The following is a 55,523-nucleotide window of genomic DNA, read 5'->3' as shown; positions in this document are numbered from 1 at the left end:
CCGACCGCGCCAAGGCCCTGGCGGACGCCCTGAGCCGCGACAATTTCGTGGCCTCGGCCGCCTCCATCGAAGCCAAGGCTCCGCTGCCCGCCGCGCTTTCCAGCGTCCAGCTCTGCCAGGGCCACTGCCCCATCCAGCAGCTCGCCGCCCGCTTCCCCGTGTTCTGCGACGTGGAAACCGAAGTGTTCTCCAGGCTGGTGGGCGTTGACGTGCGCCGGCTTTCCACCCTGGCCCGCGGCGGCCACGTCTGCACCACCCACATACCCACAGGCCGGCTGTCTGCCGGAGGGCCCCCAACGCCCCCGGCAGCCCCCGCCAGCCTGACTGAAGTAAACAACCATCAGCAAGAAAGGCCGTGATGACGGACCAACTATCAGAGAAAGCAGTAGCCGAAAACACTGTGATCTCGGAGATTCTCGAGAAGAATCCCGAGCTTCACGGCATCGGCAACTACGAGTACGGCTGGGCCGACAAGAACGACGCCGGCGCCAACGCACGCCGTGGGCTCAACGAAGAAGTGGTCCGGGACATTTCGGCCAAGAAGAGCGAGCCGGAGTGGATGCTTGACCTCCGCCTCAAAGGCCTGAAGTACTTCGACCGCAAGCCCATGCCCACCTGGGGCGCGGACCTTTCCGGCATCGACTTCGACAACATCAAGTACTTCGTCCGCTCCACGGAGAAGCAGGCTGCCACGTGGGAAGACCTGCCCGAGGACATCAAGAACACCTACGACAAGCTGGGCATCCCCGAAGCTGAAAAGCAGCGCCTGGTATCCGGCGTCGCCGCCCAGTACGAGTCCGAGGTGGTGTACCACCAGCTGCGCGAGGACCTTGAGCGGCAGGGTGTCATCTTCCTGGACACCGACACCGCGCTCAAGGAACACCCCGAGATCTTCCAGGAGTACTTCGGCACGGTGATCCCCGTGGGCGACAACAAGTTCGCGTCGCTGAACACCTCCGTCTGGTCCGGCGGCTCCTTCGTCTACGTCCCCAAGGGCGTCCACGTGGACATCCCGCTGCAGGCATACTTCCGCATCAACACGGAAAACATGGGCCAGTTCGAGCGGACCCTGATCATCGCGGACGAGGACTCCTACGTCCACTACATCGAAGGCTGCACCGCGCCGATCTACACCTCGGACTCGCTGCACTCCGCCGTGGTGGAGATCATCGTGAAGAAGGGCGCCCGCGTCCGCTACACCACCATCCAGAACTGGTCCAACAACGTGTACAACCTGGTGACCAAGCGTGCCATCTGCGAAGAGGGCGCCACCATGGAATGGGTCGACGGCAACATCGGCTCCAAGGTGACCATGAAGTACCCTGCCGTCTACCTCGTCGGCGAGCACGCCAAGGGTGAGACGCTGTCCATCGCGTTCGCCGGCGAAGGCCAGCACCAGGACACCGGCTCGAAGATGGTGCACATTGCGCCCAACACCAAGAGCTCCATCATTTCCAAGTCCGTGGCCCGTGGCGGTGGACGTGCGGCGTACCGCGGCCTCGTGCAGGTCCGCGAAGGCGCCAAGCACTCGGCCAACACTGTCCGCTGCGACGCGCTGCTCGTTGACACGATCAGCCGCTCGGACACCTACCCGTACATCGACATCCGCGAGGATGACGTTGTGATGGGCCACGAGGCAACTGTTTCCCGGGTCAGCGAAGAGCAGCTCTTCTACCTGATGTCCCGCGGCATGCGCGAAGACGAGGCCATGGCGATGATCGTCCGCGGCTTCATCGAGCCGATTGCCCGCGAGCTCCCCATGGAGTACGCACTTGAGCTGAACCGCCTGATTGAACTGCAGATGGAAGGGTCCGTCGGATAACGATGACTGAAATCACTACTGAAAAGGCTCGCATCGGCGCGCCTTCAGCCCAGCCGTTCATCGACGGCTTCACCGAAGAAGGCGAAAGCCTCTCGCCCATCAACGCGGCAGGCGCCAAGGCCCCGCTGGCCGGCGCTGCGGCGAAAAGCCACTCGCACGGCGGCGGCGTCGGTGTTCCGGACAGCTCGCGCGCCGGCCGCCTGACGTCCTACAAGCTTGCCGACTTCAAGCCGCTCACCGGCATGGAGGAAGACTGGCGCTTCACCCCGCTCAAGCGGCTCCGCGGGCTGCACTCCGAGGTCCTGTCCGGCGCGGCACCCACCGTCGTGGTCACCGGGCCGGAGGAAGTCACCGTGGAGAGCGTCGGCCGCGACGACCGCCGCATCGGCACCGCGGGTATTCCCGAGGACCGCGTCTCCGCCAACGCCTGGGAGAACTTTGCCGGCGCCACCGTGGTGACCATCCCTTCCGAGTTCGAAGCGCTCACGGAAGTCAGCGTCGACCTTGAAGGCACCTCACTGGACCCGGCTGCCCAGCACCTGGTGATTGTTGCGGAGAAGTTCTCCAAGGCAGTTGTTGTCCTGAACCACCGGGGCTCCGCCATCGTCTCCGAAAACGTGGAGATCATCGTGGAAGACGGCGCCAGCCTGACCGTCATCACGCTCCAGGAATGGAACGACGACGCCGTCCACGCCTCCTCCCAGCAGGCGAAGATCGGCCGCGACGCCAAGCTCAAGCACGTCATGGTGAGCCTGGGCGGCGACCTGGTCCGCGTTACGCCGTCGGCCCGTTTCACCGCCCCCGGCGGCGAGGCCGAAATGTTCGGCCTGTACTTCGCCGACGCCGGGCAGCACCTGGAGCAGCGCCTGTTCGTTGACCACGCCGTGGCCAACTGCAAGTCCAACGTGCTCTACAAGGGTGCACTGCAGGGCCGCAACGCCCACGCGGTGTGGGTTGGCGACGTCCTGATCCGCAAGGAAGCCGAAGGCACCGATACGTACGAGGCCAACCGCAACCTGCTGCTGACAGACGGTGCCCGTGCCGACTCCGTGCCCAACCTCGAAATCGAGACCGGGCTGATCGAGGGTGCAGGCCACGCCAGCGCCACCGGCCGAATGGATGACGAGCACCTGTTCTACCTCATGGCCCGCGGCATCCCTGAGGATGTTGCCCGCCGCCTGGTGGTCCGCGGCTTCCTGAACGAGATCATCCAGCAGATCAAGGTCCCCTCCATCGAGGAACGGCTGACCGAGGCTGTTGAGCACGAACTCGCTCTGACGGACAACTAGAAGGCACGGAGCACGGTTACACATGACTGACCAGCCAAAGGGCGAGCTTGTCTGCAAGGCGGATGAAATCCAGCTGAAGCAGGCGCTGCGGATCCTGATTGATGACTACCCCGTGGCGATCGTCAAGGACTCCATGGGGGAGATCCACGCGATTGGCGACACCTGCTCGCACGCGGACATTTCGCTGTCCGAGGGCGAGGTGGAGGGCTGCGCCATCGAGTGCTGGGGCCACGGCTCCCAGTTCGACCTGCGCAGCGGTGAACCGCTGCAGCTCCCGGCCTACGATCCGGTCCCGGTGTTCGCCGTCGAGATCGTCGGGGACGAGGTCTACGTGGACGTCACCAATGTCCTCAACGGCGCCGAGGCTCCCAACTTCAGCTAGCACCACAGAATTACGAACCAACTTCCAGACAGAGACCGCACCGCCGCCGCCCAGGCCCGGTGCAGAGGAGAACAAGACACATGTCTACTCTTGAGATCAAGGACCTGCACGTCAGCATTGAGACGGAGCAGGGCACCAAGGAAATCCTGAAGGGCGTCAGCCTGACCATCCGGACCGGCGAAACCCACGCCATCATGGGCCCCAACGGCTCCGGCAAGTCCACGCTGGCCTCCACCATCGCAGGCCACCCGCGCTACAACGTCACCAGCGGCACCATCACCCTGGACGGCGAAGACGTCCTGGAAATGAGCGTTGACGAGCGTGCCCGCGCCGGCGTCTTCCTTGCCATGCAGTACCCGGTGGAGGTCCCCGGCGTGAGCATGACCAACTTCCTGCGCACCGCCAAGACCGCCATCGACGGCGAAGCCCCCAAGCTCCGCACCTGGACCAAGGACGTCAAGGCTGCCATGGAACAGCTGCGCATCGATGCCGACTTCGCCCAGCGCAACGTCAACGAGGGCTTCTCCGGCGGTGAGAAGAAGCGGGTGGAAATCCTCCAGCTGGAACTCTTCAAGCCCAAGTTCGCCATCCTGGACGAGACCGACTCCGGCCTGGACGTTGACGCGCTCAAGGTTGTTTCCGAGGGCGTCAACCGCGCTCACGCCGAAGGCAAGATGGGCACCCTGCTCATCACGCACTACACCCGCATCCTGCGCTACATCAAGCCTGACTTCGTGCACGTGTTCGTGGACGGCCAGGTTGTTGAGGAAGGCGGCCCGGAGCTTGCCGACCGCCTCGAAGAAGAAGGCTACGACCGCTACGCCAAGGGTGCCGGCGCAGCCGCTGCACCCGCCGTGGCGCAGGCCTAGTAAGGACACCCGCCATGACCGAAATCAACACGGCACGCACGAGCCTTGAGGACGTCGAGGAGGCGCTGAAGGATGTCATCGACCCCGAACTCGGCGTCAACATCGTTGACCTGGGCCTGCTGTACGGCCTGAAGTACTCGGACGACGACGGCGCACTGCTGATCGACATGACGCTGACCACCGCGGCCTGCCCGCTCACCGACGTGCTCGAGGAGCAGGTGGGCAAGGCCCTGGACGGCGTTGTTGACGACTGGCGCCTCAACTGGGTCTGGATGCCGCCATGGGGTCCGGAACGGATCACCGACGACGGCAAGGACCAGATGCGGGCCCTCGGCTTCAACATCTAGCAGTACGACGACGACGGGCACCTTTCGCAGGAAAGGTGCCCGTCGTCGTTTAATGCGGGAGGCTTTGGCGGATTACAACGTCGGTGCCGAGAACGTGTCGCACTGGTTGATGTCGCCGGTTTCGTAGCCCGTGTAGAACCAGCGCTGGCGCTGTTCGCTGGAGCCGTGGGTCCACGCTTCGGGGGAGACCCGCCCGGTGGCCGCTTCCTGGATCCGGTCGTCACCAACAGCGGAGGCGGCGGACAGGGCGTCGTTCAGGTCCTGCTGGGTGAGGGGTTCCAGGAACGGCTGGCCGTCGGGCCCGGGCTGGGTTGATGCATGCTTGGCCCAGAGGCCCGCGTAGCAGTCGGCCTGCAGTTCCACGCGCACGGCGCCTGATTCAGGTCCCTGGGGATCCTGCTGGGCCTGGTCGAGGTTTCCCAGTACGTTCTGGATGTGGTGCCCGAACTCGTGGGCCACCACATATTCCTGCGCCAGGGGTCCGCCCGAGGAGCCGAACCTGTCCACCAGCTCCTGGAAGAATCCGGGGTCGAAGTACGCGGTGGTGTCGGTGGGGCAGTAGAAGGGTCCAACAGCACTGGAGGCCGTGCCGCAACCGGTGCTGACACCCTGCTCAAAGATCACGGTCTCCGGCTGCGGGTACTGCACGTTGTACTGCTGCAGGTAGGCGGGCCAGAAGGCGTTCAGGCTGTTCACGGTGCCGGTAATGCGGCAGTCCACCCGGGCATCCGCGTCCGCTCCTGTCAGGCAGGCGGGCGCCGTACCCTGGCTCTGCGGCTCCTGACCGGCGCCGGCCAGGCCTTCCAGCAACTGTGGATTGACACCCAGGAGTGCCGCGATGAGCAGGATGAGGCCACCGCCGATCCCGCCGCCCACTTTTACTCCGCGGCCCATGCCTCGCCGGTCCTGGACCTGGGAGGGATCCAGCTGCACATTGTCGTTGAAACTCATAAAGTCACAATACCCGCGGACCAGAAGCTCAACCGGTGCCGGCCGGTAAAGTTGATCCGATGCCTTTCCTGAACAGAATCCAGCGCTGGGCCGAGGAACGGCCCCACGACACCGCCGTCGTAATTGCCGGGCGCCGCCTCTCCTGGGCGGAGCTCCGGGACTCCGCTGCGGCACTGGTACCCCACACCAAATCCGTGACCTCCTTGTGCGAGGCCAACTCGGTTGACTTCGCGGCAAAATTTGCCGCGGCCGTGGCCGCGGGCCGCCAATGCGCCGTCCTCGATCCTGCCTGGCCGGGCCCGCTGCAGGAGGACCTGAAGCGGCGCGTGGACGCCTGCGCCCAACCCGCGGCGGTATCCCCGGATGACGAGCTCACGGACGGCGATCCCGGGTCCACCTTCCTCATCGGGCTCACGTCCGGTACCACGTCGATTCCAAAAGCTTTCACGCGGTCCCGGCGGTCCTGGCAGGAATCCTTTGAGGCCTCCATCGAATTCTTCGGGCTCCGTGCGGACGATGTGACCCTGGCGCCGGGCCCCCTTGCCGCCAGCCTCAACCTGTACGCGCTGGCTGAATGCCTCTACGCTGGTTCGGAATTCCAGACCCTTGAAAGCTTTGACGTGGGCGACGTCCATGCCGCCATCACCCACGACCGCGTCACCCGGCTGGTGCTGGTACCCACCATGCTGCGGATGCTCAGCGAGCGCGGCCTGACCGGATGCGTGGATGCCTCCGGCGTCCGGAGCATCATTTGTGCCGGCTCGAAGCTGGACTCAAGGACCCTTGAGGCTGCCCGCCGCTGGGCCCCGAATGCCACCATCTTCGAGTACTACGGCGCTTCCGAGCTGAGTTTCGTCTCAGGGGCGGGGCTGGCCGCCAGCCAGCTCGCCGTACTGGGTGGAACGGGGATCGGCCGGGCGTTTCCGGGTGTGGACGTGCGGATCCTCGATGACTCGGGGCAGCCGCTGCCCGACGGGGAGGCCGGAAACATCTGCGTCCGCAGCGCCATGGTCAGCAACGGCTACCTCTGGGGTGATGACGGGGAGGCCCTGAAGTCCTTTGACGGCTGGTTCACGGTGGGCGACCAGGGATACCTGGCCGAAGGGGAACTGCACATCCTGGGCCGCCGCGCGGACATGATCCTCACCTCAGGCAGGAACGTCTACCCGCATGAGGTGGAACTGGCACTGGCAGCGGTGCCGGGTGTGTCCGCCGCCGTCGCGGCCGGAATGCCGGACGACCTGCGCGGGGAACGGGTCGTGGCCGGTGTTGTCCCCTCCCATGGCGGCATCACGGCCACCCAGCTCCGTGCCGGGCTTGAGGACCTCCTTGCCCGGGACAAGCGCCCGCTCCAGTACTACCTTCTGTCCGAACTCCCCACCACGGACCGGGGCAAGGTCAGCCGCAACCTCCTGCTGGACTGGATCGCTTCCCGGGACCGCAGGGTGCGCAGCCTTGACAGCTGAGATGCTCCCCCCGGACCGGCAGCCTGTCATCATTGCCGCCCGCCGCACCCCGGTGTGCCGCACCAACGGTGCGCTCCGGGGCCTGCGTGCCCACGAACTGCTCGCGCCCGTGCTCCGGGAGCTCCTGGCGGGAACGGGGGTGGAGCCCGGCAGAGTCGCCGACGTTGTGATCGGCAACGCCGTGGGCGGCGGGGGAAACGTTGCACGCCTCGCCCTGCTGGAGGCGGGGCTGCCCGTCAGCGTTCCGGGGATTACCGTGGACCGCCAGTGCGGCTCCGGACTCGACGCGGTGGTCCTGGCATCGCGGCTGGTGGCTGCGGGCGGAAACCCGCTGTACCTCGCCGGGGGAGTGGAGAGCACCAGTACAGCGCCGCTGCGCGCCTACAGGAACGACGACGGCGGGCCGGACTTCTACGCGCGGGCACAGTTTGTGCCGGCCGGCTTCGGCGATCCGGACATGGGCGTGGCTGCCGAAAACGTGGCGCGGGAGTTCGGCGTCAGCCGGGAACGCCAGGACGCGTTTGCCCTGCGCAGCCACCGCCTGGCGCTTGCCGCCAGGGACGCCGGGGTGTTCGACGGCGAGCTGGTCCCCCTGGATACGGGCGCAGCGACTGCCAGTGCGGACGATGGCCCCAGGCGGGGGCTCAACGCCGCCGTCCTGGCCCGGTTCCCCGCCGCCTTCGTTGACGGGGGAACTGTCACCGCAGGGAACTCCTGCTTCGACGCCGACGCCGCATCCGCCGTCGTTATCACGTCCCTGCAACGGGCACGGAACCTGGGCGCCGTGGACGGGGTGCTGGTGCTGGGCAGCGGGACGGCTGGAGTGGATCCTGAACTGCTGGGCGTCGGCGCCGCAGCCGCAGCACGGGACGTTCTGTCAGCCGCTGGGGTGTCAGCGGACCAGGTGGATCTGGTGGAATTCAACGAGGCCTTCGCGTCGCAGACGCTTGCCTGCCTGGACCAGGTGGGAATTGATGCTGAGCGGGCCAACCTCGACGGCGGCGCGCTGGCTCTGGGCCACGCCTACGGCGCGTCCGGTGCCGTCCTGGTGACCCGCCTGCTCGCCCAGGCACGCCGGTCCGAAACGCCGGGAAGCCTGGCGCTGGCGATGATCAGCAGCGCCGGCGGCATGGGCACCGCTGCGCTGCTGGAATACCAGCGACTCTAAGGCGCGGTGCCCCGGCGGGGGCGTCAGTCTTCCGCTTCCCCGAGGCCGCGGGCGGCGAGCGCCTCACCTGTCTGGCGCGCAAACGCCACCGAGGTGATGAAAACAGGGAGGATCAGGGCCCGCGGATTGCGCTCCAGCCCCCGTGCCCGGGCGGAGTCCCGGACATCGGCGAAGGCGCCGGCGATGTAGGGGATGCTCCGCAGCATGATGGCGATCGTCAGGGCGAACCGCTCGGGGTCGGCGCCGAAGCGCTTGAAAGGGCCCGCTGCCCTGACCACTCCGTCAAGGAGCCGTTGCACGGGAGTGGTGGCAGTGAGCAGGGATGCAGCCACGACGCAGACCAGGATGTTCAGGATAATCCGCGCCGCCGTCGGGGCTCCCAGCATCCACCACTGGAACACCCCGATGACTGCCAGCACGGCGGCGAGCGGCCGGATGGCGGCCCAGAGCTTTTTCAGGCCCGCTCCGGTCAGGAGGAACAAGCCGCAGAGCCCGGCCAGGACTGCCAGCGACACCCGCCAGTCCACCACAATGAACGAGGCCAGGCCGCAGCCGAAGACCAGGAGGAACTTCAGCCCCAGGGGTGCCCGGTGGATGAAGGACTGTCCCGGCACGTAATTGGCCAGCAGGAAGCCGTGGCCCCTCATCGCGGTTTTCCCGCCGGCAAGCCGTCGCGGCACAACGTCCGGTAGTGGTCGACGGCCGGCGCCGCGCCGCCGTCGAACACCACCTCGCCCTTTTCGATGACCAGCACCCTGTCCATCTCCAATGCCAGCTCAAGGTCATGGGTGGACATGATGATCTGCTGGTCCAGCCCTGCCAGGGTCCTGCGCAGGAGTTCACGGTTACGGAGGTCCAGGAGGGTGGACGGCTCATCGAGGACCAGCAGCGACGGGTTCACCGCGAGCACTGCGGCCAGGGCCATGAGCTGCCGTTCCCCGCCGGACAGCTCGTAGATGCTCTGGTCCGCCAGTTCCAGCAGGCCCAGCCGGTCCAGGGCCGCTTCGGCCGCTTGCCGCCTCTCCTTACCGTTGCGGACGGAGCGCCGCAGGGACAGCTCCACGTCCTCCCGGCCGGTGGGCATCACCAGCTGGGACAGCGGATCGGTGAAGACAAAACCCACGTTCCGGCGCACTGTCCGGACGTCGCGGACCGTATCCGCGCCGTCCACCGTGACCTTGCCCACCGTCGGCTGGACCAGGCCGTTGACCAGGCGGAGCAGTGTGGACTTACCGGAGCCGTTGGCTCCGATGACGCCGATCCGCTGTTCGGTGAGCTCCAGGCTTATGGCCTCGAGCAGGACTTTCAATTCCGGTGCGCTGTCGGTTTCGACGGCGACCGTCACGCTATCAAAGGTCACGGCGGGCATGGCGGGTCCCTTATGCCCTGGCAGGCTGGGCGGCACTGCGCCTGACGCGGCGCACCAGGATGTCCGGGAAGGCGCGGTGGAGTGCGACGGCGATGACGGCGGCCAAGATGTTCTTCACCATGTCACCCGGGTAGAACACCAGGTCGCTCAGGAAAGCCTGCCCGAGCGTGGCCTTGGTGTTCAGCGCGATCCCGGCGATGCCGAGGGAATGCACCACAACGGCGCTGGTGACGGCGGCAGAGAGGAAGAACCACAGCGCCCTGGCCTTGGTGGTCCGCCGGATCACGATGGTGGCCAGCCAGCCCACAACGCAGGCAGCGATCGGGAAGGCGATGATGTAGCCGGCTGAAGGGCCGGCGAGGATCCCCAGGCCGCTGCGGCCCTGGCTGAAGATGGGCAGGCCGGCGAGCCCCAGCAGGGTGTAGAGTCCCACGGCGGCGAAGGCCCGTCCCGGTCCAAGAACCAGGCCGGTCAGCATCACGGCCAGCGTCTGGAAAGTGATGGGGACGCCGAATCCGTTCACGGCCAGGCCGGGGACCAGGGCTGCGCCGGCAACCAGGGCGGCGAAGACGGCGATCAGGCCAAGGTCGGTGGCGTTCCAGCGGCGGCGCCCGGTGCTGGCGGGATTCTTGAAGGCGGTGTCGGTGTTGCTCATGGCAGTCCTGTCGGGGTTGTACAAGCGGAATCTAATGTACTGCCGACGTTACTGGTGCGGAACTGCGGGCATTTTGTAGGGGGTCTACTAATCGGGTTGCCTGCAGCTACATGCTGGGCACAAAGGTGGTGCGTTTTCCCTTCCGCGTTGTGGTGAAGGTGGTGCCTTGGAGGGACAACCGTCATTCGATGACGTAGCGCTGCATCATGTCGTTGTCCTCGTGTTCGAGGATGTGGCAGTGCCAGACGTACTCGCCAGTGAACGAGGAGCCGATGGCCAAGGGTGCTCCACCCGCTGCACCCGCCCCAAATGGAACACTGATCCGTGTCACTTCTCCCGGCATCGACACGACGGTGTCCTTCCAGCCCCGCTCGTTGGCCGGTGCCGCCTTGGGGCGGCCCATCAGGAACGGCGTGACCGGCACGCTGCTGCCCTGGCCCGGCGTCACCAGCCCGGTGGCAGGATCCACGTATCCGGTGGCGGCAAGGTATTTGCCGACGTCGAAACGCTGGCGGTCGAGGACCTGGAACTGGGTGAAATGGAGGTGGATGGGGTGCGCGTCCACTGTTGTGTTGATCAGCTCCCACTCCTCAAGGGTGTCGCCCTGCACGGCGGTGATGTCGGTGGTGTGGAAGGGGCGGTTGTTCAACAGGGCCATGATGGGGATGCCCGCGGCATTAAGAACTTCCACGAGGGTCATCTGGCGGGTGGCCGCCGTGGGCAGTCCTGCCAGCCTCGTCATGGGCTGGGGCCGCAACTTCGCCGGCAGCGGCGCCGTGTAGCCTTTCTGGCTTTGCACGGTGAACTGCATGATTTCGCGGAGGGGAACCCCGCCTTGCTTCGCCGAGACCGGGCCGTCCGGATAGGGGGTGGGGGCATTGTTGCCCAGGACCACCTTGGATCCGGCGGACAGGCCGGCAAAGTCCACCACAAGGTCTGCCCGCTCGCCCGGGCCCAGGACCAGTTTGTTGAGCTTTGCCGGGGCGTCGAGGAGACCCCCGTCCGTGCCGATCTGGGCGAACGCGAGCGCGTTTCCGCCCGCCACGAACTTGAGGTTGTAGAACCTTGCGTTGGACCCGTTGTACACGCGGAACCGGTACTTTCCCCGGTCCACGTCCAGGTTCGGCCAGCATTTTCCGTTGACCGTTGCCACATCCCCGAAAAACTCCGGCGCCCAGGGCCGTGGGGTGCCGTCGCTGGTTGTCAGCTCCGGATTGGGCGGGTAGGCGAAGGATCCATCGGGATTGAACATCCGGTCCTGGATGACCAGGGGCACCTCGTATGGGGGCGGCGGGAGGTGGGTTCCGTCTCCGGTGTCGATTCCGGTCCCGGACGGCCCCGGGGTGTCCCGGATGAGGTAGCCGCCGGCCAGCCCGGCGTAGACGTTAAGGCGGGTGATGCCCAGCGCATGGTCGTGGTACCAGAGCCCGGCGGCATCCTGGTTGTTGTCGTAATGGTAGGTGTAGGAGCTGCCGGGGGAAAAGACCTGTTCCGGGCCGCCGTCGGACCCTGGCCTGGTGTTGCCGCCATGCAGGTGGGTCGAGGTGCGCGGGGCGTTGGCGTCGTCGCTGCCGGGCGGCACCAGCTCATTGTCGACGGCGAATGCCAGCGGGTGCTCTCCCAGCTGGTTGTGCACAGTGAGGGCGAACGGGGTGCCGCGTTGGGCGACGATGACGGGCCCGAGGTACGTTTGTGACGCGCCGGCAGCCCGGTAGGCGAACGTGTCCGTGGGGTCAAGCTGGCTATGGAAGTTGTGCTCGGCGTTGAGCATGGATAGTTCGGTCTGGCCGCCCGCCCGCATATCGAGGACCCCTAGTTCGGCCAGCGTGGGCAGCTGCTCGGAGAACATCGTCAGGGGACCGGCCTGCCGGGCAAGTGTGCGGGCAGCCAGGGCGGCATCCGGGTGGACCAGGATGCCGGCGCCGGCGACTGCACCGGCCTGCAACAACTGGCGTCGGGTTAGATACATCGCAGACTCTTTTCGCTCGAAAGATGAGTCCCCCTTGATTGACGGTACGAGTCCGGTGCGGGTCTGGAACAGGGCCGTTGGGCCCGGTTCACGGCACCTCAAGATTGGCTGAAGAAATCGGAAGGATGGAAACGTTTCCTTCCTTCCGCCGTCACTGCTTCCTATGGTGGTCTTACAAGCTCGTCTAGGGGGGGGATTCTTTGGTAACCGACGATGCGCCTGCTGGAAGGAGAAACCAAGAAGCCATCCGCCAGCAGTTTCGTCCCGCACCCGGTGTGTGTATCCCGGGCCCGCAACGAACCCGCCTTCTCTCACCGCAGGCCATGCCGATTTCGACTTCCGCCCCCGGCTGGGAAAGGACCCGCTGATGAGATACGTTCCGGCTGCACTCATGTCCGATGGCCCTCCGAGGAAGATACGCGGGATCGTGTGGATCGTCCTTGGCGCGGTCTTGGCGATCTCGCTGGTGGCGTACGCGGTGTTCACTGCCACCAGGCCGGCGCCCGCAGCCCTTCAATCGCCGGCGAAGAATGTCATCTATCTGCTGGGCGACGGGATGGGCCGCTCCCATGTCACGGCGGCCAGGGAGCGCTACTACGGTGCCGAGGGCAGGCTGGTAATGGAAAGCCTCCCGTCCCACGGTTCGGTCAGCACCTATTCCGTGGAGAAGAACTCCGGCCAGCCCGGGCAGGCCGGCTTCGTGCCGGAGCTGGTCACCGCGTCCCCGGCTGCGGCCACAGCCTTCGCCTCGGGGGTGAAAACGTATAACACTGCCATCGGCGTGGACGCCAAGGGTGTTGTGGTGCCGACCATCATGGAGTTGGCCAAACAGGCCGGCTACCGCACAGGCAACGTTTCCACTGCCGAAGTGACCGATGCAACGCCCGCCGGGCAGATGAGCCACGTCCTCGCCCGCGGCTGCCAGGGACCGGACTACTCCGCCGATGCTTGCCAGGACACCGATGTCACCGGCGAAAAGTTGCCCACCAGCGATGTCCGGGTCACCCCGATCGCGGACCAGATCGCCCGCAATGGCACCGCCGACGTCATTTTCGGCGGTGGCATGGCCCGGTTTGACGCCAAGGATGAAACCGCGTTGAAGGAGCAGGGCTACTCGATCCTGGGATCTGTGTCGAGCCGGATCCCCGCCACACGCGCCGACCTGAACGGGGCCTCGGGTGAAAAGGTTTTTGGACTGTTCAACACCGGAAACCTGACCCTTGAAAAGGCCAAGAAGGACAACCCCGACAAACCCCAGGCGGAGGAGCCGTCCCTGCAGGAGATGACCCAGAAGGCCATCGAACTGCTGAACCAGGACCAGAGTAACGGCAAGGGTTTCTACCTGCAGGTTGAAGGTGCCCTGATCGACAAGCGCTCCCACGACAATGACGCGGCCCAGACACTGGATGAAGTCAAAGCCTTCGACGACGCCGTTGCCGCTGCCCTGGACTTCGCGAAAAGGGACGGCAACACCCTGGTTATTGTGACCGCAGACCACGAAACGGGTGGTTTCAACATTATTGAAAAGGGCTCCTTCACGAACGCGGAAGCAGCCGGGCCCCCACCGAACGTCGATTTCGGGAACAGCGCCAACAGTTCCACCCCGACCCGGAATGGCGGAAACTTCAAAGACGAGGAGCGCTCGACCGGAATCATCAACGGCGAAGGTTCAGAGGATCCGAAGAACTTCGGCCCGGCCACCTTCCGGACCCCCAATGACCCCTCCGACGTCAAGGACGGTTCCAAGGAAGCCAGCCTTTGGCTGTCCTACGCCTCGGGAAACCACACGGGCGCCGACGTGCCCATATACGCCTACGGGCGGGGTGCGGAACAGCTGCAGGGCAGCGTGGACAACACCGACCTGTTCGACATCGTGGGCCAGGCCCTGCGCGTCCTGCGCTGAGATTAGCGTGAACTACCACTGCAGGATGGCCGCAATCCGGGTATTGGACACCCCGCGGACGCCGCATACCCAGGAGGGGACACGATGAACCGCAAACCCTGGATTCTCCTGATGGCAGCCCTCGCTGCTGCCTCGCTGGCTGTGCTTGCCTCCGCCGTACTGGGTGGTCGGACATCTGCCCCCGCGCCCGGCGCCGGCAGCGTCCCGCAGGCATCCGCTGCCGCCAAAACAACCTTCCCTGGCCTGGTCAGTGCCGAAGGGGAACCGGACTTGGCAGGACTCGGGACAACCCGGCCGGCCCCGGGCCAGATCCTTGAAATCCAAGGCCCGTTCGATGACAGGATCCTGTTCCAGGACCTGGCTTTTGATGGACAGGCTGCCACCGGGGCAGTCAGAGTCACCAGTGATGTCAGCGACCTGCTCGAACTCCAGGTGCTCGCCGGCTTCTACGATGACCGCGGCAACCTCCTTGGCACGGCCCGTTTTGTGCACCATCTCGGCGCAGAAGGCCATGCACACTCCGGACCGTCTGAAGAAGGAGAAGAGTTCAGCATCCCTGTACCGGCCGGGCTTGCACCCCAAGCTGTCTCAGCAGCAGTAGGCGTACCCGTCCTCGTCAACGAGTAGCGCGGAAACGCGCACCGGATCGCCCGTATGTGCCGGTACCAGGTGTGCATAGTTCTGGTTTTCGCCGACGGTTTCCCTGCCGGTTGCCGCCGGATAAAATCGCTCGTGAGATATCCGTAAGGACCATCCCCGGCAATGAGACTACCTCCGAGACCATTCAGCCGCCGCACGCTCCTCAAAGGGGCCGCTGCCGGCGTCGCAAGTTCCGCTGTGTTCACGGACGAACGCACCCCGTCCCGCGTGGGCAGGAACACCCGGTATGTGAGCGTCTTTGGTTCCGACTCGGCCACGGGCACTGAGGCAGCCCCGTGGCGCAGCCTCGCGCGCGTCCAGGACGCCCTCGGCAGCGGGGACCTGCGCCGTGGCGACGCCGTCCTGCTCAAGCGCGGCGACACATTCTTCGGCGCCCTCCACGAGCCGTCCATCGAGGGCACGTCGGGAGTCTTTACGGTGGGCGCCTACGGCGCCGGCCCACGCCCGAAGGTTGCCGGCTACAAGGTCAGCAGACGGGCCTGGATCCGGCACACTACCGGGGTTTGGAAGCTGGACATCACCGCCCGGTCCGGCCAGTACAGCGGCAACACCGGCGCTCCGTCCACCAATGTCGGTTTCCTGAAGGTGGCGGGCCTCATCCGTGGATGGAAGCGGATCAGCCTGGATGCACTGGCGAACCAATGGGACTTCTACAGCGACGAGACCTTTGTGTACGTCAGGTCGAACTTTGACCCGGGCGACGGCGTCGCAATCGCCGTCCAGCAGGACGGCATCCGGCCCGCCTCCCACAGCATCCTGGATGGCATTCATATCGAGGGCCATGGAGCACACGGCATTGCGACCGGAGGCTCGGAGAACATCCGCATCAGGAACTGCCGCCTGGAGGACCTTGGCGGGTCCCGGCTGAGCTCCGACGGCACCCGGTACGGCAACGGCATCGAGGTCTGGATCGGCGCGTCCAACATCATCATGGAGGACAACACCATCCGGGAGTGCTACGACGTCGCCTTCACGATGCAGGGGACGGCAACGAAGGACGCCAAGTCATGGACCGACATCCACTTCCGGAACAACCGGGTGGAGAATTGCAACCAGACCTTCGAGATGTGGTCTGCAGGCGATGCGACTCCAGGGTCCGGGCACATCCGCTGCACGTTCAAAGACAATCTCTGCATCAACGCGGGCTACTCGTGGGCTGCCAGCATCCGGCCGGACACGGCAGGCAAGGGCACCCACATCCTGACGTATGACACCGAGCTGCCCATGGATGTAGAGGTCACCCGGAACCAGTTCATCGGCGCGCGGGACAGCTACATCAACATCAGCGGAGACAGGACGGACCCCAAAGGGCTGAACCTGCACCACAACGTCATCAAGCTCGGGCCAGGCAAGAAGACCGACTACCAGAACGCGGAGACCATCGAGCAGGCCGCACACTGGCAGGCACGCACCGGTAAGGAGCGCGGTTCAACGTTCGGTGTGCTCACCACGGGCCGTTGCGAAGGGCAATCATGAACACGCAGGGAAACATCCGGGTCCGATGCTCAGGATTTGATCAAGAGCATTGCCTGGACGGCTGGCGAGGCCTACGGTCAGGTGCATGACTCCAAGATCGAGCAGGCAAGACGCCCGTGCGGCAGGACCCGAAGGGTAAACGGACTGATGCGGCAGCGGAACTTCCCGAGCGCGGGCGGGCTCTGTGTGGGCGCCCTGATTCTCGCCATATCGCTTATCGCCCAGCCCGGTGACCCGAATTCGGTGATAGTCAGGGACCTCCTGATCACCTTCAGCGCCGTCTTCACCGGAGCAAACGCGGTCGGGCTCCTGGAAATTCGACGCCGGCAGGAAGCTCCGGATGTATTGACTAAGAAACCCACCTAGGTTTACAGGCCAGGGCGGGCGCCGTCATGGAACGAGCTTGACGTCCTCGCCGGAGAGCCTCGCACGGAAGCCGTCGCCCTGGACCGCGACATCCTGAAGGACGAGGCCCTCGGGCAGGCCGTCAATGCTGTGCTCGATGGTCACGAGCCTTCTCACGGCGGCACCGAGGGCGTCGGAGAGGAAGCCGGGCCCGCCAAAGTCGATCGAGCGCGGCTCAACAACCAGCCGGCCGGCGTCGACCCTGACTGAGCCCGTGGCGTTGACGTCCAGCTCGCGGCCCAGGACCTGGACTTTACGGACCACCAGGACCTGGCCGCCATCGGCGGCGCGGACCACCGTCCCATCACCGAGTTCCCCGGCAACGACGTCGAACGGAACGGTCGCGTCCACGGCGAGGCGTTCAGCAACCATCCCGCCCGGCCCCGTGACCACGCCCTGCCCTACGGCCCTCACGTCCTGAAGCAACGAGCCCGCGATCGCCACTGTCCCGGCGTCCAGGGCAAGATCGGCGAGCCACACCTCGTCCCCGCGCAGGCCGGCGGGAGGCTCGGCGCCTGCCGTGGGCTCGGCGCCCGCCGTGGGGGAGGGCGCAGGCGCTGCCGCAACCCCGCTGGCCGGACTGCTCACCACCCACCACGCGATTGCAACCGCAAGACCCAGGACGATGACCATCCCAGCAGCACCGATCAGCCAGTCCTTGGCACGCGTCCACTCCATCAGGACAGTCTGATGGCTCACCCCCGGGCCGCGAAACCCCAAACCGCACACGCTGCTACTCGCTCTGCCTCAGACCCCCATGAACGGACGGAGAGCCGCCACCCAGGAGTGGAACGCATCCAGATGGCTGTCATGGGACGCCCCGGCCAAATCCACGCGCTGGACCCTGCGGCCGCGCTCGCAGAACCCGGACTTGTCCTCCGCAGCGAATATCCCGTTTTCTCCATAAACAACGAGCGTTGGCACAGCGATGCTCTCCCACTCGTCCCAGCGGGGCGCGGCCACTCCTTTGATCGCGGCCACCATGACGTCAGCCTCAAACCGCGGCCACAACCCGTCCGCCCTTTCCTCCAGGTCAGCCACCCACGCCCGGGCCAAGGGTCCGTCCCCCAGAAACTCCTGTGCTGTTGTGCGGCTTGCGAAGGGCAGGGGCCAGGACCGGAAGTATTTACCCAAGTGTTCATGCTCGTCCCCGCTTCCGCCGCGTGCGCCGGACTCGAGAAGGACCAGCCGGGAGACCAGATCAGGGCGCGCGGCCGCCACCAGCATCGCCGTGTGCCCGCCAAGAGACTGCCCAATAAGGGTCACGGGTGCGCGGACCACTGATTCGATAACACGTACGACGTCGGCAACGAAGGCTTCGCGGGAAAGGTCGCCTGGCCGGGTGGTACTTCTGCCGTGCCCGCGGAGATCGATCAAAACGGTTCGGAATTCCGGCAGCGCGAGCGCCGTCTGGACGAACTCACGCGCACTGCCAGCCAATCCATGCAGGATGACGACAGGCGCTCCGTCGGCCGGTCCCAGTTCGAAGCCGTGGATGTGAACGCCGGGCCCGGTACTGACTCCGAAAGAACGGGCAGGGAAGTCCATCAAGGTCATGCCGCAACGCTAGCTGAACAGGAGGCTGCAGACGGGGCGTTCTGCGTGGACGTTGCCGGACGGTAGACTTGGATGGGCCGTTCTCCGGCCACTCTGCCCCGGCTCCCTCCCAACATCGTGCGAGGGCTGCGGCGTTCCCTGTTGTGAAAGGCCTTACCTGCTGTGATTACTGTCCAGGATCTTGAACTGCGTGCCGGCGCCCGGCTCCTGATGGACCAGGTGAGCTTCCGCATCGACAAGGGGGACAAGATCGGCCTGGTGGGCCGTAACGGCGCCGGGAAGACCACCCTCACCCGGGTCCTCGCCGGTGAAGGACTCCCCGCCGCGGGGAAAGTGACCCGTACCGGCGAGATCGGCTACCTGCCGCAGGATCCCCGGACGCCGGACATGGAGCAGCTCGCACGGGACCGAATCCTGTCCGTCCGTGGCCTGGACATCGCCGTCGGAAAACTGCGCCTGGCGCACGAGGAAATGGCCAGCGAGGACGCGGCGGTACAGCGCAAGGCGATGAACCGTTACGACCGGCTCGAATCCGAGTTCCTGGCAGCCGGCGGCTATGCTGCCGAGGCCGAGGCAGCAGCAATCTGCTCCAACCTCGCCCTGCCGGACCGCCTGCTGAACCAGCCGCTGAAGACCCTTTCCGGTGGCCAGCGGCGCCGCGTGGAGCTGGCGCGCATCCTGTATTCGGACGCCGAGACAATGCTTCTCGATGAGCCCACCAACCACCTCGACGCCGATTCCATCGCCTGGCTGCGTGACTTCCTCAAGAACCACCAGGGCGGCCTGATCGTGATCAGCCACGACACGGAACTGCTCGAAGCCACCGTCAACAAGGTGTTCCTGCTGGACGCCAACCGTGCGCAGATCGACTTCTACAACATGGACTGGAAGCGCTACCTCACCCAGCGCGAAACCGATGAGCGCGCCCGCAAGCGGGAACGCGCCAACGCCGAAAAGAAGGCCCAGGTCCTCTTTGACCAGGCCAACAAGATGCGCGCCAAGGCCACCAAGGCGGTTGCCGCCCAGAATATGGCCAAGCGCGCCGAGAGGCTGCTCAGCGGACTCGAGGCCGTCCGGGAAAACGACCGCGTGGCAGCACTGCGCTTCCCGGACCCCTCGCCGTGCGGCAGGACCCCGCTCACCGCCGAGGGCCTCAGCAAGTCCTACGGTTCGCTGGAGATCTTCACGGACGTGGACCTGGCCATCGACCGCGGCTCCAAGGTGGTCATCCTGGGCCTCAACGGTGCCGGCAAAACCACCCTCCTGCGGATGCTCGCGGGCGTGGACCAGCCTGACACCGGTGACGTCATTGCCGGCCATGGCCTGAAGGTGGGCTACTACGCCCAGGAGCACGAAACCCTCGACGTGGACCGGACCGTCCTGGAAAACATGCGCTCCGCCGCCCCGGACATGAAGGACGCCGAAGTCCGCGGCATCCTGGGTTCGTTCCTGTTCTCAGGCGACGATGTCGACAAGCCCGCCGGCGTCCTCTCCGGCGGTGAGAAGACCCGCCTGGCCCTTGCCACTATCGTGGCCTCCAGCGCCAACGTCCTCCTCCTCGACGAGCCCACCAACAACCTGGACCCTGCCAGCCGCGCAGAAATCCTGGGCGCACTCAGGAACTATAGCGGCGCCGTCGTCCTGGTCAGCCACGACGAGGGGGCAGTGGAGGCCCTCAACCCCGAGCGCGTAGTCCTGCTGCCCGACGGCGTCGAGGACCACTGGAACGAAGACTACCTGGACCTGATTACGCTGGCCTAAGCCTTTCACTCCGGCTGGCTCCGCTACGCGGCGCAGGCGATTTCCCGCGTGCTGGCTCCTTCGTCGCCTTTGACGCACGCTACATAAATCACCTACACCGCTGCGCTCGTGCCCAATGAGGCTTGAGCATTAGCGCACCTTCAGTTCCAGGGCTTCGGTTATTTTTTGGAGCTGCCGGTAGGTGATGCTGAACATCGAGTGGTGGTCGCCTGCTCCCGCCCAGAGGAGATCGTGCTCCTGAAGGCTCGTGTCGAGTAGCGTCCTGACTTTTTCCGGGAGACCCACCGGGGCCACACCGCCTACCGCCTGGCCGGTGTGCTGCAGGACGAAGTCGGGGAGGCGCGGCGGCTCTTCTCTTTTCCAACCGCTTGTGCGGACGGGGACCGCGCCTGACACTTCGCTTGGCTGCTGTCAGCCCTGGTTGAATGTGGGACCACGAGCGGAGCAGCGTGGGTGATTTATGTAGCGTGCGCAAGGCGTGGGCCCACGCTGTCAGGGTTCCCTGACCGAGCTTGCGAGGTTAGGGGGACGGTGGGGCGAACGAGCCAGCACGCGGGAAATCAGGCACGATGCGGAGCGAACGCAACCATGGACGCAGACGCAACCGACGGCGCGAAAGGGAAGGACCCTCAGTACCCCTGCGCATCCAGGAGGGCGTCTTCCTCCTCTTCGGAGGTCGCTTTCTTCCGCTTCCTGGGAGGTGACGGACGACGGCGGTGCTCGCCGCCTGCCGGGCGGGGCGCGCCCTCTGCTGTCCCGTCGTCGTCCTCGGCGTCAATGGCGGCGTTGCGTGCCTGCTGGCGGGCAGCGTAGCCAAAACCAACGAACATCAGCACGCCGAACGCGAACCACTGCAGCGAGTACGAAAGGTGTGTGCCTTCCTCGGTGGAAGGCTTCGGGAACGGGAACGGCATCTCCGCTGCAGGCGGTGTCTCCGACGCGAGCTGGCCGTACGCCCCGGTCAGGAGCGGGTACCCGAGTTGGCCGGAGTAGGCGGCAAGGTCGATGGAAGCCAGCTGGCCTTCGGGTGCACCACGCTGGAGTTCGGGCTCAGGATGCTTCAAACGCACGACGGCGGTCACGTCACCCGCAGGGGGTTCCGGCACCGAGTCCGGGGCGCCTGGATTATTGTTGCCGATGGGCAGCCAGCCCCGGTCGATGACCACTGTCTCACCGGAGTCAAGACGGAACGGGACCACCACTTCGTAGCCCGGCTGGCCATTGAGCGGACGGTTCCGGACCACGCGCTGGCCGTCGGTGAGGTACGTGCCCCTGAGCTCCACCTGCGTCCACTCCATGGCGGGGTCCAGCTCGCTGAATTGTTCCCTGGCCTCCGCGAACGGGATGGGCGTTGCCGAGTAGTTGGTCACCACGCGGTTGATTTCGGCCAGGGTCTCTGCGCGACGGTCCATCTGCCAGCGGCCCAGGAATACACAGGCGGAGGCGAAGATGGCAGCCAGCAGCAGATAACCCAGCCACTTGCTGGAGAAGAGGAAACGGTACATTCAGCTGACCTGCCCAGGGCCGCCGGACGCCCGTGAGTCGTCGAGGGGCAGGGTTTCCTTCCAGAGGCCCCGTGTCTGAAGGTAGTCCTCCAGCCATCCCCGGTGGTCGGCGCAGGCAAGCCAGGTCTTGCGGCGTTCCGGGGAATGGATCTTGGGGTTGTTCCACAGGAGCTGCCAGGAAGCCTGCGCCCGGCACGCCTTGCGGGAACAGATGGCACCGGCTTCCGCCACTGCGGGATCGGTGCCGGCGGCGAAGTCGAAGATGCTCACGAGGCCTTCCTTTCCTGCCCGGACGGGGATTCGTCGTCGTCAATAATCAGCTCGCCCTGCAGGAGTTCACTGCCGGGATCATCCCCTGCGGGCCGCGCCAGCGGGCTTTCCAGCTCAGCCAGCGGGGCCGAGTCCAGCAGGAGGTCGCTGTGGCCCTCGGCTTTGTCGTTCCCGTTCGCGATGATCACGGCGATCCAGGGCAGGAACACCGCGCCGGCCACCGGAATGATCTTGAACCAGCCGTCCACCACGAAAATTAGGACCAGGCACACCATGCGGATTCCCATGGCCAACGCGTACTTGATCATGCGCTGGCGCATGTCCTCCGAGTGGGCTCCAGCGGCATCCGTGATGCTGTGGACTTCCGAATCGCCGGAGAACCGGCCGGGTTCTCCAGGCGCGGATTGTCCCGCATGGTTTTCAAGGGTCACGGTGGTTTATCACGCTCCAAAGGCTTGCATCAATTCTCTCACCATCGGCAGTGGCGCCCAAACCCGGGCCGGGCCGGGCGCTAAGATCGAAGTCAGCCAAATCACCCCCATCTACAGCGGCCCCAGCGCGCCGCAGAATTCCGGAGCCTCCTACATGACTGAAGCAGCCACCGCACCCCGCAGCGTCCTGATCACCGGCGGCAACCGCGGCATCGGCCTGGCCATCGCCGAGGCGTTCCTGGCCAACGGCGACAAGGTTGCCGTGACCTACCGCAGCGAAACGAAGCTGCCGGAGGGGATCCTCGGCGTCAAGGCGGACGTCACGGACGAGGCTTCCGTGGACGCGGCCTTCAAGGAAGTGGAAGCTGCCCACGGACCGGTGGAAGTTTTGGTGGCCAACGCCGGAATCACCAAGGACATGCTGCTCCTGCGCATGAGCGAAGAGGACTTCACATCCGTCATCGACACCAACCTCACCGGTGCTTTCCGGGTCATCAAGCGCGCCTCCAAGGGCATGATCCGGCTCCGCAAGGGCCGCGTTGTCCTGATTTCCTCCGTGTCGGGCCTGTACGGGGCACCGGGCCAGATCAACTACTCGGCGTCAAAGGCCGGCCTGGTGGGCATCGCCCGCTCCCTGACCCGTGAACTTGGTTCCCGCGGGATCACCGCCAACGTCGTGGCGCCCGGCTTCATCAACACGGACATGACCGCCGAACTCCCTGAAGCCACGCAGAAGGACTACCTTTCCAGCATCCCGGCAGGCCGTTTCGCCGAGGCCAGCGAGGTTGCCAACGTGGTCCGCTGGATCTCCAGCGACGAGGCCGCCTACATTTCCGGAGCCGTCATCCCTGTTGACGGCGGCCTGGGCATGGGGCACTGACCGGCGCCGGCAAACTAGCAGCCAGGCGCTTCTTTGTGCAGGTCACACAAGGGAATTGGCCGGGGCCGCTGGCATGATGGACTGCAGGCCATCAGCAATTTAGACGTTTCAGACAAAAGGAGCCCGCATGGGACTGCTGGATAACAAGACTGCCATCGTGACCGGATCCTCGCGCGGAATCGGCGCGGAGGTAGCGAAGAACCTTGCCCGCGAAGGCGCCGCCGTCGTGGTGAACTACCGCCAGAAGGCACCGCGCGCCAACAAGGTTGTGCAGGGGATCGAAGCCGACGGCGGACGTGCAGTGGCCGTCGGCGCGGACCTCACCACCCAGGAAGGTGTGCAGGCGCTGGCCTCCGCCGCCATGGAGAACTTCGGATCCCTGGACATCCTGGTGCTGAACGCCTCCGGCGGCATGGAAACCGGGATGGGCGAGGACTACGCGCTGAAGCTGAACCGCGACGCCCAGGTCAACATGCTCAACGCTGCCGTGCCGCTGATGAAGGAAGGCTCGCGGGTGGTCTTCGTGACCAGCCACCAGGCCCACTTCATCAACACCGTGCCCACTATGGAGGCCTATGAGCCGGTGGCCCGCAGTAAGCGTGCCGGCGAGGACGCCCTGCGCGAACTCATCCCCAACCTGGCGGAGAAGGGCATCACCCTGGTGGTGGTCTCCGGCGACATGATCGAGGGCACCGTCACGGCCACGCTGCTTGACCGCTCCACGCCGGGCGCCATCGAGGCCCGCCGCGCTGAAGCCGGCAAGCTGTACTCCGTGGAGGAATTTGCCGAGGTTGTGGCCGGTATGGTCACCGCCGACGTCGAGTCCGGCCACACTGAATACGCCGGCGGTGCAGACTACTTCGGCAAGGGCACGAACTAGGCCACGAGCTAGGCCCACGCTTAACAGCGGGAAGGCACGTCCTCACGCGACGTGCCTTCCCGCTGTTAAGGGCCTTTAGGAACCGCCGTCAGACGCCAGCCACATGCCGGACTGCGTCGAGGTACGGCATGTTGACGGCGGCGTCTGCCACGGCCCGCACGGCGGGTTTGGCGTTGAACGCCACGCCGATGCCGGCCGCCCCGAGCATGTCCAGGTCGTTGGCTCCGTCGCCCACTGCCACCGTGTGCTCAAGGGCGATGCCCTCGGCGGCTGCCCACTCACGCAGGTACTTTTCCTTGGCTGCCCTGTCCACCACAGCGCCCAGCACCCTGCCGGTCAGCTCGCCGTCGACGATCTCCAGTTCATTTGCCTGCCAGTAGTCAAGGCCCAGTTCGGCGGCGATCGGCTCCAGGATCTGGTTGAACCCGCCGGACACCACCGCTACCACGTGCCCTGCCGCCCTGAAGGCGGCCACGAGGTCGGCGGCGCCCAGGCTCAGCTTCACTTCGTTGCGGACGGAATCGACGACGGCGGCAGGCAGACCTGCGAGCACCGCCACGCGTGCGTGGAGGCTTTGGGTGAAATCCAGCTCGCCACGCATGGCGGCCTCGGTAACGGCCGCCACTTCTTCCCGCTTCCCGGCGTAGGCAGCCAGAAGCTCGATGACCTCCTGCTGGATCAGGGTGGAGTCCACGTCCATGATCAGCAGCTTGCGTTCTGCCGACCTGAGGCCGGCCGGGACAAGCGCCGTGTCGAATCCGGCGATGGGGGTTTCGGCAACGGCGTGGCGCAGTGCGGCGAGCCCGGCGGCGGTGGCGTCCGGAAGCTGGAGCTCGGCTGCGTGGACCTGGTACCGGCCGTCGCCGGAGGAGGCCTCAGACAGCACGGCGGCGCCCTGTGCGGTGAGGATGGAACGGAGCTGCTCCAGCCCGGTTGGAGACACATTCAGGCCATAGCTGACCGCAGTCACGTTCGAAGTCATGCCTGCCATCTTAGCCAGCGGGGGAGGGGTCCCTTGAATTCATTTCACGGCTGCTGGAAGGTGGCAAGCGGATAATATTACGCTCATACCTGGAGGAACCATTGATTGAACTGCTCACGCCGCGGGAGATTGACCAAGCGCGCCCCTCAGGCCAGTTCGTGGCCGGCACCCTGCAGGCACTGAGGGAGCGAACCGGACCTGGAACGAATCTCCTGGAGATCAACGACTGGGCCGCTGCCATGATCCGGGCAGCGGGAGCCCGCTCCTGCTATGTGGATTACGCTCCCTCGTTCGGCCGCGGGCCTTTCGGAAAGGTCATCTGCACGTCCGTCAACGATGCCGTGCTGCACGGGCTCCCTTATGACTACGTCCTCAAGGACGGGGACCTGCTGACCCTGGACTTCGCAGCCAGCGTCAATGGGTGGGTGACGGACTCCGCCATCAGCTTCGTCGTGGGGGATTCCGCTAGGCCCGAGGACACCCGCATGATCGAAACCACCGAGAGGGCACTGAAGGCGGGCATCGGTGCGGCACAGCCCGGAGCGCGCATCGGGGATATCTCCCACGCCATCGGCTCGGTGCTCGAAGCCGCGCATTTCAAGGTCAACACCCAGTTCGGCGGACACGGCGTTGGGAGCACCATGCACCAGGACCCCCACATTCCGAACACCCACCCTGGGCCGCACCGACGTCTTCGAGCTCCGCCCGCGCATCGGCCTGTCCTCCGCCGCGCTGGCCACCCAGATCCCGGAACAGGAAAACGTCCTCAACGTGGTGGTCACCGCCGCCTACGGAGTCACCGGCCGCTGGCGGGAGGGATACGAGCGCGACGACGAGCGGCGGGCTTTCCGCCTGCTCAACGACTGGGGAATGGGCCCGCTCCTCAACAGGACTTTTGCCACTCTTTCCGAGGGTGAGCGCAAGCGTGTCCAGATCGCCCGAGCCCTGATGACCGATCCCGAGCTGTTGCTCCTCGACGAACCGGCGGCGGGCCTGGACCTTGGCGGCCGCGAGGAACTCGTCCACAAGCTGGGAGAGCTGGCACAGGATGAGGACGCACCGGCCATGGTGCTGGTCACCCACCACCTTGAGGAAGTCCCGCCGGGATTCACCCACGCCATGCTGCTGCGCGACGGCGGAGTGGTTGCCGCAGGCCCCATCACGGACGTCCTGACCGCAGAGAACCTCAGCAAGACCTTCGGGCTGGACCTGGACATGAGCGTCAACGCCGGCCGGTACACCGCCGTCGCCCGCCGCTAACAGCGGCAGCGCAGCACCTTGGATCTTCTCAGCAGCATCTTTGTGGCCATCGCCGGCCTCTGGGCCGGCACCATCAACGCCGTGGTGGGTTCCGGCACCCTGGTGACATTCCCCGTCCTGATCGCCCTGGGGGTCGCCCCGGTGGTGGCCTCCATGAGCAACGCCATGGGCCTGGTCTTCGGCACGGCAGCCGGAGCGTTCGGCTACCGGCGTGAACTGAAGGGGCGCGGCCGCCAGCTGATGCGGCTCCTGCCGGCATCCCTCCTCGGCGGCATCTCCGGTGCGTGGCTGCTCCTGCACCTGCCGGAGGAGGTCTTCCACTACGTCGCCCCCGTCCTTATTGTCCTTGCGCTCCTGATGGTGGTGTTCCAGCCCCGTCTGCAGGCCTGGGTCCGGTCCCGTGAGGAGAATCCGGAGCACGCTGTGCGCGACAAGCGGCACGGAGTCCTGCTGGTGGTGCTGGTGTACCTGGCAGGGGTGTACGGCGGCTACTTCGTGGCCGCCCAGGGGATCCTGCTGGTGGGCATCCTGGGTATCTTCCTCACCGGCACCATCCAGAACGCCAACGCCATGAAGAACATCCTGGTACTGGGAGTGAACCTTGTGGCCGCCGTGTCCTATGTGCTCTTCGCCTTCGACCGGATCAACTGGCTTGTGGTCCTGCTGATCGCCGTCAGCTCGAGCATCGGCGGACTTCTCGGCGCCAAGGTGGGCCGCCGGCTCTCACCCACGGTGCTGCGCGCAGTGATCCTTGTCCTGGGCCTGGTGGCGCTGGGATTCATGATCGCTAATCTGCTGAAATAATCAACCGGTGACAATCCACTTTCTTGAATCCGCAGCGGACCCCCGGGTCTCCGACTACACGCAGCTCACGGACGTGCACCTGCGCAAGCTGCGCGAACCCGCCGAGGGCATGTATATCGCTGAGTCATCCCGGGTGCTGCGGCGTGCCCTGGCAGCAGGACACCAGCCGCGCTCGTTCTTCCTGGCGGAGAAGTGGCTCGAGGACCTCCGGGACGTCCTGGATGCCTATCCGCAGGTCCCGGCCTTCATCGGCAGCGCGGCCCTGCTGGAGGACATCACCGGCTTCCACCTCCACCGCGGAGCCATGGCTGCCATGCAGCGCCCGGCGCCCGTCCCGCTGCCGGAACTGCTGGCCGGGGCACGCAGGGTGGCTGTCCTCGAGGACATCGTGGACCACACCAACGTGGGCGCCATCTTCCGGTCGGCCGCCGCGCTGGACATCGATGCCGTCCTCGTGTCGCCCCGCTGCGGGGACCCCCTCTACCGGCGGAGCGTCCGCGTGAGCATGGGCACGGTGTTCCAGGTGCCGTGGGCCCGGCTCGCCAGCTGGCCGGAGGACCTTCACCTGCTCAAGGACCACGGCTTCACCGTAGCGGCGCTGGAGCTCACGGACGACGCGCAGGATGTGGACGCAGTCGCCGCCCGGAATCCGGCGAAGCTTGCCCTGGTGCTTGGCACCGAGGGCGCCGGCATGAGCGCCGGGACACTCGCCGCCGTCGACATCGCCGTGAAAATTCCCATGCGAAACGGCGTGGATTCCCTGAATGTCGCGGCCGCGTCAGCTGTTGCCTTCTGGGAGCTGCGCCCCCGGGATTAGGGGTATCGTCAGCCAGGACATTGGTTCGCGGGCACCCGCGTTCTCCGCTATTATTGATAGCTGGCTGTAGTGCGCCCCCGGGCGATGCTGGCGCCATCCCATTCATACCTGGCAGCTGGCAAAATCCAGTTGTGCGAACAAAGGTCCAATTATGAAGTCTGATATCCACCCGAAGTACGAAGCTGTTGTTTTCAACGACCTGGCTTCCGGCACGAAGTTCCTGACCAAGTCCACGGTTTCCTCCTCGAAGACCATCGAGTGGGAAGACGGCAACACCTACCCGGTCATCGATGTCGAAATCTCCTCCGAGTCGCACCCGTTCTACACGGGCAAGCAGCGCATCATGGACTCCGCAGGCCGCGTCGAGCGCTTCAACGCTCGCTTCAAGGGCTTCGGCGGCAAGAAGTAACACACTTCCGCAAAGTTCTTTTGGGAAAGCCCGCACCGGTAAACGGTGCGGGCTTTCTGCGTCCCGGCCGCCTGTTACTGGCATCCGGCAATTCTGGGGCAGGATGGATGGCATGACCGCCACACCCTCTTCAGCAAGCCACTCCGCCTCCCGCCGCCACGGTGAATACAAAGTGCCCGGCGGCAAGCTTGTGGTGGTGGACCTGGATGTTATTGACGGCCGCCTCGCCAACGTCAGCCTCAGCGGCGATTTCTTCCTGGAACCGGACGAGGCCCTCCTGGACATCAACCGGGGGCTCACGGGACTGCCGGACACCACGACGGCGGCCGAGCTTGCCGCCGTCGTCTCCTCTTCGCTGCCGGCCGGCGCCGCCCTGTTCGGCTTCTCCGCGGACGCCGTCGCCGTCGCCGTCCGCCGTGCCCTGGCGAAGGCGACCTCCTGGGCGGACCACCACTGGAACCTCATCGCACCCACTGTCCTGCCCACCGAAATGAACGTGGCCCTGGACGAGGTTCTCACCGAGGAGGTCGGCGCCGGCCGCCGCCACCCCACCCTCCGGTTTTGGGACTGGCAGGAACCGTCCACGGTGATTGGCAGCTTCCAGTCCTACCGCAACGAGGTTGACCCCGGCGGTGTGGCGAAGCACGGGATCAAGGTTGTCCGGCGAATCAGCGGCGGGGGAGCGATGTTCATGGAGGCCGGCAACTGCATCACGTACTCGCTGTACCTGCCGCAGACCCTCGTTGACGGACTCAGTTTCGCGGACTCCTATACCTTCCTGGACGCGTGGGTCATGGCAGCACTGGAAAAGCTTGGCATCAACGCCTTCTACGTGCCCCTGAACGACATTGCAACGGACCAGGGCAAGATCGGCGGGGCCGCGCAGAAGCGGCTCGCCAACGGCGGCATGCTGCACCACGTGACCATGAGCTACGACATCGACGCCGACAAGATGGTCGACGTGCTGCGGATCGGCAAGGAAAAGCTCTCGGACAAGGGGACCCGTAGCGCCAAGAAGCGGGTGGACCCGCTCCGGCGCCAGACCGGACTGGCACGCACCGCCATCATCGCCGCTATGACGGAGGTCTTCACAGACCGTTACGGCGCCACGCCCTCACAGCTGACGGAGGGCGAGTTGGCCACCGCAAAGGAGCGCGTCGGCACAAAGTTCGGCACGGCCGAGTGGCTCCACCGCGTCCCCTGAGCCCATCCACTGCTCCGTAACTGTCGTTTTCACCGGCGAAAACGACAGTTACGGAGCAGCCGATGGTGAATTGACGACGGCGGCCTGCGCCGTGAGTGCCCGCAGCAGGTGGCTGCGCTGCTCCACAATGATGCGCTGCAGGGCGCGGGGCGCGTCTGCGTTGGCGGCCAGCCATTCGTCCGTGCGCCGGATGGCGGGGTGCGCTGCCGGGTCGGTGCCCTCGGCCAGGTCCTGGGCCAATGGGTAGAGGCCCCGGACAATCCGGCTGGCGATCTCGATGCTGCGTTCCTCCCAGACGCTGCGCAGGCACCCGAAATAGGGTTCCGCGTACGGCTCCAGGACATCCGCGGGCGCCGTCATGAATCCGCTGATGGTGGCGCTGAGCAGCTGGTTGGAGAGCTCGTTCCCGTCCACTGCCGCTTTCCACGCTGCCGCCTTGGCCTCCGGGTCCGGGCGGGCGGCGAGGGCTGTGGCATGGCCGGCGCGTCCGGACGCCGTGATGTCACGGGCGAGTTCGGCGTCCAGTTCCGCCACCGCCGCCTGGCCGTTGGCTGCCAGGGCATGCCAGAGGTGCCAGCGCAGCTCGGCATCCACGGCCAGGCCCGCCACGGGTGCTGTACCGTCAAGGAGTCCGCGCAGCCGCGGCAGCATGGAATCATCGTGCCGGCTGGCGCTGGCGAGGGTACGTGCCCAGGCCAGCTGCTGGTCGGAGCCGGGTGCGGCCCTGTCCAGTTCCGCCGCTGCGGCTGCCAGGAACGTGGAGCGCAGGGCACCACGTTCGCCGGCCGGCGTGTAGCGTTCGACGGCGGTGCCTGCGTTGTCGAGGATGTTCAGCAGGACGCCGATTCCTGTTTCGGCCGGACCAAACGCAGCCACGGCTTCGACGTACCGCGCCGCCGGGCTTTCCCCGTCCCGGGCCGAGTTCCAGAGCGCCGTCCAGCACAGCGCCCGGGCCATGGGGTCCTCGATCCGGTCAAGGGACGAACGGACGGTTGCCTCCGACGCCGGGTCCAGCCGCACCTTGGCGTAGGTGAGGTCGTCATCGTTGACCAGCAGGAGCGCGGGCCGGGGCTTGCCGGCGAGCTGGGGGAGTTCCGTCCGGGCCCCCGTCACGTCCGTCTCGAAACTGTCGGTGCGCACCAGTGCCCCGCCGCCGTCGAAATTGTAGGAACCCACACGCAGCCGGTGCGGCCGCAGCTCCTCGCGTCCGGTGACCGGGTCCAGGGCGTCCTGGACGATCGCCACCCGGCCCAGCAGGCCGCCGTCGTCCGCGCCCGGCGCAATCTCCAGGGACAGCGTGGAGATGCCCGAGGTCTGCAGCCATTGCTGCGCCCAGCCGGCCAGGTCCCGCCCGGAGGAGGCACTCAATGCGGCCAGCAGGTCATCAAGCGTTGTGTTGCCGTACGCGTGCTTGCGGAAGTAGGCGCGGGAGCCGCTGATAAAGGCCTCGAACCCGGCGTAGGCCACCAGCTGCTTCAGCACCGAGGCGCCCTTGGCGTAGGTGATGCCGTCAAAGTTCTGCTTGGCGGCTTCAAGGTCCGGGATGTCCGCAACGATCGGGTGGGTGGTGGGCAGCTGGTCCTGGACGTACGCCCAGGCCTTGCGTTTGTTGGCGAAGTTCACCCAGGCGGTGTCCCAGTCCGTGGCGCGGTCCACGCCCAGGGTGCCCATGTAGTCGGCGAAGGATTCCTTGAGCCACAGGTCATCCCACCACTGCATGGTCACGAGGTCCCCGAACCACATGTGCGCCATCTCGTGCATCAGGGTATTGGCGCGCCCCTGGTACTGGGCGTCCGTGGCGCGCGAGGTGAACACGTAGCTCTCGGTGAACGTCACCAGGCCGGGGTTCTCCATGGCACCAAGGTTGTATTCGGGAACGAAGGCCTGGTCGTATTTGCCCCAGGGGTAGGGGTAGTCGAAGAGCCGGTTGAAGAAGTCCAGGCCGTTCCTGGTGAGTCGGAACAGCTCGCTAGTGTCAAAGGAGTCCGCCATCGAGGCCCGGCAGTACAGGGCGAGCGGCACGTCCAGGGAGGTGCCGTCGTCGAGCGTTGCCTGCCAGCGGTCCTCGGCCTTGAAGTACGGCCCGGCCAGCACCGTGGTGATGTAGGTGGACATGCGTTCCGTGGCGGCGAAGTCCCAGCGGGCGGCAGACGGATCGCTGGTGAGGATGGTGCGGGCAGCTTCCGCACCGTTGGAGGCGACCTGCCAGCCGGCCGGTGCCGTTACGTGGAAGGTGTACGGGGCCTTGAGGTCGGGCTGTTCGAAATTGGCGAACACCCGGCGCGCGTCGGCGGGCTCGTACTGCGTGTAGAGGTAGCACTGGCCGTCCGCCGGATCAAAGAAGCGGTGCATGCCTTCGCCGGAGCGGCTGTACAGGGCGGTGCCCGTGACCGTCACCTGGTTTTCGGACTGCAGGTTGTCCAGCCTGATCCTGGCACCATCGGCCACGTCCTCCACGCGGAGCTCGCGGCCGTTGAGGAACACACTGTGGACCTCGCCGATGAAGTCCAGGAACGTCGATGCGCCCGGCTTGGTGGCAGTGAAGGTAATGATGCTGCAGGTGGGATAGCCCGCCACGTCCGGATCCGCCGCCTGCCGCACGTCCAGGGAGACGTCGCAACCGGTGGTGCTGATCAGGGCTGAACGGTGGGCGGCTTCATCGCGCTGCAGATTCTCATGTGACACCCAGCTATCTAATCACGTGGTTATCCGGCGATCAGCAGGGCCGCCGCCAGCCCCAGGACGGCGATCAGGAACCACGACGCCAGTGCCGCCAACAGCGCACGCCCGCCCGTGTGCAGGAGCGTCCGGATCCGGACGGCGGACCCCAGGCCGAAGAGCGCGGCGCCCAGCAGGATGTCCTGCAACGCCGCCCCCGCATCGAGCCAGCCTTCAGAGAGCCAGCCGGTGGAGCGGAGGCCCACCATCGCCACGAAGCCCAGGACGAACAGCGGCACCACCGGCGGCAGTTTCGCGTTGTCGCGGTCCGCAGGGTTCTCCGCCCGTGGCGCGAACCGGTGGTGCGCACCGGCCAGTGCCGCCACCGGCGCCAGCAGGAGTACCCGGGTGAGCTTAACGACGACGGCGATGCCCAGTGCCGCTGTCCCCGCGGTTTGCGCCGTGGCCACCACCTGGCCCACATCGTGCACTGAGGCGCCCGTCCAGGCGCCGAACACGGGCGCGCTGAGCTGCAGGGGATGGACCAGCAGGGGCAGGACGCCGATGGCAAGGGTCCCGCAAAGCGTCACGAGCGCCACCGGAAGGACGGTGTCCACGTGCCGGATGCGGCGGACGGCGGCCATGGCGCCGATGGCGGAGGCGCCGCAGATCGAGAAGCCGGTGGCCACCAGCAGCGAGGTCACCGGCGGCAGCCGGAACAGCCGGGAGATCAGGTAGGTGCCGCCAAAACTTGCCGCCACCACGGCGACGATCAGGACCAGTGCCAGCCAGCCCAGGCCCAGCACGTCCATGATGCTGACTTTCAGGCCCAGCAGCACGATGCCGCCGCGCATGAGATGCTTGCCCGCGAAGTCCAGCCCCGGCCGCGCCCTGCCGGCTGTCCACACCCCGGACACGGGAAGGTTGGCGGCCAGCACTCCCAGCACCACTGCCAGCGTCATTGCGGGAAGAGCGGGAACCAGCCGGTGAACCAGGAACGCGGCGGCCAGGGCGACGGCCGCTGTGGCCAGGCCAGGGAGAAGCCTCCCGGGCCGCCCGGGCAGGTCCGGACCGGGCTTGCTGACGGATCTGCGGACTGGCACTCACCTACTGTGCCGGAAAAGAGGCGCAATGCACGAACCAGGGCATCCGGCGCCAACACGCCAGAATGGATGGCAGTAATGAATTCGAAACAAAAAGATGGTTGGCTATTGGACATGTCAGACCTATTCCAGGATTACTCCGTGGCCGCCGGCCGGTCCGGAGCCTACGACGAGATGTTCGCTCCCGGGCAACAGGCCCGGGACTCGTACGGGCAGGTGGCGGACGCCCTCCGGAAGCTCTCCCTTGCCGATGTGAGCGCCCGCGCAGATTCCATGGCGCGTACCTTCCTGGACCGCGGTGTGACCTTCGACTTTGCGGGGGAGGAACGCCCCTTCCCGCTGGACATCGTTCCCCGGGTCATTCCGGCGGGGGAGTGGGACGTGCTGGAGCGCGGCGTGGCCCAGCGCGTCCGCGCGCTGGAAGCCTTCCTCAACGACGTGTACGACAAGATGACCGTCGTGGCCGACGGCGTGATCCCCCGGCAGCTGGTCACCACCAGCGCGCACTTCCACCGGCAGGTCCACGGGTTCGAACCGGCAGGCGGCGTCCGTGTCCACATTTCCGGCATCGACGTTGTCCGCGACGCCGCCGGGACCTTCCGCGTGCTTGAGGACAATGTCCGGGTTCCCTCCGGCGTGAGCTACGTCCTGGAGAACCGCCGGGCCATGGCCAAGGGCCTGCCTGAGGCGTTCGGCCAGCAGCTCATCCGGCCGGTCGAGGAGTACCCCCGCCGCCTGCTCTCCGCCCTGCGCAAGACCGCACCCTCCGGCGTCGACGATCCCACCGTGGTGGTCCTCACCCCCGGCGTGTTCAACAGCGCCTACTTCGAGCACACCCTCCTCGCGGGCCTCATGGGCGTGGAACTCGTGGAAGGCCGCGACCTCATCTGCCGCGGAAACCGCGTCTACATGCGCACCACGGCCGGCGAACAGCGCGTGGACGTGATCTACAAGCGGATCGACGACGATTTCCTGGACCCGCTGCAGTTCCGCTCGGATTCCATGCTCGGTTGCCCGGGCCTCGTCAACGCCGCCCGGGCAGGCGGCGTGACCATCGCCAACGCCGTGGGCAACGGCGTCGCGGACGACAAACTGGTCTACAGTTACGTCCCTGACCTCATCCGCTACTACCTCAGCGAGGAACCCATCATCGCCAACGTGGACACGTACCGCCTGGAGGAGAAGGAAGCCCGCGAATACACCCTGGACAACCTGGCCGAACTGGTGGTCAAGCCGGTGGACGGCTCCGGCGGCAAGGGCCTGGTCATCGGACCGGACGCGTCCAGGGACGAACTCGATGCCCTCCGCCAGCGGGTCATCGCCGACCCCCGCGGCTGGATTGCCCAGCCGGTGCTGCAGCTCTCCACGGTCCCCACGTTGAGCGGCGACAAGTTCGGCCCCCGCCACGTGGATCTGCGGCCCTTCGCCGTGAACGACGGCGACAACGTCTGGGTGCTCCCGGGCGGGCTGACGCGCGTAGCGCTCAAAGAGGGGTCGCTGATCGTGAATTCCAGCCAGGGCGGCGGGTCCAAGGACACCTGGGTTTTGGCCGACTCGCCGCAGGTGCCGGTGGAAACCGTGCCCCGGCCGTCCATCTCCGTCCGTGAACGCGTCTCGGTATGGCCGGTTGAGAGCAACTGGCGGGACCGCCAGTCGGAGCAGCAGCAGTGAGCCGGGCCGTGACCTGGCAGTTTCCTTTCCCAGTTTCGGGCCCGCAGGAGGTAGCCGCGAATGCTTAGCCGTATTGCCGAGTCCCTATTCTGGATCGGCCGTTATGTGGAGCGTGCGGACGGCACTGCCCGCATCCTTGACGTCCACCTCGAACGGCTCAACCACCTGCCCATGGACGAGCGCAAGAGCGTGGCCCAGGAACTCCTGGCCGTCATGGGCGCACGCCCGCAGAGCGAGGACTTCGGCCTGCCCGAGCTTCTCCACGCCCTGGCCTATGACAAGACCAGCGCCACCTCCATCGCAGGGTCCCTGGGGGCCGCGCGGGAGAACGCCCGGCGCGCCCGGGAAACTGTCTCCTCGGGCCTGTGGGAAAGCCTGAACACCACCTACTACGGGCTGAGCCAGCACCGCAAGGACGTGGTGGGGACCTACCGGTTCTGCAACTGGACGCTGGAACGGACCGCCATGGTCAGTGGCCTGGCGGACACCACCGTCAGCCATGACGAAAGCTGGCTCTTCCTGGTGCTGGGCCGGTCCCTGGAACGCGCGGACATGACCGCCCGCATGCTCTCCACCCGGGACGTGCTGTCCGCCGGGATGTCCTGGGTCAACATGCTCCGCTGCGCCGGGGCGTACGAGTCCTTCCTGCGTACCCGCCGTGCCGCCTTCGGCGACCAGCACGCCGCCGAGTTCCTGCTGCTGGACCGGCTCTTCCCGAGGTCCATCGTCTATGCCCTGAGGGACGCAGACGAGTGCCTGGCCAAGCTGGATCCCTCCGCCCAGCGGGTCGGCTTCATCAACGACGCACGGCGGATCGTGGGCCAGGCGCGGACCTTCCTTGAGTTCACCGGACGGATGACCTGATGTCCGAGCTCCCGGAGCACATGGAACGCGTGCAGAAAGCCGTAGCGCAGGCGTCGGACGCTATTTCCCGTAAGTACTTCAATCAGGCGGATGAACTGGCCTGGGTGGGAGAAGTTTCATGACCCGGCTGAGCATCGTCCACAAGACGGCCTACAAGTACAACAAGCGGGTCACCCTGTCCTACAACGAGGCACGGATGACCCCGCTCACCGATTCCCAGCAGGTGGTGCTGGAATCGGTGGTCAAGGTTTCGCCGTCGCAGGCCGCCGTCAGCACCTACCGCGACTACTGGGGCACCCGGGTCACGGCGTTCGACATGCAGATGCCGCACGACCACCTCGAAGTGATTTCCAACATCACGGTGGAAGTCCACCGCGCCGAGAAGATCCCGGCCGAGGCGGATATTGCCGGCTGGGACGTCCTAGCGTCACCGGAAACCCTCAACACGTTCAGCGACTGGCTCCCGCAGTCAAGGCTCAGCGGCCCGGGAGACGAAGTCCTGGGCATCATTCCCGGCGTGGTGGCAGGGAAGAACCCGCATGAGGCAGCCATGGCCGTGTTTGAGTGGATGCGCGGGGAGATGACCTACATGTCCGGTTCAACCGCGGTCACCACCAACGCTGAAGAGGCGTGGGGCCAGCGCCAGGGTGTCTGCCAGGACCTGGCGCACCTGGCGATCGGTGCGCTGCGCAGCTGTGGGATTCCGGCACGCTACGTGTCCGGCTACCTGCACCCGCGGTCCACTGCCGGCATCGGCGAGACAGTGGCGGGGCAGTCGCATGCGTGGCTGGAATTCTGGGACGGTGACTGGCGCAGCTGGGACCCCACCAACCACAAGCCCGCCGGCGACTTCCACGTCACTGTGGCCCGGGGGCGGGACTACCGTGATGTGCCGCCGCTGAAGGGCATCCTGTCCGGTGGTGGCGGTTCCGCGCTGAGCGTCAGCGTGGAGATCACCCAGCTCGCCTGACCGGCTGTCCCGTGGAGCCGCGCCCCCGGCGGGCCCTTGCCCAGGACTTCTGGAGAGTTCCTAGCTTTCCAGAACGGGGATGCCCAGCCGGGAGCAGACATCGGCGGGCCCCGGTATCACTGCAACTGTGTTGTCCACGACGCAGGCCCTCAGGTCCGGGACGAAGTGCCCGGGACCGAAGGTGTTGGGGAAAGCCGTGGCGGGGTTGCCTTGATCATCCGTTACGGTTCCTGTCGGGGCGGGAGCCGGGGCGGGTTCCTTGTAGCCCGGCGGAATAAGGTCGTCAGTGATTCCCCCCGGGTTCATCAGTCCCTGGTCCCAATTGAAGGCGCAAAGGCCCACAGGGTCCGCAATCTGCTGTTTTCCTGCCTGGGAGTCACCCTGCCGGGCTCCGGCGTCGTAGTCGAACCCCTCGTCCATGGCCCCGGCAAGGAGATAGGGCTGCATCCTGTCTCCGGGGGAATGGGGGGAAGGGTAGGTGGTGGTCAGGTCCGCGCGGTAGTAGCACCGGATGTCGCGTTTGTCCTCAACCGGTGCGAAGGCCACGTAAGCTACGGCCGCCGTCGAGCCTGCCAACGCCAGGCCGGCCAGGGACAACGCTACCGGCCTGCGCCACCACGGACTGCGGCGCGGTTGGGCCGCCGCTTCACGGACCACCGCGTCCCGCGCAACCTGGCGGGTTTCCGCAGGATACTGGATGTCTGAAAATTTCATGACTGCCTCGATTCCACAGGGTTGTTCTGCTCCAGCCGGAGCAAAGGTGAGACCGCAGCGGCGGCCCGCAACTTCTTCTTCGCCCGGTTCACGCGGGATCGGATTGTTCCAACGCGTACCTGGAGAGCCTCCGCTGCCTCCACGTACGAGCAGCCGTTAACTGCACACAGCAACAGCGCATCCCGTTCGCCGCCGGTAAGGTTCGTAGCGCCGTCAAGCAGGTCCTTCACCAAATTTTCCGCATCCACGCGGGCCGCGATTGCAGACGAAGGATCGGCCTCCACAGCAGCGTGCGGCAACCGCCTCAGGAACTGCTCGTGGCGGCGCACGGAGCGGGCACGGTTGCGTGCTGAGTTGGTGGCTACGCCGAGCAGCCAGGGAAGGAGCGAGTCCCGTTCCAGGACCAGCCGGCTGCGCTGCCGCCAGGCCTCAAGGAACGTGATGGAGACGAGGTCTTCGGCATCCTGCCAGGACCCGGTCCGGCTCAGGCAGTACCGGAATACGGCATCTGCATAACGGTCAAACAGTCCGCCCAGTGCTTCTGCCTCGCCCTGAATACACCTGTCCCACAGTTCCGCATCTGTTCCCCCAAGTTGTTCCATACCTCATAGTGTCCGGGAGTCCGCAAAAAGTTCCCTGTCACATTCTCTGGGCTGTTGCCATAGGACCGTCGCTAGGACCCTGTATGGAGGACCGAGCCGCGCAAATTCTTCTGGATGAGCTGCGGATCCTCGCTGACCACGGTCCAGTTCTTGCCGACGTTGACCGCGCGTTGCCCAGCCGGCCTCCAGAAATCCAGCTGCGCCTCCAGATGCAAGTCGTCGGTGTAGATCGCAAGGTAGGTGAACTCGCTGCAGCTTGCGGAGGAGGCAGAGAACTTGGAAGGAGGGGTGTCCAGCACCAGCTCCCGGCATACCAGGCCGGCGGATTCCACAGCTTCCTGCAAGTCGTCTATCGACTCGTACGTTCCGCCATCTTCCGGCGGGGCCGTGGCGTCAGAAGTAGAGCATGACGCCAGGAAGAGCACAAGGATAGCTGCGGCTGAGCCCGCAGTGAGTCGGTTCATATCTGGTCCCCATTCAGAATTGCCGCCGTTACCCCAGCCTACGTCGCCCCACTCACACGCCAGACGGTCAGGCCATCCCCGCGTACCGCTCAGATCGATTAGCGGCTCGCCCGATAGGAATGCCGGCCGGGGCAGTGGGGCGGTTCTACTCCTGGGCAGTCTTGATGGCGCCGCTGAGCTGGGTCCACCAGGTCATGGGTTCCGTCACCCTGAAGCGGCGGCCCGTGATGGTGTCCGGGGTGATGCGGACGAACACGTCCTTCTTGCCTGCCTGCCACGGGAAGAGGAAGAGCTGCGTTGTCTCCAGGACCTGTTCGGTGCCGGTGACGACGGCGGCCGTCCCCTTCACCACCACGCTCCAGGCCAGTCCGGTGTCAGGATCCACTCCGTCTGCTTCCACGGCCACCGCAGCGTCTTCCGAGGCTCCGGAGAGCTTGGTTCCTTCGCTCGTGCGGAACACGAGGGTGCCGCCGTCCACCGTGTAATTGATGGGGAAAATATCCGGCCGGCCCGAGACCAGGACGGCCAGCCTGCCGACGGACACGTTCCGGAGCATGGCCCAGCACTCGTGGTGTTCAAGATTCTGCACTTCAGATATCGGTTCGCCGCTCATGCCGCGAGCTTACCCTCACCAGGGGCTGGGTTTGTAGTCCTTGAGGAACACCCCGTACTGGTCTTCGCCGTTCTCGCCCATAACGATGGGATCGTAAACGCGGGCGGCGCCGTCCACGAGGTCCAAGGGTGCGTGGAACCCTTCCTCCATGAGCCTGACCTTGGTAAAGTGCGGACGCTCATCGGTGATCCAGCCCGTGTCCACCGCGGTCATCAGGATGCCGTCGCTGTCCAGCATCTCCTGGGCGCTGGTGCGCGTCATCATGTTGAGCGCTGCCTTGGCCATATTGGTGTGCGGGTGGCCGGGGCCCTTGTAGGCGCGGGAGAACTGGCCTTCCATGGCGGAGACGTTCACGATGTACTTGCGCCGGGCTGTGGAGCGCTTCATGGCGGCGCGCAGCCGGCTCACCAGCAGGAACGGTGCCGTCACGTTGCAGAGCTGCACCTCAAGCATCTCCAGGGGGTCAACCTCGTCCACCACCTGGGTCCAGCTGTTAATGGTGGCCAGGTCCGGAACCAGGCCGCCGGCGTCGATGGCCGTTCCGGAGGCAATCCGCTCCAATGATGCGGAACCGGTGGACAGCGCCAGGGACGTGATCGCGTCTCCGGCCAGGACAGGGTGCTCGGTGACGCTGCTGGCCAGCGCCAAGGGGTGCTTGTCATGCGCGTGGCCGAACGTCACCAGTTCCGGGCCGCCGTTGGCCTGCTCCAGGGCTGGCGGCAGGGGCTCGTCCTCGGCGTCCACCAACGGCTTGTAGGCATTGCCGGACCGGCGGACCGTCTGGGCCGCATTGTTGATGATGATATCCAGCGGTCCCGCCTCATTGAGGGAGTCCGTCAGGGCCATCACTTGGGCGGGGTCGCGCAAGTCGATGCCCACAATGCGGAGCCGGTGCAGCCACTCTCCGCTGTCCTCCATCGCGGCGAACCGGCGGGCGGCGTCCTTGGGGAACCGTGTGGTGATGGTGGTGTGGGCGCCGTCGCGCAGCAGCCGGAGCGCGATGTACATACCGATTTTCGCCCGCCCGCCGGTGAGCAGGGCGCGGCGGCCCGTGAGGTCGGTCCGCGCGTCCCGCTTGCTGTGGCTGAAGGCCGCACACTCCGGACACAGCTGATGGTAAAAGGCATCCACCTGGGTGTAGTGCTGCTTGCAGATGTAGCACGGGCGCGACCGGATGAGGTGTCCCGCGACCGCGCCCGTGGCCGAGGTGGCCAGCTTGTTGCCGCGGGTCTCGTCGTCGATGCGGTCGGGAGCGGCGGTGGCGGTCTGGGCAAGGACTGCCCGGTCTGCCTCGGAAATCAGGTCGCGCTTGGTGACCCGCCGGTGCCTCTTGACGGCCTTGAACATCTTCCCCGTGGCTCGCCGCACCGAGATGTAGTCCGGGTGCTCCTCGTCATAGGCGTGGATGGTGTTCAGGACCTTGAGGCAGGCCTGGATTTCCTCAGGGGTCAGATCGGGGGAGCTCATTGGACCGATTTTACAGCCTGGGACACTGCCGGCCGCACCTGTGCAGGCGGGCCGGCCCCCGGGGTGAAGCGCTAGATCCTGGCGCCGGGTGCGGCGTCGGCAGCGGCCGCAGCGTGTGTCTCGGCCACCCTGTCCACGGATTCCTGCAGGTCGGGATGCTGGCCTGCAGCTGCCTTCACCGCATTCGGGACAAGGTGGAGGTTCCGGGCAGCAAGCTGCCGCTCCTCGTCAGTGGGTTCGGGAACGGTCTGCCCCTTGGCGAGGACGGTAATGCCGGAATCGGTGACCTTGAAGCCGCGGGCACGGTCCAGGTCAGCGTCCAGCCCGATCGCCGCCCCTGCGGGCACCTTGACGTTCTTGTCGATGATGGCCCGGTTGACAACGGCGCCCGCGCCGATCTGCACCTTGTCCATCAGGACGGAGTCGATAACCCGGCTGCTGGTGGCCACGTAGACGTCGTTGGAGAGGACAGAGCCCTCCACGATGCCGCCGGAAATCACCACGCCGCTGGAGACGATCGAATCCAGCGCGGTGCCCACCGTGTTGTTCTGGCCGCGCACGAACTTTGCCGGCGGGGAGATGCTCTGCCTCGTGTAGATGGGCCACTCGGAGTTGTAGAGGTTGAAGACCGGCAGCGGGGAAATGAGGTCCATGTGCGCGTCGTAGAAAGAGTCGATGGTGCCCACATCCCGCCAGTAGGTGCGGTCACGCTCGGTGGAGCCGGGGATGTCGTTGAGGGTGAAGTCGTACACGTCGGCTTCGCCCTGGTTGACGAAGTAGGGGATGATGTCCCCGCCCATGTCGTGTTTGGTGTCCAGCCGCTCGGCGTCGACATGGAGCGCGGCCACCAGAGCGTCGGCGTCAAAGACGTAGTTGCCCATGGAGGCCAGGAACTGCGAGGGATCGGCGGCGAGGCCCGGAGTGCTTGAGGGCTTTTCCACGAACGCCGAAATCTTCTGCGGGTTGTCCTGGTCCACCTCGATCACGCCAAACTGGTCCGCCATGTGCAGGGGCTGCCGGACGGCGGCAACCGTCGCCTTGGCGCCGCTGTTGACGTGCTGCTCCACCATCTGGGCGAAGTCCATGCGGTAGACGTGGTCGGCGCCGACAACCACCACGATGTCCGGGTTGGCGTCGTGGATCAGGTTCAGGGACTGGTAGATGGCGTTGGCGCTGCCAAGGAACCAGCTCTTGCCCACGCGCTGCTGCGCCGGCACGGAGGCGACGTAGTTCCCGAGCTGGGTGGACATGCGCCAGGCTTCCGAAATATGCCGGTCGAGGCTATGGGATTTGTATTGGGTGAGGACCACGATTTGCAGGTAGCGCGAGTTCACCAGGTTGGAAATCGCAAAATCGATCAGGCGGTAGCTCCCGGCGAAAGGCACCGCCGGCTTCGCCCGGTCTGCCGTCAGTGGCATCAGTCTGTTTCCCTCGCCACCCGCGAGGACAATGGCCAGGACTTTTTTGTTCAACGGCATGATGGTCGCTCCTGTACGCCTTCGTAACTCCCCAAGACAGTCCGGTACGCCCGGACCCCTTCACACTAGAACAGTTAAGCTGGAAGGACTACCTTGGGTCTTGTGCGTATAGACATTGTGACCAAAGAGTTCCCGCCGGAGATCTACGGTGGCGCCGGAGTCCACGTGGCCGAATTGAGCAGGGTGCTTAGTAAGCATGTTGACCTGCAGGTTCGTGCTTTTGGGGCTCCCCGCGATACCGACTATCATGGCGCCGCCGTAACGTCCTACCAGGTGCCGGAGGACCTTGGCGGAGCTAACGCCGCGGTCCAGACCCTCGGTGTGGACCTGCGGATTGTGCCGGACGTGGAAGGCGCGGACCTGGTCCATTCGCACACCTGGTACGCCAACATGGCCGGGCACCTGGCTTCCCTGCTGCACGGTATCCCGCATGTCCTGAGCGCCCACAGCCTGGAGCCGCTGCGGCCCTGGAAGGCGGAGCAGCTCGGTGGCGGGTATGCGCTCTCGTCCTGGGTGGAGAAGACCGCGTACGAGGCAGCCGCAGCCATCATCGCGGTTTCGGAGGGCATGCGCCAGGACATCCTGCGCAGCTACCCGGACGTCGATCCCGAAAAGGTCCGGGTGGTCCACAACGGCATCGACGTCGAGATGTGGCAACGTGACGAAAATGACGACGCCGTCCGCGCCCTGGGCATTGACCCCGCCAAGCCCAGCGTGGTCTTTGTGGGCAGGAACACACGCCAGAAGGGCGTGCCCTACCTCCTCCGCGCAGCGGCCAAGCTGCCGGCTGACGTTCAACTGGTCCTGTGCCTGGGGGCCGCGGACACTCCCGAACTTGCTTCCGAAACGGCACGGCTCATTGAGGAACTGCAAAGCCAGCGGACCGGCGTGGTGCTGATTGAGCGGATGCTGCCGCGCCTCGAGCTCATCCAGGTGCTCAGCCACGCCACTGCCTTCGCCTGCCCCTCCATCTACGAGCCGCTCGGCATCGTCAACCTGGAGGCCATGGCGTGCGGCGCAGCAGTGGTTGCCAGCGCCACCGGCGGAATTCCGGAGGTGGTGGAGCACGGCCAGACCGGCCTCCTGGTTGGCCTTGAGCAGGTCACCGACGGCACCGGAACGCCCCTCGATCCCGAAAAATTCGTGACCGAATTCGCCGCAGCCCTCACCGAGGTGGTCTCCGACCCGGAGCGCGCCCGCGCTATGGGCCAGGCAGGCCGGCTGCGTGCCGAGAAGCACTTCTCCTGGGAATCCATTACGGAAACCACGCTCGAGGTGTACCGCTCCGTGCTCCCGGCCCGGAGCTAGCGAACCTATGTGAAGGACGGCCTAATGACGACGACGGCGCCGCTTCCCCCGCAAGGGGAGCGGCGCCGTCGTCGTTCATGACGCCAGGGGACGGTCAGTTCCGCTTGGCGGCGGCGGTCCTGGCCAGCAGCACCTTCTCGTCCACCGGGGCCTGGCCGCTGGCCCGCTGGCTGCGGAAGTAGGCCCGTGCCCCGTCCTGCCGTTCCTTCTCGGCGCCTGTTGCCACGGCGGCGCGCACATGGTCATCGCCATAACCGAACGCTTCCACGAGGTCCAGGGCGTGCGGCCGGATCTTCACCAGCAGCCTGTTGATGTATTCGCCCACCGTGCGGCCCCGCTGCATGGAGAGGCGCCCGTTCATGAGGTACCAGGACAGGTTCTTCTCGATCAGCGACAGGCCGAAGAGGTCCCGCAGCCAGGTCAGGACCATCCTGGTCCCGGGATCTTCCACCTCGCGGAGGGCGTCCGTGAAGGCCTCCCACTGCAGGAGCTCGGCGTGCGCCTGTGCGGCGTCGATGAGTTCGTTCTGGTGCCGGTTGAACAGCGCGGCGCCTTTCTCCTGCGAGAGCCTGTTGCTGCCCCTGAGCGAGCCCGCCGCCTCCGCCACCATGGTCTGGACACGGTCGGTGAGCAGCGCGCGCTGGCCCGCCTCGTCGCGGAGGGCGATGGCAGCCCGCTGCACCGAACCGGTGTCGGCCATGAACTGGGCAACCTGGCGCAGGCCGGTCCGGTGGATCGCGGCGCCGGTGGCCTGGCCCACCACGTAGCGTGCCATGACGCCGAAGTCCACGTTCCGGAACTCTTTGGCGTAATCAGCCAGGAGCCGCTTTGCCACCAGCTGCAGCAACACCGTGTTGTCACCTTCGAACGTGGCGTAGACGTCCAGGTCTGCCCGCAGTGAGGCGAAGCGGTTTTCGATCAGGAAGCCGGCGCCGCCGCAGGCTTCCCGGCATTCCTGCAGGGTGTCCAGTGCGTGCCAGGTGCTCAGCGCCTTCAGGGCGGCAGCCAGGGTTTCCAGGTCCTGGCGGTCCTCGTCCGTGTCGTGGGCGCCGGAGAAGACGTCGTCGAACTTCTCCAGCAGCTGTTCGTGGGCGAACCCGGCGGCGTAGGTGGTAGCGAGCCGCGTGAACAGGCGCCGCTGGTGCCGCTGGTAGTCGAGGAGGACTTCCTCGTCTGTATGAGAGGAGGCGTTGAACTGGCGGCGTTCCGTGGCGTAGCCAATGGCCGCTTTCAAAGCCACCTTGGACGCCGCCACCGCAGCGCCGTCGAGTGATACCCGTCCCTGGACCAGTGTGCCGAGCATGGTGAAGAACCGGCGGCCGGGGCTGGCAATGGGCGACGAATAGGTTCCGTCAGGAGCGACGTCACCGTAGCGGTTGAGGAGGTTTGTCCGGGGGATCCGGACGTTGGTGAAGTGCAGCCGGCCGTTGTCGATGCCATTGAGCCCGCCCTTGATGCCGTCGTCCTCGCCCCCGATTCCCGGCAGGAACTCCTTGGTCGCCGGATCCCTGAGGTCCACGTAGAAGGCATGGACGCCATGGTTTACTCCGCGGGTGACCAGCTGGGCGAACACCACGGCGCCCAGTCCGTCGGTGGCCGCATTGCCGATGTAGTCCTTCCAGGCGGCGCGGAAGGGGGTGTGCACCACGAACTCCTCCGTGGCCGGGTCATAGGTTGCGGTGGTCGCAATGCTGGCCACGTCCGAGCCGTGTCCCGTCTCGGTCATGGCGAAGCAGCCGGGAATGTCCAGGTTCATGATGCCCGGAAGCCACCTGGCATGGTGTCCGGCAGTGCCGAGGTGCATCACGGCAGAGCCGAAAAGTCCCCACTGCACCCCGGCCTTGATCTGGAGCGAGGGATCGGCCACCACAAGCTCCTCGAAGCCGGCGATGTTGCCGCCGTGGTCGTCAGAACCGCCCAGCGCTGCCGGGAACGCGCGGTGGACGGCTTCATTCTCCACCAGGTACCGCAGCTGCCCGAACACCCTCTTCCGGTGCTCGGTGTGCGTCAGGCCCTCGGTCTTGTGGAGTTCGGGGCGGGCGGCAAGCTCCCTGGCCTGGAGCCGGACATCGGCCCACTTACCCAGCAGTTGCCGGCCCAGTGCTTCCACATCAACGGCGGGCTGGGCCCGGGAAGGGCCCGGTGCCGGTTTGTCGGCGGCGGGGCGCTGCCCCTTGCCGGCTGGACGGTCCACTACTTCAGTCATGTCAATGTCCTTCGTTGGTGCTGACAGTGCTTATTGCTACGTGGTTTCAGGTGGTTGGTACGTTGGCTGCGGGTCGAGCTGGTGGTCCGGCGGGCAGTGCGGGGTCATCCCCGTGCCGACGGCGAGAGTTCGGGGGCGATGCCCACGCACAGCCAGGCCGTGATCTGCCGTGCCATCGCCTCCTGGCCGGGCTTGGCAGGGGAGTCCGGAGTACTGAGCCACTGTTCCCCGGCGTTCCTTACCAGTCCGATCGCCGCCTTGGGCCAGTAGCCGATGACCGACTGCTTACCGTCGCCCAGGTGCGACCTCATGGGGGTGGCAATCATGTCCGCCACCGCGTCAAAGAAGTGCCCGAGGGCACCGGACACTGCGCCCGAGGAACCTTCGGGGTCCCCGCTGCCGTACCGGGTGACGAACGTGTAGACGTTAGGGCTGGTGTCCGCCATCTGGAGGTAGGCGGAGACCATGGCCAGGAGACCTTCGCGCGGAGTGTCCGCGTTCTGGGCGGCTTCCTGGATCCGGCGCTGCATCTGGCTCAGGACAACTTCGCCCACAGCCTGCTGAAGCCCGGCTTTGTCGCCGAAATAGCGGTAGAACACGGACTTCGAGGTGCCGGCGGCGGCGGCGATCTCTTCCATGGAAGCGTCGCTGCCCAACACGTGCACTGCACGCCGTGCGGACTTGATCAGCTCCCGGCGGCGTTCCTCCCGGTGGCTCTGCCAGCGCGAAGAGCGCCCGTCAGGACTGCCGGTTGCCGACGGCACCATTGGGCCGCTTTCGTGGATGTTCACGATACTCAGCGTATCAGGTACGCTGGGTATCGGTAACCGCACGTGACCCGAGGAGATATCCATGTCCACTGACGGACAGTCCACCGCTGGACCCGAAAAAGCACGCAGCCTGGCTGCAGGAACCACTGACCTCCGCAGGGCAGTGATCGTCGGAGGAAACCGGATCCCGTTTGCCCGCGCCGGCAGCGCCTACGCAAAGTCCTCCAACCTGGACATGCTGACCGCGGCACTGGACGGGCTCATCGCCAGGTTCGGCCTGCAGGACGAGCGCATCGGGGAAGTGGCCGCAGGTGCGGTCCTCAAGCACTCCAGGGACTTCAATCTCACCCGTGAAGCCGTACTGGGCTCGGCGCTCTCCGCCGAGACTCCTGCCTATGACCTGCAGCAGGCCTGCGCCACCGGCCTTGAAACCGTGGTGGGCCTGGCGAACAAGATCAAGCTGGGACAGATCGACTCAGCAGTGGCCGGCGGTGTGGATTCCGCTTCGGACGCTCCCGTGGTGGTCAGCGAGGGCCTTCGCGACGTGATCCTGGACCTCAGCCGGGCAAAGACACTGCCGCAGCGGCTGCAGATCCTCAGCCGGCTGCGGCCCAAAGACCTGGCCCCGTTGGCTCCCGGGACGGCCGAGCCCCGCACCGGCCTGTCCATGGGGGAGCACCAGGCCCTCACCACGGCACAGTGGAAGATTTCGCGTGAGGCCCAGGACGAGCTGGCCTACAACAGCCACCGGAACCTCGCGGCAGCCTACGAGTCCGGGTTCTTCGATGACCTCCTCACGCCGTACCGGGGCCTGGCGCGCGACGGCAACCTCCGCGCCGATACGTCGCTCGAAAAGCTCGCTACCCTCAAGCCGGTCTTCGGCAAGAACCTCGGTGCCGACGCCACCATGACGGCCGGCAACTCAACGCCGCTGACGGACGGGGCCTCAACGGTCCTGCTGGCCTCCGAAACCTGGGCGGACGCCCATGACCTGCCCAAGCTTGCGGCCGTGGTGGACGCCGAGGCTGCCGCCGTCGACTTTGTCCACGGCAAGGACGGCCTGCTGATGGCTCCCGTGTTCGCCGTGCCCAGGCTGCTGGTCCGGCAAGGCCTCACGCTTGCGGACATCGACTTCTTCGAAATCCACGAAGCCTTTGCCGCCACGGTCCTCAGCACTCTGGCGGCCTGGGAGGACGAAGAGTTCGGCCGGACCAGGCTCGGCCTGGAGGGCGCCTTTGGCAGCGTTGACCGTTCGCGCCTGAACGTTAACGGCTCGTCACTGGCCGCCGGCCACCCCTTCGCCGCCACCGGCGGCCGGATCATGGCGTCCCTGGCCAAGCAGCTCCACGCCAAAGGCAGGACGGACGGCCGGCCCGCACGTGGCTTGGTCTCGGTCTGCGCCGCCGGCGGCCAGGGCGTCGTCGCAATTCTCGAATCGCTGTAGGGGACACAGATGACAGACAAGTACGCACAACTGGTACACCACGGCGTTGGCCGGAACGTGGCCAAAAGGCTCGGACTGCCCCAGCCCGCGGTTCTCCGCAGGTACCAGCCCGGGCAGCCCTTGATCACCGGCCCCGTCCTGGTGCAGGGAAATACCGCCGAAGCCGACAACCTGGCTGCCGAACTGCTCTCCTGGGACCTCGACGTCAGGCGGCACGCGGTACCCCGCGAAAAACTGGGTGCCATCATCCTGGCGCTGGACGAAGTAGCCGGCCCCGGGGATCTCGAAAAGCCCATCCTCACCGCAGCGGCCTCGCTGAGGGACCTCGCCCCCGGCGGCCGGGTGGTCACGGTGTCCCGGCCGGCGTCAGAGGCAGATTCCCCGGCCGCTGCGGCTGCCCGCCAGGGGATCGACGGGTTCCTGCGCTCGCTGGCCAAGGAACTGCGCGGCGGCGCCACTGGCAACGGCATAGTTCTCCGGGAAGGCGTCCAGGCAACAAGCGCAAGTTCCCTGGCCGCCCTCCGGTTCTTCCTCTCGGGCCGTTCCGCCTTCGTGGACGGGCAGTTCATCACCGTGTCCAGCACCTCCGGAGAACCCGCCCGCGACGTTGACCAGCCGCTGGCAGGCAAGATTGCCGTTGTGACCGGAGCTGCCCGCGGCATCGGCGCAGCCATTGCACGCACCCTGCACCGTGACGGCGCCACGCTCATCCTTGTCGACGTTCCGGCCGCCGGTGACCAGCTGGCAGCCGTGGCGAACGAGGTCCGGGGGACAGCCCTGCAGCTGGACATCAGCAGGGACGACGCCGGGCAGCGGATCATCGGGCACGCGGCACAACGCCACGGTCGTCTGGACATCATGGTCCACAATGCAGGCATCACCCGGGATAAGCTCCTCGCCAACATGGACCACTCGAAGTGGAGCTCGGTGATCAGCATCAACATCACCGCGCAACTCCGGATCAACGAAGCGCTGCTTGCGTCTGAACACTTCCGGGAATCCCCGCGTATTGTGTCTGTTGCTTCCACCAGCGGCATCGCCGGCAACAGGGGGCAGACCAACTACGCGGCGTCCAAGGCAGGGGTAATGGGAATGGTCACGGCCAGCGCTCCGCTCCTGGCATCGCACGGGGGCAGCATCAATGCGGTGGCCCCGGGCTTCATCGAAACCGAGATGACGGCACGGATCCCCTTCGCCGTCAGGGAGATCGGGCGGCGGCTGAATTCGCTGCAGCAGGGCGGCACGCCAACGGATGTTGCGGAAACCATCGCGTTCCTGGCAAGCGACGCCGCCGCGGGTATCAACGGGCAGGTCCTGCGGGTATGCGGGCAGAACATGGTGGGGGCATGACCTCCGCCCAGCCGGTCATTCTGGGGGAGATGCCGTCGCTGTCCAAACTGTACGTCAACGCCGCAGCGCAGGCCGCACGCCGCCGGCTCTTGGGCGCCCATGAGGGCACTGCCCTGCCGGCTGAAAGCCATGAAGTGCGGGGCGTCGCCGTCGACGTTTCCACCCTCACCGCGTACCAGCACCTGATCGGTGAAACAGCCAGTGACGTGCTGCCTGCCGGGTTCATCCACGCCCTCGCCTTTCCCCTGGCCATAAGTGTGATGAACAGGGACGATTTTCCCCTGCCGTTGCTCGGTATGATCCACCTTCGCAACAGTGTGGAGCAGCGGATTCCCGTGTTCTTCACGGACGCCCTGGACATCACCGCCAGGGTGGAGAACCTGCGTGGGCACCGCGCGGGCACACAGGTGGACGTTATTGCCGAGGTCCGCCGGGCTGGAACAGCCGAGGTCTGCTGGCTGGGAATCTCCACGTACCTTGCCAAGGGAGTCTTCCTGCCGGGCATCGACAAATCGTCCCCGGCTCCCGACCGGGCGGAATTCAAGGCACCTGATCCCACGGCCCTCTGGCACCTCGGTGTTGATACCGGCCGTGCCTACGCGGCAGTGTCCGGCGACTTCAATCCCATTCACTTGAGCGTTCTCTCCGCCAAGGCATTGGGGATGCGACGGTCCATAGCGCACGGCATGTACCTTGCCTCAAGGGCGCTCGCCGATGTGGGCCCGTCCCGGGGTGATTCCTTCGCCTGGGACGTGGACTTCGACGCCCCGGTGTTTCTTCCCTGCCGGGTTGCCTTGGAGATCACAACAGTAGAGGGCCCTGCCGGAGCGTGGGGCAGGTCCGACTTCGTGGCCTGGAATCCCCGCTCAGGGAGGCGCCATTTCCACGGTTCAGTGAGCGCCCTCTAGGAAGCTGACCGGACAGCCCGCAGGATCCGGTGGAGGCTCAGGAGGACCGATTCGGACGCAGGGACCATGCCCTGGTCCGGCTGCCTCCCGGCGGTGGCTGCGAGGCAGGCTTCCACCGCCGACCTGGCCGCCTCGAGCTTCTCCTCCTGTGTGGCCGAATCATCCTCGCTGAACGAGCGCAGAAGATCACCCGCCGACTTCAGGGCGTCAGCCAGCGGGGCGTTGTCCTGCAGCGGCACCCCGTACGGCACGTCGCTCTCATAAATGACATCCGACAACACGTCCGTAATGTCCTGGATGTGGAAGGTCACCCGCTCCAGTTCGCGCAGGTTGCGGTAGTCGAGGTCAACATCGCGGGGGTGGAGTTTGCGCCGCGGGTTTGCCCGGCGGCTGGCGTCCGCTTCCTTGACGAGATGCCGGACTGAGCGGGCAGCGGCCGAGAGCTCGTCCGAACGGCGCGACCAGTCCTCGTGCTTGGGCGGCCACTCTTCCAGAAGTGCCTTGCCCATGTCAGTGAGCTGTTTCCCGAGGGCGATCCGCAAATCGTCAAGGCTGGCTGCCGCGGCATTGAAGTGCAGCGGTGGGAAAATCAGGAAATTTACGCCGATTCCCACAGCGACGCCGGCACCCATCTGGACGAGGTATCCGAAGGAAAAATCGTCCGGATTACTGCCGCCGATCAGCAGGACCAGCAGCGCCGCCGTCGGGATCCAGTCACTGCCCTTGCCAATTCCGGGAAGGCCCCCCAGCAGCACGCCAATGCCCATGATCAGGGCCACGGCAAGGGGCGATGGATCCGTCACGTTGACCAGCACGAACGCAAGGCCGATGCCCATGGCAAGGCCGGCAAGGGCCTGCAGTCCCTGCTGTATGGAGCCGGCAACATTGTGGTACATGGCCACCAGCGCGCCCAGCGGTGCGTAGTAGGGATACTGGGCAGCCACTCCCGGCATCAGCGGAGCGATGAGGAACGCCACTCCGGCAGCAACTGCCGCTTTTGCCGCCAGCTGGAGCCGTTGCGTTGCAAAGGCCGCAGACAGCCCCGATACCGCCTGTTTGAGGAAAATGGTCCCCTTGGCCCAGCGGGCATCCGGGCGTACTTTCGGCTTGATCATCCGGACAACGTTACGGGCGACTTACGGTTGCGGACAAAGCTGCTGGTCAAGCGTCCGCGCCGGCACGGGAGCAGGAAGGTTCAGGACAAGTCCGCCGCCGATCGGCGTACTTCAGCTGCCAGTCGGTGTGCACGGCCCGGTGTCCGGCCGTCCTCCTGCCGCTGCGGGATGTAGCCGAACCCCAGCCCATAGGCCGGGTCCGCAAACCCGAGGGCGGCGTTGGCGCCCTCATGCCCGAACGCCCGGTGGCTGCCGAAGTTGCGCGACGGGTGCGGTTTCATGAAGACAACGGCGAACGCGTTGTCCAGGCCGGAGGAGCGGTCAAGGCCCCACACTTGTTCCCGGGACATGAGGTCAACGGTGGCAGCGTTGAGGAACGGTGTCCCTCCGTTGGTGCCCGTGGTGGCCGCGGCGTAGAGGCGGGCCAGGCCTTCAGCGGTTCCCACCCCTCCGGCCGCGGACATTCCTGCGGCCCGCACGGAGCGGATGTTGGGGAGTTCCATGATGGTGCTTGCGGGGGCGTTGCTGTTCAGGCCTCCAAGGCTGAGTGGATCCATCCAGGGTTGCTCCGGGCTGGCCGAATAAAGGACGTTCCGGTAGCGGGAGTCCTGTTCCTCCGGCAGGCCGAGGAAAAAGTCGACGCCGAATGGACCCCGGATCCGCCGGCCATACACCTCTTGCAGCGTTTCTCCGGCCGTGCGGCGGCACAGTTCCTCCATGATGATCCCGATGGTGAGCGCGTGGTAGCCGAACTGCCTGCCGGGCTCCCAGGCCGGGGCCTCTGCGGCGAGCCGGGCAGCGGCGGCCGGGGTGGTGAACTCTTCCAGGGGGAAGCCGCCTTCCACGCCCATGAGCCCGGCCTGGTGGGATAAGGCCTGCCGGACCAGGAGCTGGTCTTTTCCATGCACCCCGAACTCCGGCCAGTAGTGTGCCACGGTCTGGTCCAGGTTCAGCAGTCCGTCTTGTACCAGCAGTCCGATCACCATGGCGGCCACGCCCTTGGAACAGGAATACGCCCCTGTCACGGAGTCCGGAGCCATGTCCGGCCCGCCGGACAGCCCCACCACCTGGACGCCGTCCTTATACGCGGCCAGTTGCGCGCTGTACTGCGGGTCATCGCGAAGGAATGAGTCGAACAGTTCCAGGACGCCGCCGTATCCGGGCGCCACAAAGCCGTGTGATGTCTGCATGGCGCAATTCTAGCCGGAAAGCGCTTACCGAGCGGCGCCGACTATTGTTCCGGAGCAGCCCCGTGGCCGGGCGCCACTTGCTCGCCCTCTTTGACGGGTCCGGGCGGGGTGCCGTCTCCAAAGGGCCGGCCGCCAAGTGCTTCCCGGCCGTGGGCTTCCAGCCAGCCACGCAGGTCCGGTCCCGCAGGAACGATGCCGGTGGGGTTGATGTCCTCATGGACGACGTAATAGTGCTGCTTGATCTGCACGAAGTCGATGGTGTCCCCAAAGCCGGGGGTCTGGAAGAGGTCCCGGGCGTAGCCCCAGAGGGCGGGCATTTCGTTGAGTTTCTGGCGGTTGCACTTGAAGTGGCCGTGGTAAACGGCGTCGAAGCGGGCCAGCGTGGTGAACAGCCGGACGTCCGCTTCGGTGATGGTGTCGCCCACCAGGTAGCGCTGCCTCGAGAGCCGGTCTTCCAGCCAGTCAAGCGCGGACCACAGCCGGGCGTAGGCGGCGTCGTAGGCTTCCTGGGACCCTGCAAAGCCGCAGCGGTATACCCCGTTGTTGACCTCGGTGAACACGCGCTTGTTGACCTGGTCGATCTCCTCCCGCAGAGTCTCCGGGTACAGGTCCGGCGCCCCCGGGCGGTGGAACTCCGTCCATTCGGTGGCGAAGTCCAGGGTGATCTGCGGGAAATTGTTGGTTACCACGGCGCCGCTGGCCACGTCCACGATTGCCGGGACGGTGATGCCCCGCGGGTAGCCAGGAAAACGCCTGAAGTAGGCATCCTGGAGTCTTCCGATACCCAGGACCGGGTCCACGCCTCCCGGATCGAGGTCAAAGGTCCACGATCGCGCATCATGGGTGGGGCCGGGCTGTCCCAGGGAAATAGCGTCCTCCAGGCCGAGCAGGCGCCGGACAATGACAGTCCTGTTCGCCCAGGGGCAGGCACGTGCGGCGATCAGCCGGTAGCGGCCCGCCTCCACGGGCCAGCCGGGCTCGCCATTGCTGCCCGGGGAACCATCCTTGGTGATGCGGTCCTCGATGTAATTGGTATCACGGTTGAATTCCGCTCCACCGGTGACATAGGCGCCGCGGGTACTGTGCTCTGCGCCGCCCCCCTCGGTGGCCTGCTGGGTGGTGTCCGTTTCCTGGCTCATGGGACCAGCCTATGCTCCCGCATACAGGACTGTGGAGATGGGCTGCCAGGCCCACAGCCAGGAGCCCGCCACCAGTGCTGCGAAAAGGACGATCCAGACTGCTGAGGGAATCGACGTGGCGCGCCACAGCAGGTAGGCGTCAGAGCTGGCCAGCCGTTCCCGCCGGCGCAGGTGAAGGTGCGCCAGCTTGATCAGGTCGCGCACGGCGGCCACCAGCAGTGCCACACCCAGGATGACGGCCACATGCCCTACGAATGACGTCGGAACCAAAAGGATGAGAAGCACTGTCACCGCGATCGCGGTGACAGTGATGAGGATGCCGGCAAGATTCCGCAGGAACAGCAGCGAGGCAGCCAGGGCCAGGCCACCGGCCATGATGGCGGCCGGGCCCCAGCCATTGAACCCGCACCAGACAAACGCGGCACCTACGATTGCCGGGACCGGATACCCCCAAAAGCATGACCATGCGCTGGCGAGCATGCTGCGGCTGTACGTGGTGGTGGTTCCAGAATGGTCGAGGCGGAGCCGGATGCCCGAGAGCCGCTGGCCACTGAGCAGTGCTGCCACCGCGTGCCCCATTTCGTGCGTTGCCGTGGCCAGCAGGCCGAAATACCTCCACGAACGCCGCGGAACTGACAGGGCTGCAGCTACCACCAGAGCCAGCACCAGCTCGGTAAGAGTCACGCTCGGGGAGTCCGCGCGGCTGAACGCGTCCAGCAGTCTGGTCCAGAGGTCGCCGGGTATGTTCATCGAGGCCAGGTGCCGGCCTTGTCATCGTGTTCCATACGCGCCACAGTACCGGGGCCTCCTGGGTGCCGGCTTAAAACCGAAAGGCACGCCAACGTCAGGGCGCGCCTTAGGATCGGTGGGGCCACGGATGTTCCCGAAGCCCCACGTCGACTGTATTAACTAGCCTTCGCACTCGGTGCAGTAGCTGTGGCCATCCTTCTGGCGAGCAATCTGGGACCGGTGACGGACCAGGAAGCAGGAGTAGCAGGTGAATTCATCTTCAGCCTGCGGGATGACCTGTACCACGAGCTCTTCGGCCACGAACTCGCCTCCGGGCACGCCTGCGCCGTCGAGCCCGTCAGCCTCATCCAGCTCAAGCACAACGCTGCGTGCATCGGGAGCATTTGCTGACTGGAGCTGCTCGAGTGAGTTGTCCTGCGATTCCTTGACGTCGGAGCGCAGTTCATCGTAATCGGTTGCCACTTTAGGTGCTTCTCTTTTCTTTGGTTCGCCTGTCGCGTATGAAACGTACAGCATCACGAGGCTATTCCCCAATAGCCGGAGTATGTTGGGCGTCCGCTGGGTAAGGGTTGAACGGACGCAGTCCGCGGTTAATCACCGCAGCATGTGGGTGCCGGCCAGTGGAGGACGCAACGGACGGAGGCGTTCCCCACACTATGAGTAAGGGGTAAACATGGAGCAGCTCACCGCAGAGTTCGGTGGTTCGCGGCGGACAGGTACCGGCGTTGGCCCTGTCCTGGAAAAATTCCAGGACGTGACGAGGATCGCTGTACTGCGGGGCGGAGGCCTGGGCGATCTCGTCTTTGCCCTCCCTGCCATATCCGCCCTCAAAGCGGCATATCCCGACGCATCAGTCACCTTGCTGGGCACGCCTGTGCACCAGGCACTGCTTGCCGCCACCACAAGTCCCGTAGACGAGGTGTGCATCCTTCCGTTTGCTGAGGGCGTCCGTCCGGGGCAGGAGAACGCGGACGAGCTGGAGGTGTTTCTTGACGATATGCGGGGACAGGGGTTCGACCTGGCCGTCCAGCTCCACGGCGGAGGGCGCTACTCAAACCCGTTCCTCCTTCGCCTCGGCGCGCGGCACACGGTGGGCACACGGACGGCGGACGCCGCCAGCTTGGAGCGTACCGTTCCCTACCTCTATTACCAGCACGAGCCGCTAAGGGCACTGGAAGTGGCCGGCCTGGCCGGCGCCTTCCCCGTCGACCTGGAGGCCCGCCTGGCGCCCGCGCCGGGACTGGCCCG

Annotated in this window: 52 protein-coding genes and 4 pseudogenes (1 of these 56 running past the window's edge); 29 read left to right on the top strand and 27 right to left on the bottom strand. The window is 65.9% G+C overall.

Annotated elements, in window-relative coordinates; translation table 11 throughout:
• The 6 genes from ACKAE7_RS02460 to ACKAE7_RS02435 form a co-directional block, all read left to right on the top strand.
• Positions 1–359: the 3' portion of a helix-turn-helix transcriptional regulator gene (locus ACKAE7_RS02460; protein ID WP_408978425.1), read on the top strand. The gene continues 484 nt to the left of window position 1, outside the view; the window shows 359 of its 843 coding nt (coding positions 485–843); its start codon lies beyond the left edge, outside the window; it ends in the stop codon at positions 357–359.
• Positions 359–1,822 carry a Fe-S cluster assembly protein SufB gene (sufB, locus tag ACKAE7_RS02455; protein ID WP_104187272.1) on the top strand — a complete coding sequence of 488 codons (1,464 nt, stop codon included), beginning with the start codon at positions 359–361 and terminating at the stop codon, positions 1,820–1,822. The genes ACKAE7_RS02460 and sufB overlap by 1 nt, the downstream gene beginning before the upstream one ends.
• A gap of 2 nt (positions 1,823–1,824) precedes the next feature.
• Positions 1,825–3,111 (top strand): Fe-S cluster assembly protein SufD, encoded by a 1,287-nt coding sequence (gene sufD / locus ACKAE7_RS02450; RefSeq protein ID WP_408978424.1) that lies wholly within the window; start codon positions 1,825–1,827, stop codon positions 3,109–3,111.
• A 22-nt stretch (positions 3,112–3,133) separates the two neighbouring features.
• Positions 3,134–3,493, top strand: coding sequence for a non-heme iron oxygenase ferredoxin subunit (locus ACKAE7_RS02445; RefSeq protein WP_104187267.1), 360 nt, complete (start codon positions 3,134–3,136; stop codon positions 3,491–3,493).
• Positions 3,494–3,573: 80 nt separating this feature from the next.
• Positions 3,574–4,362, top strand: a complete 789-nt coding sequence (gene sufC / locus ACKAE7_RS02440) for a Fe-S cluster assembly ATPase SufC (RefSeq protein ID WP_188808955.1) — start codon at positions 3,574–3,576, stop codon at positions 4,360–4,362.
• A 14-nt stretch (positions 4,363–4,376) separates the two neighbouring features.
• Complete coding sequence (locus ACKAE7_RS02435) at positions 4,377–4,709, top strand: metal-sulfur cluster assembly factor (RefSeq protein WP_157242355.1); 333 nt, start codon at positions 4,377–4,379, stop codon at positions 4,707–4,709.
• Between the two features lie 72 nt (positions 4,710–4,781).
• Here ACKAE7_RS02435 and ACKAE7_RS02430 read toward each other — a convergent pair whose 3' ends face one another.
• The gene (locus ACKAE7_RS02430) at positions 4,782–5,660 is read right to left on the bottom strand and encodes a neutral zinc metallopeptidase (protein ID WP_190611755.1); all 879 of its coding nucleotides are present in this window, start codon (positions 5,658–5,660) and stop codon (positions 4,782–4,784) included.
• Positions 5,661–5,719: 59 nt separating this feature from the next.
• On the opposite strand from ACKAE7_RS02430, the gene ACKAE7_RS02425 reads away from it, so the two are divergent.
• Both ACKAE7_RS02425 and ACKAE7_RS02420 read left to right on the top strand, forming a co-directional pair.
• Positions 5,720–7,126, top strand: coding sequence for a class I adenylate-forming enzyme family protein (locus tag ACKAE7_RS02425; RefSeq protein ID WP_408978423.1), 1,407 nt, complete (start codon positions 5,720–5,722; stop codon positions 7,124–7,126).
• 1 nt (position 7,127) lies between these two features.
• The gene (locus ACKAE7_RS02420) at positions 7,128–8,294 is read left to right on the top strand and encodes a thiolase family protein (RefSeq protein WP_408978422.1); all 1,167 of its coding nucleotides are present in this window, start codon (positions 7,128–7,130) and stop codon (positions 8,292–8,294) included.
• 23 nt (positions 8,295–8,317) lie between these two features.
• Here ACKAE7_RS02420 and ACKAE7_RS02415 read toward each other — a convergent pair whose 3' ends face one another.
• The 4 genes from ACKAE7_RS02415 to ACKAE7_RS02400 form a co-directional block, all read right to left on the bottom strand.
• Positions 8,318–8,941: an energy-coupling factor transporter transmembrane component T family protein gene (locus tag ACKAE7_RS02415; RefSeq protein WP_408978421.1), complete on the bottom strand. Its 624-nt coding sequence runs from the start codon at positions 8,939–8,941 to the stop codon at positions 8,318–8,320.
• Positions 8,938–9,663, bottom strand: coding sequence for an energy-coupling factor ABC transporter ATP-binding protein (locus ACKAE7_RS02410; protein ID WP_408978420.1), 726 nt, complete (start codon positions 9,661–9,663; stop codon positions 8,938–8,940). Before ACKAE7_RS02410 ends, ACKAE7_RS02415 begins: the two co-directional genes overlap by 4 nt.
• A 10-nt stretch (positions 9,664–9,673) precedes the next feature.
• Entirely contained in the window at positions 9,674–10,318 is a 645-nt protein-coding gene (locus ACKAE7_RS02405) for a biotin transporter BioY (protein ID WP_190611740.1), read from the bottom strand.
• 181 nt (positions 10,319–10,499) lie between these two features.
• A complete protein-coding gene (locus ACKAE7_RS02400) occupies positions 10,500–12,287 on the bottom strand; it encodes a multicopper oxidase family protein (protein ID WP_188808949.1) in 1,788 nt (595 codons plus the stop codon).
• A gap of 367 nt (positions 12,288–12,654) precedes the next feature.
• On the opposite strand from ACKAE7_RS02400, the gene ACKAE7_RS02395 reads away from it, so the two are divergent.
• From ACKAE7_RS02395 to ACKAE7_RS02380, 4 genes are all read left to right on the top strand, one after another.
• The gene (locus tag ACKAE7_RS02395; RefSeq protein ID WP_408978419.1) at positions 12,655–14,190 is read left to right on the top strand and encodes an alkaline phosphatase; all 1,536 of its coding nucleotides are present in this window, start codon (positions 12,655–12,657) and stop codon (positions 14,188–14,190) included.
• An 84-nt stretch (positions 14,191–14,274) separates the two neighbouring features.
• A complete protein-coding gene (locus ACKAE7_RS02390) occupies positions 14,275–14,817 on the top strand; it encodes a hypothetical protein (protein WP_408978418.1) in 543 nt (180 codons plus the stop codon).
• Positions 14,818–14,952: 135 nt separating this feature from the next.
• Positions 14,953–16,326, top strand: a complete 1,374-nt coding sequence (locus tag ACKAE7_RS02385) for a right-handed parallel beta-helix repeat-containing protein (RefSeq protein ID WP_190611727.1) — start codon at positions 14,953–14,955, stop codon at positions 16,324–16,326.
• 36 nt (positions 16,327–16,362) lie between these two features.
• A complete protein-coding gene (locus ACKAE7_RS02380) occupies positions 16,363–16,692 on the top strand; it encodes a hypothetical protein (protein ID WP_188808946.1) in 330 nt (109 codons plus the stop codon).
• Positions 16,693–16,716: 24 nt separating this feature from the next.
• Here ACKAE7_RS02380 and ACKAE7_RS02375 read toward each other — a convergent pair whose 3' ends face one another.
• Positions 16,717–17,409 (bottom strand): LmeA family phospholipid-binding protein, encoded by a 693-nt coding sequence (locus tag ACKAE7_RS02375; protein WP_408978417.1) that lies wholly within the window; start codon positions 17,407–17,409, stop codon positions 16,717–16,719.
• 69 nt (positions 17,410–17,478) lie between these two features.
• Positions 17,479–18,288, bottom strand: a complete 810-nt coding sequence (locus ACKAE7_RS02370; RefSeq protein ID WP_321201408.1) for an alpha/beta hydrolase — start codon at positions 18,286–18,288, stop codon at positions 17,479–17,481.
• A 162-nt stretch (positions 18,289–18,450) separates the two neighbouring features.
• Here ACKAE7_RS02370 and ACKAE7_RS02365 point away from each other — a divergent pair, with 162 nt between their 5' ends.
• Positions 18,451–20,049, top strand: a complete 1,599-nt coding sequence (locus ACKAE7_RS02365) for an ABC-F family ATP-binding cassette domain-containing protein (RefSeq protein WP_188729765.1) — start codon at positions 18,451–18,453, stop codon at positions 20,047–20,049.
• A gap of 129 nt (positions 20,050–20,178) precedes the next feature.
• Here the strand turns inward: ACKAE7_RS02365 and ACKAE7_RS02360 are convergent.
• The 4 genes and pseudogenes from ACKAE7_RS02360 to ACKAE7_RS02345 all read right to left on the bottom strand — a co-directional run.
• Positions 20,179–20,385, bottom strand: a pseudogene (locus tag ACKAE7_RS02360) (YbaK/EbsC family protein); the annotation flags it as partial.
• Between the two features lie 293 nt (positions 20,386–20,678).
• Positions 20,679–21,554 (bottom strand): SURF1 family protein, encoded by an 876-nt coding sequence (locus tag ACKAE7_RS02355; RefSeq protein ID WP_408978416.1) that lies wholly within the window; start codon positions 21,552–21,554, stop codon positions 20,679–20,681.
• Positions 21,555–21,824, bottom strand: coding sequence for a hypothetical protein (locus ACKAE7_RS02350; protein WP_191034510.1), 270 nt, complete (start codon positions 21,822–21,824; stop codon positions 21,555–21,557).
• Entirely contained in the window at positions 21,821–22,255 is a 435-nt protein-coding gene (locus tag ACKAE7_RS02345; protein ID WP_190611718.1) for a DUF3099 domain-containing protein, read from the bottom strand. Before ACKAE7_RS02345 ends, ACKAE7_RS02350 begins: the two co-directional genes overlap by 4 nt.
• A gap of 154 nt (positions 22,256–22,409) precedes the next feature.
• Between ACKAE7_RS02345 and ACKAE7_RS02340 the strand changes: the two genes are divergently transcribed.
• Positions 22,410–23,135: a beta-ketoacyl-ACP reductase gene (locus ACKAE7_RS02340; protein ID WP_188808940.1), complete on the top strand. Its 726-nt coding sequence runs from the start codon at positions 22,410–22,412 to the stop codon at positions 23,133–23,135.
• A gap of 127 nt (positions 23,136–23,262) precedes the next feature.
• Complete coding sequence (locus ACKAE7_RS02335) at positions 23,263–24,015, top strand: SDR family oxidoreductase (protein WP_188808939.1); 753 nt, start codon at positions 23,263–23,265, stop codon at positions 24,013–24,015.
• Between the two features lie 88 nt (positions 24,016–24,103).
• On the opposite strand, the gene serB is transcribed toward ACKAE7_RS02335, so the two are convergent.
• Positions 24,104–24,997 carry a phosphoserine phosphatase SerB gene (gene serB / locus ACKAE7_RS02330; RefSeq protein ID WP_408978415.1) on the bottom strand — a complete coding sequence of 298 codons (894 nt, stop codon included), beginning with the start codon at positions 24,995–24,997 and terminating at the stop codon, positions 24,104–24,106.
• Between the two features lie 101 nt (positions 24,998–25,098).
• On the opposite strand from serB, the pseudogene ACKAE7_RS02325 reads away from it, so the two are divergent.
• From ACKAE7_RS02325 to ACKAE7_RS02300, 6 genes and pseudogenes are all read left to right on the top strand, one after another.
• Positions 25,099–25,695: pseudogene (locus tag ACKAE7_RS02325) on the top strand (M24 family metallopeptidase); the annotation flags it as partial.
• Positions 25,670–26,257 (top strand): annotated as a pseudogene (locus ACKAE7_RS02320) (ABC transporter ATP-binding protein); the annotation flags it as partial. The pseudogenes ACKAE7_RS02325 and ACKAE7_RS02320, both read left to right, overlap by 26 nt.
• A gap of 18 nt (positions 26,258–26,275) precedes the next feature.
• Entirely contained in the window at positions 26,276–27,061 is a 786-nt protein-coding gene (locus ACKAE7_RS02315; protein WP_188729751.1) for a sulfite exporter TauE/SafE family protein, read from the top strand.
• A 7-nt stretch (positions 27,062–27,068) separates the two neighbouring features.
• Positions 27,069–27,878, top strand: a complete 810-nt coding sequence (locus tag ACKAE7_RS02310; RefSeq protein ID WP_408978414.1) for a TrmH family RNA methyltransferase — start codon at positions 27,069–27,071, stop codon at positions 27,876–27,878.
• Between the two features lie 151 nt (positions 27,879–28,029).
• The gene (locus ACKAE7_RS02305; protein ID WP_066275740.1) at positions 28,030–28,287 is read left to right on the top strand and encodes a type B 50S ribosomal protein L31; all 258 of its coding nucleotides are present in this window, start codon (positions 28,030–28,032) and stop codon (positions 28,285–28,287) included.
• Positions 28,288–28,399: 112 nt separating this feature from the next.
• The gene (locus ACKAE7_RS02300; RefSeq protein WP_408978413.1) at positions 28,400–29,491 is read left to right on the top strand and encodes a biotin/lipoate A/B protein ligase family protein; all 1,092 of its coding nucleotides are present in this window, start codon (positions 28,400–28,402) and stop codon (positions 29,489–29,491) included.
• Positions 29,492–29,539: 48 nt separating this feature from the next.
• On the opposite strand, the gene pepN is transcribed toward ACKAE7_RS02300, so the two are convergent.
• Positions 29,540–32,176 carry an aminopeptidase N gene (gene pepN, locus ACKAE7_RS02295; RefSeq protein WP_408978412.1) on the bottom strand — a complete coding sequence of 879 codons (2,637 nt, stop codon included), beginning with the start codon at positions 32,174–32,176 and terminating at the stop codon, positions 29,540–29,542.
• 20 nt (positions 32,177–32,196) lie between these two features.
• Positions 32,197–33,252 carry a YeiH family protein gene (locus ACKAE7_RS02290; protein WP_408978411.1) on the bottom strand — a complete coding sequence of 352 codons (1,056 nt, stop codon included), beginning with the start codon at positions 33,250–33,252 and terminating at the stop codon, positions 32,197–32,199.
• A 114-nt stretch (positions 33,253–33,366) separates the two neighbouring features.
• On the opposite strand from ACKAE7_RS02290, the gene ACKAE7_RS02285 reads away from it, so the two are divergent.
• From ACKAE7_RS02285 to ACKAE7_RS02275, 3 genes and pseudogenes are all read left to right on the top strand, one after another.
• Positions 33,367–34,923 carry a circularly permuted type 2 ATP-grasp protein gene (locus ACKAE7_RS02285; RefSeq protein ID WP_066275748.1) on the top strand — a complete coding sequence of 519 codons (1,557 nt, stop codon included), beginning with the start codon at positions 33,367–33,369 and terminating at the stop codon, positions 34,921–34,923.
• Between the two features lie 60 nt (positions 34,924–34,983).
• Positions 34,984–35,909, top strand: a pseudogene (locus ACKAE7_RS02280) (alpha-E domain-containing protein).
• Positions 35,906–36,757 carry a transglutaminase domain-containing protein gene (locus ACKAE7_RS02275; protein WP_408978410.1) on the top strand — a complete coding sequence of 284 codons (852 nt, stop codon included), beginning with the start codon at positions 35,906–35,908 and terminating at the stop codon, positions 36,755–36,757. The pseudogene ACKAE7_RS02280 and the gene ACKAE7_RS02275 overlap by 4 nt, the downstream one beginning before the upstream one ends.
• Before the next feature lie 60 nt (positions 36,758–36,817).
• Here ACKAE7_RS02275 and ACKAE7_RS02270 read toward each other — a convergent pair whose 3' ends face one another.
• From ACKAE7_RS02270 to glgC, 6 genes are all read right to left on the bottom strand, one after another.
• On the bottom strand, positions 36,818–37,471 hold the full coding sequence (locus ACKAE7_RS02270; protein ID WP_408978409.1) for a hypothetical protein: 654 nt from the start codon (positions 37,469–37,471) through the stop codon (positions 36,818–36,820).
• Positions 37,468–38,073: an RNA polymerase sigma factor gene (locus ACKAE7_RS02265; RefSeq protein WP_188808931.1), complete on the bottom strand. Its 606-nt coding sequence runs from the start codon at positions 38,071–38,073 to the stop codon at positions 37,468–37,470. Before ACKAE7_RS02265 ends, ACKAE7_RS02270 begins: the two co-directional genes overlap by 4 nt.
• Positions 38,074–38,144: 71 nt before the next feature.
• Entirely contained in the window at positions 38,145–38,537 is a 393-nt protein-coding gene (locus tag ACKAE7_RS02260) for a hypothetical protein (protein WP_408978408.1), read from the bottom strand.
• A gap of 145 nt (positions 38,538–38,682) precedes the next feature.
• Positions 38,683–39,150: a pyridoxamine 5'-phosphate oxidase family protein gene (locus ACKAE7_RS02255; protein WP_104187199.1), complete on the bottom strand. Its 468-nt coding sequence runs from the start codon at positions 39,148–39,150 to the stop codon at positions 38,683–38,685.
• A gap of 15 nt (positions 39,151–39,165) precedes the next feature.
• The gene (locus ACKAE7_RS02250) at positions 39,166–40,617 is read right to left on the bottom strand and encodes an SDR family NAD(P)-dependent oxidoreductase (protein WP_188808928.1); all 1,452 of its coding nucleotides are present in this window, start codon (positions 40,615–40,617) and stop codon (positions 39,166–39,168) included.
• Between the two features lie 71 nt (positions 40,618–40,688).
• Positions 40,689–42,095, bottom strand: a complete 1,407-nt coding sequence (gene glgC, locus ACKAE7_RS02245; RefSeq protein ID WP_408978407.1) for a glucose-1-phosphate adenylyltransferase — start codon at positions 42,093–42,095, stop codon at positions 40,689–40,691.
• A 102-nt stretch (positions 42,096–42,197) separates the two neighbouring features.
• Between glgC and glgA the strand changes: the two genes are divergently transcribed.
• A complete protein-coding gene (gene glgA, locus ACKAE7_RS02240) occupies positions 42,198–43,403 on the top strand; it encodes a glycogen synthase (protein WP_408978406.1) in 1,206 nt (401 codons plus the stop codon).
• A 94-nt stretch (positions 43,404–43,497) separates the two neighbouring features.
• Here the strand turns inward: glgA and ACKAE7_RS02235 are convergent, their stop codons facing one another.
• Positions 43,498–45,609 (bottom strand): acyl-CoA dehydrogenase, encoded by a 2,112-nt coding sequence (locus ACKAE7_RS02235; RefSeq protein WP_188808926.1) that lies wholly within the window; start codon positions 45,607–45,609, stop codon positions 43,498–43,500.
• Positions 45,610–45,713: 104 nt separating this feature from the next.
• On the bottom strand, positions 45,714–46,376 hold the full coding sequence (locus ACKAE7_RS02230; RefSeq protein ID WP_188809059.1) for a TetR/AcrR family transcriptional regulator: 663 nt from the start codon (positions 46,374–46,376) through the stop codon (positions 45,714–45,716).
• A gap of 85 nt (positions 46,377–46,461) precedes the next feature.
• On the opposite strand from ACKAE7_RS02230, the gene ACKAE7_RS02225 reads away from it, so the two are divergent.
• The 3 genes from ACKAE7_RS02225 to ACKAE7_RS02215 are packed head-to-tail and all read left to right on the top strand — an operon-like array spanning position 46,462 to position 50,081.
• Positions 46,462–47,823: an acetyl-CoA C-acetyltransferase gene (locus ACKAE7_RS02225; protein ID WP_408978405.1), complete on the top strand. Its 1,362-nt coding sequence runs from the start codon at positions 46,462–46,464 to the stop codon at positions 47,821–47,823.
• A gap of 9 nt (positions 47,824–47,832) precedes the next feature.
• The gene (locus ACKAE7_RS02220) at positions 47,833–49,173 is read left to right on the top strand and encodes a 3-oxoacyl-ACP reductase (protein ID WP_408978404.1); all 1,341 of its coding nucleotides are present in this window, start codon (positions 47,833–47,835) and stop codon (positions 49,171–49,173) included.
• A complete protein-coding gene (locus tag ACKAE7_RS02215; protein ID WP_188808923.1) occupies positions 49,170–50,081 on the top strand; it encodes a MaoC/PaaZ C-terminal domain-containing protein in 912 nt (303 codons plus the stop codon). The genes ACKAE7_RS02220 and ACKAE7_RS02215 overlap by 4 nt, the downstream gene beginning before the upstream one ends.
• On the opposite strand, the gene ACKAE7_RS02210 is transcribed toward ACKAE7_RS02215, so the two are convergent.
• From ACKAE7_RS02210 to ACKAE7_RS02190, 5 genes are all read right to left on the bottom strand, one after another.
• Entirely contained in the window at positions 50,078–51,196 is a 1,119-nt protein-coding gene (locus ACKAE7_RS02210; protein ID WP_190611685.1) for an aromatic acid exporter family protein, read from the bottom strand. The genes ACKAE7_RS02215 and ACKAE7_RS02210 overlap by 4 nt on opposite strands.
• A gap of 80 nt (positions 51,197–51,276) precedes the next feature.
• Complete coding sequence (locus tag ACKAE7_RS02205) at positions 51,277–52,386, bottom strand: serine hydrolase domain-containing protein (RefSeq protein ID WP_408978403.1); 1,110 nt, start codon at positions 52,384–52,386, stop codon at positions 51,277–51,279.
• Positions 52,387–52,427: 41 nt separating this feature from the next.
• Complete coding sequence (locus ACKAE7_RS02200) at positions 52,428–53,525, bottom strand: glutathione S-transferase family protein (RefSeq protein WP_188808920.1); 1,098 nt, start codon at positions 53,523–53,525, stop codon at positions 52,428–52,430.
• Positions 53,526–53,534: 9 nt separating this feature from the next.
• On the bottom strand, positions 53,535–54,275 hold the full coding sequence (locus ACKAE7_RS02195; RefSeq protein WP_408978402.1) for a M50 family metallopeptidase: 741 nt from the start codon (positions 54,273–54,275) through the stop codon (positions 53,535–53,537).
• A 159-nt stretch (positions 54,276–54,434) separates the two neighbouring features.
• Positions 54,435–54,737 carry a DUF4193 domain-containing protein gene (locus tag ACKAE7_RS02190; RefSeq protein ID WP_066275770.1) on the bottom strand — a complete coding sequence of 101 codons (303 nt, stop codon included), beginning with the start codon at positions 54,735–54,737 and terminating at the stop codon, positions 54,435–54,437.
• Between the two features lie 211 nt (positions 54,738–54,948).
• Here ACKAE7_RS02190 and ACKAE7_RS02185 point away from each other — a divergent pair.
• Positions 54,949–55,523: glycosyltransferase family 9 protein (locus ACKAE7_RS02185; RefSeq protein ID WP_408978401.1), on the top strand; the 575-nt coding region annotated here is incomplete at its 3' end.

Origin of the sequence: Pseudarthrobacter sp. NKDBFgelt (genome assembly GCF_046097905.1) — a bacterium.
Taxonomy (GTDB): Bacteria; Actinomycetota; Actinomycetes; order Actinomycetales; family Micrococcaceae; genus Arthrobacter; species Arthrobacter polychromogenes.
The sequence above is the reverse complement of the archived record's forward strand: the minus strand, read 5'-3'. Positions and strand labels throughout refer to the sequence as shown.

Excerpts from the sequence above, each read along its gene's own strand:
- sufB (WP_104187272.1), top strand. The coding sequence starts at position 359 with ATGACGGACCAACTATCAGAGAAAGCAGTAGCCGAAAACACTGTGATC.
- sufD (WP_408978424.1), top strand. The coding sequence starts at position 1,825 with ATGACTGAAATCACTACTGAAAAGGCTCGCATCGGCGCGCCTTCAGCC.
- ACKAE7_RS02445 (WP_104187267.1), top strand. The coding sequence starts at position 3,134 with ATGACTGACCAGCCAAAGGGCGAGCTTGTCTGCAAGGCGGATGAAATC.
- sufC (WP_188808955.1), top strand. The coding sequence starts at position 3,574 with ATGTCTACTCTTGAGATCAAGGACCTGCACGTCAGCATTGAGACGGAG.
- ACKAE7_RS02435 (WP_157242355.1), top strand. The coding sequence starts at position 4,377 with ATGACCGAAATCAACACGGCACGCACGAGCCTTGAGGACGTCGAGGAG.
- ACKAE7_RS02430 (WP_190611755.1), bottom strand. The coding sequence starts at position 5,660 with ATGAGTTTCAACGACAATGTGCAGCTGGATCCCTCCCAGGTCCAGGAC.
- ACKAE7_RS02425 (WP_408978423.1), top strand. The coding sequence starts at position 5,720 with ATGCCTTTCCTGAACAGAATCCAGCGCTGGGCCGAGGAACGGCCCCAC.
- ACKAE7_RS02420 (WP_408978422.1), top strand. The coding sequence starts at position 7,128 with ATGCTCCCCCCGGACCGGCAGCCTGTCATCATTGCCGCCCGCCGCACC.
- ACKAE7_RS02415 (WP_408978421.1), bottom strand. The coding sequence starts at position 8,941 with ATGAGGGGCCACGGCTTCCTGCTGGCCAATTACGTGCCGGGACAGTCC.
- ACKAE7_RS02410 (WP_408978420.1), bottom strand. The coding sequence starts at position 9,663 with ATGCCCGCCGTGACCTTTGATAGCGTGACGGTCGCCGTCGAAACCGAC.
- ACKAE7_RS02405 (WP_190611740.1), bottom strand. The coding sequence starts at position 10,318 with ATGAGCAACACCGACACCGCCTTCAAGAATCCCGCCAGCACCGGGCGC.
- ACKAE7_RS02400 (WP_188808949.1), bottom strand. The coding sequence starts at position 12,287 with ATGTATCTAACCCGACGCCAGTTGTTGCAGGCCGGTGCAGTCGCCGGC.
- ACKAE7_RS02395 (WP_408978419.1), top strand. The coding sequence starts at position 12,655 with ATGAGATACGTTCCGGCTGCACTCATGTCCGATGGCCCTCCGAGGAAG.
- ACKAE7_RS02390 (WP_408978418.1), top strand. The coding sequence starts at position 14,275 with ATGAACCGCAAACCCTGGATTCTCCTGATGGCAGCCCTCGCTGCTGCC.
- ACKAE7_RS02385 (WP_190611727.1), top strand. The coding sequence starts at position 14,953 with ATGAGACTACCTCCGAGACCATTCAGCCGCCGCACGCTCCTCAAAGGG.
- ACKAE7_RS02375 (WP_408978417.1), bottom strand. The coding sequence starts at position 17,409 with ATGGAGTGGACGCGTGCCAAGGACTGGCTGATCGGTGCTGCTGGGATG.
- ACKAE7_RS02370 (WP_321201408.1), bottom strand. The coding sequence starts at position 18,288 with ATGACCTTGATGGACTTCCCTGCCCGTTCTTTCGGAGTCAGTACCGGG.
- ACKAE7_RS02355 (WP_408978416.1), bottom strand. The coding sequence starts at position 21,554 with ATGTACCGTTTCCTCTTCTCCAGCAAGTGGCTGGGTTATCTGCTGCTG.
- ACKAE7_RS02340 (WP_188808940.1), top strand. The coding sequence starts at position 22,410 with ATGACTGAAGCAGCCACCGCACCCCGCAGCGTCCTGATCACCGGCGGC.
- ACKAE7_RS02335 (WP_188808939.1), top strand. The coding sequence starts at position 23,263 with ATGGGACTGCTGGATAACAAGACTGCCATCGTGACCGGATCCTCGCGC.
- serB (WP_408978415.1), bottom strand. The coding sequence starts at position 24,997 with ATGACTTCGAACGTGACTGCGGTCAGCTATGGCCTGAATGTGTCTCCA.
- ACKAE7_RS02305 (WP_066275740.1), top strand. The coding sequence starts at position 28,030 with ATGAAGTCTGATATCCACCCGAAGTACGAAGCTGTTGTTTTCAACGAC.
- ACKAE7_RS02300 (WP_408978413.1), top strand. The coding sequence starts at position 28,400 with ATGACCGCCACACCCTCTTCAGCAAGCCACTCCGCCTCCCGCCGCCAC.
- ACKAE7_RS02285 (WP_066275748.1), top strand. The coding sequence starts at position 33,367 with ATGTCAGACCTATTCCAGGATTACTCCGTGGCCGCCGGCCGGTCCGGA.
- ACKAE7_RS02275 (WP_408978410.1), top strand. The coding sequence starts at position 35,906 with ATGACCCGGCTGAGCATCGTCCACAAGACGGCCTACAAGTACAACAAG.
- ACKAE7_RS02270 (WP_408978409.1), bottom strand. The coding sequence starts at position 37,471 with ATGAAATTTTCAGACATCCAGTATCCTGCGGAAACCCGCCAGGTTGCG.
- ACKAE7_RS02265 (WP_188808931.1), bottom strand. The coding sequence starts at position 38,073 with ATGGAACAACTTGGGGGAACAGATGCGGAACTGTGGGACAGGTGTATT.
- ACKAE7_RS02260 (WP_408978408.1), bottom strand. The coding sequence starts at position 38,537 with ATGAACCGACTCACTGCGGGCTCAGCCGCAGCTATCCTTGTGCTCTTC.
- ACKAE7_RS02255 (WP_104187199.1), bottom strand. The coding sequence starts at position 39,150 with ATGAGCGGCGAACCGATATCTGAAGTGCAGAATCTTGAACACCACGAG.
- ACKAE7_RS02250 (WP_188808928.1), bottom strand. The coding sequence starts at position 40,617 with ATGAGCTCCCCCGATCTGACCCCTGAGGAAATCCAGGCCTGCCTCAAG.
- glgC (WP_408978407.1), bottom strand. The coding sequence starts at position 42,095 with ATGCCGTTGAACAAAAAAGTCCTGGCCATTGTCCTCGCGGGTGGCGAG.
- ACKAE7_RS02235 (WP_188808926.1), bottom strand. The coding sequence starts at position 45,609 with ATGACTGAAGTAGTGGACCGTCCAGCCGGCAAGGGGCAGCGCCCCGCC.
- ACKAE7_RS02230 (WP_188809059.1), bottom strand. The coding sequence starts at position 46,376 with ATGGTGCCGTCGGCAACCGGCAGTCCTGACGGGCGCTCTTCGCGCTGG.
- ACKAE7_RS02225 (WP_408978405.1), top strand. The coding sequence starts at position 46,462 with ATGTCCACTGACGGACAGTCCACCGCTGGACCCGAAAAAGCACGCAGC.
- ACKAE7_RS02220 (WP_408978404.1), top strand. The coding sequence starts at position 47,833 with ATGACAGACAAGTACGCACAACTGGTACACCACGGCGTTGGCCGGAAC.
- ACKAE7_RS02215 (WP_188808923.1), top strand. The coding sequence starts at position 49,170 with ATGACCTCCGCCCAGCCGGTCATTCTGGGGGAGATGCCGTCGCTGTCC.
- ACKAE7_RS02210 (WP_190611685.1), bottom strand. The coding sequence starts at position 51,196 with ATGATCAAGCCGAAAGTACGCCCGGATGCCCGCTGGGCCAAGGGGACC.
- ACKAE7_RS02205 (WP_408978403.1), bottom strand. The coding sequence starts at position 52,386 with ATGCAGACATCACACGGCTTTGTGGCGCCCGGATACGGCGGCGTCCTG.
- ACKAE7_RS02200 (WP_188808920.1), bottom strand. The coding sequence starts at position 53,525 with ATGAGCCAGGAAACGGACACCACCCAGCAGGCCACCGAGGGGGGCGGC.
- ACKAE7_RS02195 (WP_408978402.1), bottom strand. The coding sequence starts at position 54,275 with ATGAACATACCCGGCGACCTCTGGACCAGACTGCTGGACGCGTTCAGC.